General features: G+C 69.0%; 26 protein-coding genes (2 of these 26 only partly in view). 16 read left to right on the top strand and 10 right to left on the bottom strand.

What is annotated here, in order from left to right:
- Positions 1–2,246: the 5' portion of a response regulator gene (locus D3877_RS21085; RefSeq protein WP_158599961.1), read on the bottom strand. The gene continues 1,738 nt to the left of window position 1, outside the view; only the first 2,246 of its 3,984 coding nucleotides appear in the window; its start codon is at positions 2,244–2,246; its stop codon lies beyond the left edge, outside the window.
- Positions 2,247–2,446: 200 nt separating this feature from the next.
- Between D3877_RS21085 and D3877_RS21080 the strand changes: the two genes are divergently transcribed.
- A complete protein-coding gene (locus tag D3877_RS21080; protein ID WP_119832757.1) occupies positions 2,447–3,283 on the top strand; it encodes a DMT family transporter in 837 nt (278 codons plus the stop codon).
- Here D3877_RS21080 and D3877_RS21075 read toward each other — a convergent pair.
- Together D3877_RS21075 and D3877_RS21070 are read right to left on the bottom strand one after the other, a co-directional pair.
- A complete protein-coding gene (locus D3877_RS21075) occupies positions 3,280–4,206 on the bottom strand; it encodes a LysR family transcriptional regulator (protein WP_119832756.1) in 927 nt (308 codons plus the stop codon). The two genes, D3877_RS21080 and D3877_RS21075, sit on opposite strands and share 4 nt — an antisense overlap.
- A 61-nt stretch (positions 4,207–4,267) precedes the next feature.
- Positions 4,268–5,131, bottom strand: coding sequence for a LysR substrate-binding domain-containing protein (locus D3877_RS21070; protein WP_119832755.1), 864 nt, complete (start codon positions 5,129–5,131; stop codon positions 4,268–4,270).
- A gap of 104 nt (positions 5,132–5,235) precedes the next feature.
- On the opposite strand from D3877_RS21070, the gene D3877_RS21065 reads away from it, so the two are divergent.
- The 5 genes from D3877_RS21065 to D3877_RS21045 all read left to right on the top strand — a co-directional run bounded on the left by D3877_RS21065 (position 5,236) and on the right by D3877_RS21045 (position 13,313).
- Entirely contained in the window at positions 5,236–5,640 is a 405-nt protein-coding gene (locus tag D3877_RS21065) for a tautomerase family protein (protein WP_119833128.1), read from the top strand.
- A 102-nt stretch (positions 5,641–5,742) separates the two neighbouring features.
- Positions 5,743–8,037, top strand: a complete 2,295-nt coding sequence (locus D3877_RS21060) for an O-linked N-acetylglucosamine transferase family protein (protein WP_119832754.1) — start codon at positions 5,743–5,745, stop codon at positions 8,035–8,037.
- A 339-nt stretch (positions 8,038–8,376) separates the two neighbouring features.
- Complete coding sequence (gene dctP, locus D3877_RS21055) at positions 8,377–9,423, top strand: TRAP transporter substrate-binding protein DctP (RefSeq protein WP_119832753.1); 1,047 nt, start codon at positions 8,377–8,379, stop codon at positions 9,421–9,423.
- Positions 9,424–9,471: 48 nt separating this feature from the next.
- Entirely contained in the window at positions 9,472–11,643 is a 2,172-nt protein-coding gene (locus D3877_RS21050) for a methyl-accepting chemotaxis protein (protein WP_119832752.1), read from the top strand.
- 56 nt (positions 11,644–11,699) lie between these two features.
- Positions 11,700–13,313: an ATP-binding protein gene (locus tag D3877_RS21045; RefSeq protein WP_147395248.1), complete on the top strand. Its 1,614-nt coding sequence runs from the start codon at positions 11,700–11,702 to the stop codon at positions 13,311–13,313.
- Positions 13,314–13,325: 12 nt separating this feature from the next.
- Here D3877_RS21045 and D3877_RS21040 read toward each other — a convergent pair whose 3' ends face one another.
- Positions 13,326–15,569, bottom strand: coding sequence for a SulP family inorganic anion transporter (locus D3877_RS21040; RefSeq protein WP_158599960.1), 2,244 nt, complete (start codon positions 15,567–15,569; stop codon positions 13,326–13,328).
- Positions 15,570–16,037: 468 nt separating this feature from the next.
- On the opposite strand from D3877_RS21040, the gene D3877_RS21035 reads away from it, so the two are divergent.
- From D3877_RS21035 to D3877_RS20995, 9 genes are all read left to right on the top strand, one after another.
- On the top strand, positions 16,038–20,933 hold the full coding sequence (locus D3877_RS21035; protein WP_147395247.1) for a polyketide synthase: 4,896 nt from the start codon (positions 16,038–16,040) through the stop codon (positions 20,931–20,933).
- Positions 20,930–37,957 carry a non-ribosomal peptide synthetase gene (locus D3877_RS21030; RefSeq protein WP_119832748.1) on the top strand — a complete coding sequence of 5,676 codons (17,028 nt, stop codon included), beginning with the start codon at positions 20,930–20,932 and terminating at the stop codon, positions 37,955–37,957. The genes D3877_RS21035 and D3877_RS21030 overlap by 4 nt, the downstream gene beginning before the upstream one ends.
- Complete coding sequence (locus D3877_RS21025) at positions 37,954–41,457, top strand: AMP-binding protein (protein ID WP_119832747.1); 3,504 nt, start codon at positions 37,954–37,956, stop codon at positions 41,455–41,457. Before D3877_RS21030 ends, D3877_RS21025 begins: the two co-directional genes overlap by 4 nt.
- 42 nt (positions 41,458–41,499) lie before the next feature.
- Positions 41,500–43,149, top strand: coding sequence for a cyclic peptide export ABC transporter (locus D3877_RS21020; RefSeq protein ID WP_119832746.1), 1,650 nt, complete (start codon positions 41,500–41,502; stop codon positions 43,147–43,149).
- On the top strand, positions 43,146–44,801 hold the full coding sequence (locus D3877_RS21015) for a cyclic peptide export ABC transporter (protein ID WP_119832745.1): 1,656 nt from the start codon (positions 43,146–43,148) through the stop codon (positions 44,799–44,801). The genes D3877_RS21020 and D3877_RS21015 overlap by 4 nt, the downstream gene beginning before the upstream one ends.
- A complete protein-coding gene (locus D3877_RS21010; protein WP_119832744.1) occupies positions 44,798–45,532 on the top strand; it encodes a thioesterase II family protein in 735 nt (244 codons plus the stop codon). Before D3877_RS21015 ends, D3877_RS21010 begins: the two co-directional genes overlap by 4 nt.
- A 197-nt stretch (positions 45,533–45,729) precedes the next feature.
- The gene (locus D3877_RS21005; RefSeq protein ID WP_119832743.1) at positions 45,730–46,419 is read left to right on the top strand and encodes a YcjF family protein; all 690 of its coding nucleotides are present in this window, start codon (positions 45,730–45,732) and stop codon (positions 46,417–46,419) included.
- A gap of 115 nt (positions 46,420–46,534) precedes the next feature.
- Positions 46,535–46,732 (top strand): hypothetical protein, encoded by a 198-nt coding sequence (locus D3877_RS21000; protein ID WP_119832742.1) that lies wholly within the window; start codon positions 46,535–46,537, stop codon positions 46,730–46,732.
- The gene (locus tag D3877_RS20995; RefSeq protein ID WP_199720874.1) at positions 46,729–47,859 is read left to right on the top strand and encodes a prohibitin family protein; all 1,131 of its coding nucleotides are present in this window, start codon (positions 46,729–46,731) and stop codon (positions 47,857–47,859) included. The genes D3877_RS21000 and D3877_RS20995 overlap by 4 nt, the downstream gene beginning before the upstream one ends.
- 13 nt (positions 47,860–47,872) lie before the next feature.
- Here D3877_RS20995 and D3877_RS20990 read toward each other — a convergent pair whose 3' ends face one another.
- The 4 genes from D3877_RS20990 to D3877_RS20975 all read right to left on the bottom strand — a co-directional run bounded on the left by D3877_RS20990 (position 47,873) and on the right by D3877_RS20975 (position 54,982).
- Entirely contained in the window at positions 47,873–49,144 is a 1,272-nt protein-coding gene (locus D3877_RS20990; protein ID WP_238475040.1) for a hypothetical protein, read from the bottom strand.
- Between the two features lie 76 nt (positions 49,145–49,220).
- Positions 49,221–51,452: a carbamoyltransferase HypF gene (gene hypF / locus D3877_RS20985; protein ID WP_238475010.1), complete on the bottom strand. Its 2,232-nt coding sequence runs from the start codon at positions 51,450–51,452 to the stop codon at positions 49,221–49,223.
- On the bottom strand, positions 51,449–53,605 hold the full coding sequence (locus tag D3877_RS20980; RefSeq protein ID WP_158599959.1) for a hybrid sensor histidine kinase/response regulator: 2,157 nt from the start codon (positions 53,603–53,605) through the stop codon (positions 51,449–51,451). Before D3877_RS20980 ends, hypF begins: the two co-directional genes overlap by 4 nt.
- A gap of 204 nt (positions 53,606–53,809) precedes the next feature.
- Positions 53,810–54,982: a DNA polymerase IV gene (locus D3877_RS20975; protein ID WP_119832740.1), complete on the bottom strand. Its 1,173-nt coding sequence runs from the start codon at positions 54,980–54,982 to the stop codon at positions 53,810–53,812.
- 262 nt (positions 54,983–55,244) lie between these two features.
- On the opposite strand from D3877_RS20975, the gene D3877_RS30890 reads away from it, so the two are divergent.
- The gene (locus tag D3877_RS30890) at positions 55,245–56,045 is read left to right on the top strand and encodes an HNH endonuclease (protein ID WP_274379642.1); all 801 of its coding nucleotides are present in this window, start codon (positions 55,245–55,247) and stop codon (positions 56,043–56,045) included.
- 175 nt (positions 56,046–56,220) lie between these two features.
- On the opposite strand, the gene D3877_RS20965 is transcribed toward D3877_RS30890, so the two are convergent.
- Positions 56,221–56,901 carry a response regulator transcription factor gene (locus tag D3877_RS20965; RefSeq protein WP_119832739.1) on the bottom strand — a complete coding sequence of 227 codons (681 nt, stop codon included), beginning with the start codon at positions 56,899–56,901 and terminating at the stop codon, positions 56,221–56,223.
- Between the two features lie 54 nt (positions 56,902–56,955).
- Positions 56,956–57,671 carry the final stretch of a hybrid sensor histidine kinase/response regulator gene (locus D3877_RS20960; RefSeq protein ID WP_119832738.1) on the bottom strand. It continues 2,833 nt past the right edge of the window, so only the last 716 of its 3,549 coding nucleotides appear in the window; its start codon lies beyond the right edge, outside the window; the stop codon is at positions 56,956–56,958.

Below are 57,671 nucleotides of genomic sequence, written 5' to 3'. Positions count from 1 at the left end.
CGCCCGGCCTCAACCCGTGAAAAATCCAGGATGTCATTGATGATGGCCAGCAATCCGCGCCCGGATTGCATGAGTTTGTCAACAAAATCCCGCTGTTCGGGGGTCAAATCCGTCCGTCCCAACAAATGCGACAAGCCGAGGATCGCGTTCATCGGCGTGCGGATTTCATGACTCATGTTGGCCAGAAATTCGCTTTTGGCGCGGCTGGCCTTCTCCGCCGCTGTTTGAGCGGTTTGCAAGGCCTCTTCTTTTTCGCGGATGCTGGTGATGTCCCAATTGACGCCGATGACGCTCCGGGCCTTCCCTTCCGCATCATACTCCACAGTTCCAGAGGCCTTGACGTGGCGGACACCGCCGTCCGGTGTGATGACGCGGAACTCACTGTCGAAATCCGTCCCGTCACGCAGGGCCGCCGCCAACTCTCTTTCTATACGTTGGGCATCATCCGGGGCGCACCAGCGACGCCACGCCGCATAATCCAAGTCGGTCGAAGACGCGTCACGTCCATAAATCTGGAACATGCGCTCGTCCCACCGCAGCTTGCGGCTGTCGAGATCCAAATCCCACACGCCGATTCCACCGGCCTTGGTCGCCAGCGCCAGCCGGTTCGACGCCGCCCGCAGGGCGTTTTCCACGTTTTTCAACGGGGTGATGTCGCTCACCAGGACAAAGAAACCAATCACAGCGCCGTTGGAGTCAATGTCGGGAATATAGTGCGCCCAGGTGAAGCCTGTTTCACCATTGGCTTTGGTCAAGGTCCGCTCAAAATGCTGCTGCTCGCCCTGCAACACCCGGTCGATGTAGGGGGCGTTCATCGCGTACAGGCGGTCGCCCAGCAAATCCAGCATGGTCCGGCCAATGATCTGCTCAGGCGGCTTGCCGAACCAGTCAAGATAGGGCTTGTTGGCGAATCGGCAGCGCAGATCAAGGTCCCAATAACCGACCATACCCGGCAAATTGTCGGTGATCGCCTGAACAAAGCGTTGGCTGGCGATCACCCGCTCTTCCGCTTGCAAGCGTTCGGTGAGGTCGACGCCGAAGGACATCGACACGATGTTCTGTCCGATCACCCGGCTGTTTTGCCAGGAAATGACCCGCTTCGCTCCATTCTTGGCCCGGATTTCTCCATCGAACTGGCTGGGCAGCGCTCCGCCATCGGCAAAAATTTTGGCGATGTCCGCCATGCCGTCGCCGACCGCGACGGCGTCGAACCAATTGCGGCCAAGAATCTCACGCGGGGCAAAACCCGTGATCGCCTCCGCCGTTTCGTTGAACATCCGCACGACGCCGTCGCGGTCCAAACCGACCACCAGCACATTGGCCGTTTGGACCAGTTGCCGCGCAAAGTTGCGCTGGGCGACCAACTCATCCTCGTGCCGAGAAAAACGGCGCAGCATCATCACGGCGACCAACGCCAGCAGCCCCAGGACACCGACCTTGAGCAAAGCCTTGTCGCGCCACTCCGCGACAACCTCCTCCTGCGGCACCCCAAGCGTGACGAGCAGCTCTGGATAAGCCGTTCTCCGGGTCACAATCAAGCTCCGCCTGTCCTCCAACACCGCTGGAACCAGCGCGCGAATCACCCGCTGCCCTGATGCCTTGAAGGACGCGAACGCCGCTCCATTTGCGACCGATTGGCCCAACAGCTTGTCCTGATCGGGAGAGCGGGCGGCGATCGTTCCGTCGTTGTTCACCAGAGCGGCGAAACCACCGTGCAGGGGCGTGATCGTGTCCAGGATCGACGCGAAGAACGCCGGTGACAACGACGCCAGCATCACCCCATCCCATGCGCCGTCCATCGACAGTCTCGTTCGAGACGCAAAGAGAACAATCGATCCAGTCCTCGCCAGCGAAGGGCCATGGATGAACAGCCGGTTCTGGTCAGACGACTCCTTTGGCGCGGTGAAGAAGGGGCGTTGGCTGCCATCAAAGCCCTGAAACATGGGCAGAGTGGTCAGAACCGCCTTGCCGTCGGCGTTGAAGACGTTGATGCTTCGAACGCCTTCCAACGACGCCGCGCGCGCCTTCATATAGACCAAAAGATCCCCGTGTTCGGCGGAGGAACTGGCACCCTGCGCCACATGCGCGACGTCCTGCAACATCACGTCAATGGCCCGAATCCGGCCTGAAATGCTTTCGTCCGCGATGCGCGCAAGGTTTTCGAGCCGCTCGAAGGCGGCGTCCATCGTCTTCTGATAATCAAGAGCGATCTCAACGCCACCCAACGCCAGGAGCAAAGCGATCATCAGCGCGCCGGAGATCCCCAAGAGACGCCGTGATCGGGGACGGGTCGATGCTGTCGTTGACATTGGCGGCGACCGGACAGTTGATTCCCTAACGCTTATAGCACTATAGGCATTCCACTTCGAAGCGCGCCATCCCCAGACGCGCACATTCTTCTCGAAGTTCCCCTGCGCTGTGAGGGCGCAAAACGTGGCGCCTCATCATGCAAACCGAAGCCCTTCTGGCCGTTCTGGTCGGAGCCATCCTGCACGCCGGTTGGAACACAGCCGTCAAGTCCGGTTCCGACAAACGGCTCGACACCACGCTGGTCGCCGGTGGGGCCGCCGCCATCGCCGCGCTGTCGCTGCCCTGGCTGGACGCGCCGGCCACGGCCAGCCTGCCCTATCTGGCCAGTTCGGCTGGGCTTCAGCTTCTGTATTTCCGGCTGGTCGCGGCGGCCTATCAGGCTGGCGACATGAGCCACGCCTACCCGTTGATGCGAGGAGCGGCCCCCTTGCTGGTCGCCGCCGCCAGCGGCGCTTTGCTGGGTGAAACCTTGTCGCCGACCGCTTGGGCTGGAACGCTGCTGGTTTGCGGCGGCGTGTTGACTCTGGCGCTGGGGCGCGGGATGGCGGGAGCCAATCGGGCGGCGACCTTGTTTTCCTTGGGCAACGCCGCCGTGATCGCCGCCTACACGTTGATCGACGGGGTGGGCGTGCGGTTGTCGGGCAGCGCCCCGGCCTACACGCTGTGGGTGTTTTTGTTGTCCGGCCTGCCGCTTGTCGCCGGAACTCTGCTGCGCCAACCGCAAGCCTTCCGCCGCCACGCCGCCGCGCGTTGGCCCGTTGGGCTGGGCGGCGGGATTTGCATCCTGGCCTCTTATGGATTGGCCCTGTGGGCGATGACCCGCGCGCCGGTCGCCACCGTCGCCGCTCTGCGCGAAAGCTCCATCCTGTTCGGCATGCTGTTCGCCGCGCTGTTCTTGAAGGAGTCGATCCGGTGGACGCGCGCCCTGTCGGGCCTTGTCATCGCGCTGGGAGCGGCGGTGGTGAGGCTTTAAGCCGGTTTTGCCTCTTTCAAGGCTTTCACCGCCTCCATCTCCGCCGCCAGCAGATCCAGGAACAGGGCGACCATCGGTTCAGCCTTGGATTCCGACACCGTCGCCGCCTGGAACAGAGCCTTGGTGCCGAACAGGTCGGGACGGATCGGCCGCAGCCGTCCACTCGCCGCGTCCGGCGCGGCGTAATGGTCAGGCAAATAGCCCAGATAGGCCCCCGACAGGATCAAGCGCGCCGTCGATTCCATGTCGCTGACCACCGCGCGCGGGGCGGCGATGGCGAACAGCTTCATGTCGCGCATCCCCCAATAGCTGCGGGCGACGATGCGGTGTTGGCGGACCAGTTCGATGCTGATGGCCGGGTCGTCGATGACGAACAGCGGGTGATCGCGCCCGCAATAGAGATTCTGCTGTTCGGTGTAGAGATCGGTGTAGGTCAGCCCCAGCGCGACGCGGGGAAAACTGCCAATCGCCAGATGAAGTTGACGGGCCACGACGTCGCGCAACAACTCGCTCGGCGGGCGGGTGGTGATGGAGACGACGACGTCGGGGGCGGCGGCGGCGAAGCGGGCGAAAACCTTTTCCAACGGCAGATGCGGATCGCTGATCGTGTTGTCGACAATCCCCAGCGTCAGGGTTCCCGACATGCGGTTCTGCAAGGCGCGGGCGCGCTGCTCGAATCGGTCGAGCGCGAGGAACAGGTGACGGGCCTCCTCATAGATCGCGTTGCCCTCGGTGGTCAGAGCGAAGCCGCCGCGCCCGCGTCGGCACAGGGTCAGCCCCAACCGGCCTTCCAGCGCCGCCATATGGCTGGAGATCGTCGGCAGGGACAGATTCAGTTCGCCCTGCGCGGCGGCGAAACCGCCGGACTCGGCGATGGTCAGAAAAATGCGCAGCAGGCGCAGGTCGGTGGTGTCCACATGCATGGCGCCACTGTGCGCAACCCGACGGCGATCCGCAAGGACGCCGCCTTCAGACCAAGCCTCGTCAGACCAAGCGGCGGCAAAACACATGACGGCAGAGCGCCAGAAAATCCTCCCGCTCGGTCCATCCCTCGCCGGGATGGGCGTAGAGGCAAAACACCGCCGTCGGCAGCGGCGGCAACCCCAGCGCCGCGCCGACGTCGGCCAAAACCGGCCCGGTTAGGCTGTGCCGGGTCCGCGCCGTCACCCCCACCCCAGCCTCGACCGCCGCGCGCAGCCCAGCCAAGCTGGGGCTGGTCACGGCCATGCGCGTCGCCCGTCCGGCCTGCGTCAGCGCGTCGAGCGCCGCCGTGCGAAAGCTGCAAGGCGGTTCGAACAGCGCCAAGGGCAGCGGACGGTCCGGCGGACAATCCAGGCCGCGCGCGCCGATCCACAGCATCCGCTCCTCCGCCAGCACCCCGACCAAAGTCGGGTCGTCGCGGTGGAGCGCGATGGCGACGTCCAGCGCCCCGCTGCGCACCCCCTCGACCACCGTTTGCGAGCGGTCGATGCGCAACGTCAACTCCACCTCGGGATGAGCCAAAGCGAAGCGGCGCAGCAGGTCGGGCAACACCGCTTCGGCCATGTCCTGCGTCGCGCCAACCCGCAAAGGACGGCGGTCGGCGACGCGGAAGGCGGCGATGGTCTCGTCGTTCAGCGACAAGAGCCGCCGGGCGAAGCCCAACAGCCGCTCCCCCGCCGGGGTCAACTCCACCCCGCGCGCGTTGCGGCGCAGGACGGCGGCGCCCAACTCCTCCTCCAGCTTCTGGATGTGCAAACTGACCGCCGAGGGGGAGCGCCCGACCAGATCGGCGGTTTCAACAAAGCTGCGCCCCTGCGCTATCAGCAGGAAGGAGCGCAGCACAGCAAGATCGAGCGTTCGGAGCATGATTCAGTTTAACTGAATTATATATCAATATAAACGAGTTTTTCAGAACAACGGCGCGGCGCTACGGTGCGATGGACGTCAACCGAACCACCACGGAGCCTGTCATGCCCTACATCGCCGTCACGCTGTCCGCCGCCGCCTCGCCCGCCCTGTCGGCCACCGTCGCCCAGGGCGTCACCGCCATCACCGGGCGGGTTCTGCGCAAACAACCGGGCGTCACCGCCGTGACCGTCCATTACGCCCCGACCGACCATTGGTTCATCGGCGGCCAATCCCTGGCCGATCTGGGCAAGGCCAGCGCTTGGCTCGACATCACGATCACCGCCAGCACCAACAGCAAGGACGAAAAAGCGGCCTATCTTGAGGCGATCTTCGCCTTCCTCGCCTCGGTCCTTGGCCCGCTGCACGAAACCAGCTACGCCCTGATCCACGAGGTTCCGGCGGACGCCTACGGTTATGGCGGGCGGACGCAGGAACACCGCTACGTCGCGGCGAAGCTGGCGGGCTGATCCACCGACGTTGATCCACCAAGGTTGATCCGCCGACGTTGACAGCGGCGGACGGCGCTGGTCTGATCCGGCGCGTTGTGAAACTCAGGCGGTGGCGCGGTCATGGCGACGATTGTGGAGGCCCTGTCCGTCGCCTTCGACCACCATCGCGCCGGACGGCTGGTCGAGGCGGAAACGCTCTATGGCCGCATCCTCGACGCCGATCCGACCAACGCCGCCGCCCTGCAACTGCTGGGCGCCATCGCCGCCGACCGGGGGGAGGACGCGCGCGCCGCCGGTCTGTTGACCCGCTCGCTGGAGCAGGACGACGGCAACGCGGACGTCCACGTCAACCTCGCCATGACGCTGGCCCGGCTGGGACGACGGGAGGAGGCCGAAGCCCACTACCGCCGCGCCCTGGCGCTGGTCCCGTCCCACCCGTCGGCGCGCAACAATCTTGGCCTGCTGCTGCGCGACGCGGGCCGGTCTAACGAGGCGGCGGCGGAGTTTCGGCAAGCGGTGGCCGACCACCCGACCTTCGCGCAGGCGTGGTTCAACCTCGCCGCCACGCTGGACGGCGCCGCGCCGGTGGAGGAGGTCGGGGCCGTGCTCGACCAAGCGCTCGCCTGCTGCCCGGACTTCGTCCCCCTGCGCCACGCGCAAGAACGGCTGCGCCCCGTGCGCGACCAGCAACGCGCCGAACGGACCTTGGAGCAGGCCAACCGCCTGCATGAGGAGGGGCGGTTGGACGACGCCCTGATCCTCTGCCGCAACGCCTTGGCGGCGGATGGCGCGCCGCATCTGCTGGGCAACATTCTGGAGGATCTCGGGCGGCTGGACGCGGCGGCGGAGTGGCAGCGGCGCGCTGTGGCTCTGCGACCCGACGATGTGCGAGCATATTACGCGCTGGGTGGCCTGAACGCCCGCGCCCACCGTTACGGCGCCGCGCGCGCCGCCTATGACCGTGTGTTGACCGTCGCTCCGCACATCGCCAAGGCGCAGATGGCGCTGGGCGGCGCCTGTTTCGAGCAGGGCGATTTGCCCGCCGCCATCGCCGCGCTGCGCCGTGCCTTGGCGCTGCGGCCCGATTTGTGGCAGGCGCGTTCCGGCCTTCTCTTCGCCTTGGGCTTCGACGAGAGCGCCGACCCCGACGCGGTCTATCAGGAGCATCGGGAGTTCGAACGGCGCCACATCGCCCCGCTCGGTCTGACGCCCGCGCCGCACGGCAACGACCGCGACCCGGAACGGCGGCTGCGGATCGGCTATGTGTCGCCCAATTTCTACGGTCATCCCTGCGGCAATTTCGTGCTGCCGCTGGTGGAGAACGCCGACCGCGACCGTTTCAGCGTGACCTGCTACGCCACCAGCCCGGTGCGCGACGCGCTGACCGAGGCGTTCGAGCGGGCCGCCGACCGTTTCGTTCTGTGCCATGACCTGGACGACGACGCGCTGGCCCAGCGGATCCGCGCCGACGGGATCGACATTCTCGTCGATTGCTCCGGCCACCTCACCGGGCACCGGCTGTTCGCCTTCGCCCGCAAACCGGCGCCGATCCAGATCAGCTACCCGCTCTATCCCGATACCACCGGCCTGTCGGCGATGGATTACCGGATCATGGACCGTTATTTCGCCCCGCCCGGCTCCGATTCTTGGCATTCGGAAGCGTTGATCCGACTGCCCGAAACCTATGTGGTGTTCAAGCCGCGCCCCAGCGACGCCACGCCCGATCCGACGCCGCCCGCCCTGGCGCGCGGCCATGTCACCTTTGGCAGCTTCAACAATCTGTCCAAGCTGGGCGACCAGACCGTCGCCGCCTGGGCCGCCATCCTGCGCGGCGCGCCGACGGCGCGGTTGCTGTTGAAATGGCGCAGCCTGAACGATCCGGCTTTCGCCGCCGCCACCCGCGCCCGCTTCACCGCGTTGGGCGTCGAGGCCGAACGGGTCGAATTGGTCGGCTGGGTCGCCGATCCGCACGAGACTTACCGTTCCATCGACGTCGCCTTGGATCCGTTGATCGCCAACGGCGGCACCACCAGTTGCGAGGCGCTGTGGATGGGCGTTCCGGTGCTGACCTGCGCCGGACGGCGAATGTTCTCCTGCGTCGGTCAATGCTATCTGGAAAACATCGGCCTGCCCGAACTCATCACCCACACGGTCGATGAATATGTGGCGCTGGGCGTCGCGCTGGCCGGGGATCCGGCGCGGATCGCCCGTTTGCGCCAGGGCCTGCGCGAGCGGTTCGTCGCCTCGCCCCTGATGGACGCGCCGCGCTACGTCCGCCATCTGGAGCGCGCCTATCGGCTGGTCTGGCGGCGCTGGTGCGCCGGGCTGGCTCCCAGCCCAATCGGCCCGGAGGCCTTTCGCGACGATGCGCCGCTGTGTGGCGGTTCTGAAACCAACGCCGGATCGACGGGCTGAGCGAAAAAGGCCCGGCCTTCAACCAAAACGCGTTTTTCGTTTCGGGGCGGCGCGATGGCGAGACGCCCAAACTTTCCGGACAGCGCGGAAAATCAAAGAATCTTCCGCAAGAGTGATTGACGTTCCCCAAACGTCGCCCAACGCCGCATCACCAAACCACCGCATGGCGAAACATTCAAAACAACTTAAAAACCATCAATAATGTGTTCATTCACATGTAACGGCTGAGACGAGACGCCGCACCATATTGGTGAGTTGAAATTTTTCAGACGCTCTTCCTTGTGGCGTGCATCATCCCGCTGTGCGATAAGACAGCTAAGTATCGCAAGGGAGAGCGACATGCGTGCATACCGGCGTTTGGTGAATACTCTGGTATGTTGTTCTCTGCTTTTATTAATATGTCCTGAATTTGCCTTTGCCGAGATCACCCTGCGCTTCGGCACGGTGTTCACGCCAACGACGTCAACCTACCGAATGCTGGTCGACGCCTGCCGCCGGATCGAGGCGGAGACCAACGGCGCCGTGACCATCGACATCCGCCCGACCGGGGAATTCGGCAAACCCACCGAATTGATGAAGATGGTGGACAGCGGCGACCTAGAAATCGCTTACACCGTTCAGGGTTACAGCCCGACCCGCTTCGTCGCCAGTTCAGTGATCGAACTGCCGTTGATCCGCCGCACGGCCACGGGAGGCACCAAGGCCCTGTGGGATTTGTATGAATCCGGCGCGCTCGACCATGATTACGAAGGGCTGAAGGTGGTTGGGCTGTGGGCCTTGCCCACCTACGGCATCTTCACCGCGACCCGCCCGATGGACTCGCCGCGCGACCTGCGCGGCCTGCGCATCCGCAACCCCAGCAAAACGGTGGGCCGCGCCCTGGCCAAGCTGGGAATCGTCCCGGTCGCCCTGCCGTTGAACAGCATGGCGGCGGGCATGAAAAGCAACCTGATCGACGGCATTTCCTATGGCTGGTACTCCTCAACCACCACCGGCGGGGCCGACGGCCAACCCTTGATGAACCAGTTGACCCACCTGCTGGACATCAATTTTTCCGGCCCGGTGGTGATGCTGGCGATGAAGCGCACGACCTTCGACGCGCTGCCCGCCCCGGTCAAGACCGCCTTCGACGCGCATCTGGGCAAGGGGATCTCGATCGCCATCGCCGAAGAGCGCGACCAGATCGAAGAGGGCATGAAACGCAAGCTGGCCGAAGACGGCGTTCACAAGGTCAAGCGCTTCAGCCCGTCGCAAATGCGCGACATCCGTGACGAGTTGGAAGAGGTCTACGCCGATTGGGCGGCGGGAATGTCCGAACAGGGCATCGACGGGCGTCGTCTGCTCGACGCCGCCCGCAAGGCCATCGCCGCCAACGAGAAGCCGTAACCGCCCCCCCCTCTTGCTTACAGACTTTTTGCGCAAGGAAATCCCGCCATGGACAGCACGCGCCGTTCTCCGAAAGGGTTGAGCCTGAAGGCCAAGCTGTTCGGCGCCTTCACGGCGATGTTTGTCGCCGCCGCCGCCATCGGCGGCGGCGCCGGGCTGTTCCAACTGCGCATCGCCGGTCTGTTCGCTCAGGTTCACGAGCGGGACTTCCCGCTGGCCGTCGGCGCCTTGAAGGTGGCGGACGAAAGCGGCGGGTTGGAGGACGCGGCCCGATCCCTCGCCACGGCCGCCGATGACCGCGCCCGCGCTGCGGCGGTGGAGCAGTTCCAACGACGCAGCGCCGCCTTGCAGACCAAACTTGACGCTCTGGCGGCGCTGGAACGCGCGGAAGCGACCAGCGGAGCCAAGGCCAACGGAACCAAGGACGGAAAAGCGTTGGGCGGTCTGTTGGGCGACACCGCCAACGCCGTCGCCGCGTTGGAGGGGGAAGTGCGCCGCCGCCTGGACGCCGCCGCCCGCCGCGCCGCGCGGATGCAGGCCTTGGGGGCCGCGCACGCCGCCTTTCTCGACCGTTACCAACCGATGGTGCGCAATCTGAGCCTCAGCATCCAGGGCGTCACCATGGATCTGCCGACCGACGCCAACGGCCTGACCATGCTGGTCTTGACGCTGGTCTCCAAGGATCTGCCGGTGCGCCAAGCCCTGTCCGAAATCATCAGCGACATCAATCTGGCCGTGACCCTGCTGGGCAAGGCCGACGGCGCCGCCACCGCCGCCCAGGTCGCCGAGCAGGAAAAGCAATTTGCCGCCGCCGCCAAGCGGGTGGAGTTTTCCGCCGATTTTCTGGCGAACATCCTGTCGGACGAAACGCCGCGCAAACTCTCCCAAGCCATTCTGGCCTTCGGGCGCGACGGGGAGGGGCTGTTCGCCCTGCGCAAGGCCGAGATCGCCGCCCGCGAGGCCGGAACCAAGGCCGAGGAAAGCCTGTTCGCCCTGGTCGAGGCGCTGGGCAAACAGGCGGGCGCTCTGGCCAACGCGAACGAGCGCAGCGCCAACGAGGCCGCCGATCAAGTGAACGACGCGATTTCCAGCGGCCTGACCGTCACCGCCACGCTGGTGGGCTTGGCCATGCTGTTGGGGGTGGTGTCCGGCCTGCTGCTGGTCAACCGCAACATCCGCCTGCTCGACAAGCTGCGGGAAGCGATGGAATCGCTGGCGGCGGGCAAGATCGACATGGACGTTCCCGGCCAACGGCGCGGCGACGAAATCGGCGCCATGGCCCGCTCGCTGGAGGTGTTCCGCGCCAACGCGCATGAGGTCCGCCGTCTGACCGCCGAGCAGGAAGCCGCCCAGCGCCGGGCCGAGGCGGCCAAGCGCGCCGCCCAGCAGGATCTGGCCAATCAGTTGGAGAGCAGCGTCAATTCGGTGATCGGCTCGCTTTTGAACGCGTCGGCCCGCATGCGCGACGACGCGCAAACCCTGTCCGCCAACGCCGAACAGACCAAACGGCAGACGGTCAGCGTCGCCGGGGCGTCGGCCACAGCGTCGGAGCGGGTCTCCTCGGTCGCCTCGTCGGCGGAGGAAATGTCCGCGTCCATCGAAGAGATCGGTCGCCACATCAACGAATCCTCGCAGATCGCCGGAACGGCGGTGCGCGAGGCCGACGCCACCAACGACGCGATTTCCGGCCTGTCGGACGCCGCCAGCCGCATCGATCAGGTGGTTGAACTCATCAACTCCATCGCCGGGCAGACCAACCTGTTGGCCCTGAACGCCACCATCGAGGCGGCGCGGGCGGGGGAGGCGGGCAAGGGCTTCGCCGTGGTGGCGTCTGAGGTCAAGGCGCTGGCCAACCAAACGGCCAAGGCGACGGAGGACATTCAAGCCCAGGTCAGCCAGATGCAGGCGGTGACGGGCCGCGCCGTCGGATCAATCCGCAGCATCGTCGGAACAATCGACCGCATGAGCCAGATCACCGCCACCATCGCCAGCGCGGTCAATCAGCAGCACGCCGCCACCCAGGACATCGCCCGCCACGCCCAGGACGCCGCCGACGGCACCCATTCGGTGTCGCAGACCATCGGCGACGTGTCGCAGGCGGCGACCGAAACCGGCTCCATCGCCCACACCGCGCTCGACACCGCCACCAGCCTGCACGCCCAAGCCGACCAATTGCAGACCGAAGTGGCGACCTTCATCCGCAACATTCGGGCGGCCTGACGCGCCCACCGCCGACGCACAGGCTGCCCATCCGCCTCCTTATAAGGTCGAACGCCGTGAGCACTGATCGCCTTCTCGCCCGCGTGACCCTGCCCGCCGATCCGGCGGCGGTTCCGGCCTTGCAGCGCTTCATGATGCAGGCGGCCAGCGGCTGCGTCGATTGCCCCGAAGATCTGCCGCCGCTCGGCCAACTGGTGGAGGAGGTGGCGCTTCACGTCATCCGCACCGCCTTCGATCCCGGCGAAACCGGCGAATACACCGCCGAATTGACCAAACGTCCCGATCAGGTGGTCTTCGCCATTGAGGACAAGGGCCTGCCCGCCGCCTTCAACACCCCATCCAGGGGCGTCCAGGATGGGGTGCTTGGTGGTGACAATGGCGAACGCGCTGGTTTTCAACCCTTTCTGCCCGCCAATCTGGCCCACCGCGTCGCCTTCCGCAATCTGGGGCGGGGCGGCAAGCGGTTGGAGGTGGCGCGCACTCTCAGCACCCCACCCGGTCGGAGGCCGCTCGACGACGCCAACCCGGAAGCGGATGAGCCGCCGCGCGCCCTGGATTCCGTGACCTTGCGCCCGCTGGACGCGGCGGACGCCCCGTCGCTGTCGCGGCTGATGTACCGCTCCTACGGCTACACTTATGGGTCGGAGTTCGTCTATTACCCCGAACGGATCGTCGCCATGCTGGCCAGCGGCACGCTGGTCTCGCTGATCGCGGTGAACGAGGCTGACGAGGTGGTCGGGCATCTCGCCATGCTGCTGCATGGACCGGCCTCGACCACCGGGGAAACCGCGATGGCGGCGGTCGATCCCCGTTATCGCGGGCGTCGGCTGTTCGAGCGGATGAAGGACGCGATGCGCGATCTGGCCCAGAGCCGTCGCTATTTCGGCCTCTACAGCGAGGCGGTCGCCGTCCACACCTTCACGCAAAAGGGCAATCTGGCGTTGGGCGGTTTCGAGACCGGCTTTTTGCTCGCCTTCACCCCGGCCACCCAGATTTTCCGCAAAATCAGCGATGGTCCGGTCGCTGACCGGCGGTCGGCGGTCCTTTTCTATCTGCGGACCAACGATGAACCCCATCGCAGCATCCACGCGCCGCCGCACCACCGCGCGATCATGGACGCCATCGTCCAGCGCGGCGGCATGAACCGACGGATCGACGCGCCGCCGCCGCATCTGTCCCTGCATGGTTTGCGGGGGCGTTCCACCGCGCTGGATGTCGCGGCCCGACAGGATGTCGGGCGCGCCTTTCTGACCGTGCGCACCTATGGATCGGACGTGCTGAAGCGGGTGCAGGAGGAGTTGCGGACTCTGTGCCGCCACGGTTACGCCTGCGTCTATCTGGAATTGCCGCTGTCCGATCCGATGACGGCGGTGCTGTGCAAGGGGTTCGAGGCGTTCGGCTTTTTCTTCGCGGGTCTGTTGTTCGAGGTGGATGGCTGCGACGCGCTGCGGCTGCAATATCTCAACGGCGCGGCGGTCAACCAGGACGACATCAAGGTCGCCTCGGAGTTTGGCCGTGATCTGCTGGCCTATGTGCTGACCGCGAAGAATGAGGTCGATTGGGCGCGCCAGGAACGGCGCCGCCTGCCGACCGCCACAAGCGCCGCGCAAGCCCGCCGCCAAAGCGACCACCCGCAAGTGGAACAGGCCGCAGCGGCGGAACTGGTGTGACGAAGCCGCTGGTCAGGCGTCGCTGAGCGAGGCCGTGCGCGACATGCGGCGGACCTTCAGCGTCACCTCGATGGCGACGTTGCGCAGCAGGATGAAGGAAATCGCCGGATCCAGATTGTCCAGCATGGCGATGTCCTCGGCGGTCAGTTCGTGGCACACCACCTCGCTGTCGGCCACCACATCGGCGGAGCGCGGCTCGCCGGTCAACAGAGCCATTTCACCGAAGATGGCGCCGGACCGGATGCTGCCGATGCGCACGCTGTGCTCCTCCCCCGGCTGGCGCCGTTCAACCCGCACCCGTCCCTTGACCAGAAAGAACTGACTGTCGTCGGTCGATCCTTCGGTCAGAATGCGGTCGCCGGGCGCGAAGGTCAGGCGGCGGGTGGTCAAGGACAGCAAATCGAACTGCGCCCGCGTCAGCCCCAACAGGCTGGGATGTTCGGAGAGCGGCAACTCGCATTCCTCCTCATTGCCGCCCGCCAACCGTTTGAGAAGCTGGTCTTCCGCCGCCGCCAGCGCTGTTTCCAAATCACCGTGAACCCGCCCCTCCTCCTCCGGCATGGAATAGCCCATGTCGCGCAGCAGGACGCGCAGGCCCCGCCCCTTCCACATGCCCGCCAGCAACAGCGTGATCCCGGCCCGCGTCAACCGCTCGTCCAGGCGGCGCAACACCAGAACGCCGGTGCTCTCCACATCATTGACCCGCGACAAATCGAGAATCAGCGTTTCGCTGCCTTCTGCCAGCTCTTCGGCCTGACTCGCCAGATTTTCCGCCGACCCGAAAAACACCGGGCCGTGCAACTCCATCACGGCGATGACGCCGCCATGCCGCTCCAACCGCTCCATGTCGGCGTCCGACCGTCCGGTTTGCGAATGAACCCGGTCGCCCCGGTAAGCGCGCCGCACCACCGACACCGCCGCCCGGCGCAGATAGACGATGACGCTCGCCCCCATGCCGACGGTCAGCGCGACCAACACGTCGGTGGTCGCCACCAGCGCGGCGACAATCACCACGATGGCGAGATTCTGGACCAGCTCGGCCCGCGCCTGCGGAACCTGCCGCCGCCGCAACAGGGTGACAAGCTGCATGGTCCAATCGTCGGGCCGCAGCACGGTGACGATCACCATGCCCGCCATCACCGACACGGGAACCAGTTCCAGCAGGGGCGCCAGCCCCAGCGCCGCCGCCAGCAACGCCAATCCAACAAACAGGTTGGCGCGCTCCGTCCGCGCGCCGTTGTGGATGGCCACGCGGGTGTAAAGCGGCGAGCCGCCCGTGACCGTCCCGCCGACGAGCGCCGACAACAGATTGGCCCCGCCTTGGGTCAGCAACTCGCGGCTGCTGTCGTGGCGCGACCGCAGCAGGGCGTCCGCCGCCGCCGCGCTCAACAACGACTGAATGGACGACACCATGCCAAGGGTGAGGCCGGTGATGAGAATGGACGGCGCCATGGCCGCGAACACCGGATGGCCGACCAGTTCGCCGACGCTGGGAAGCGCCCAGGACAGCGGCAGGCCGGGCGGCGGCGCCTTCACCGTCGCCCCCAGCGGCAGCGCGCCGTCCGACAGATGGGTCAACAGTTGGTAGACCAGCGTTCCACCCACCAGCCCAATCAACGGCCCCGGCACGACCGAACGCCGTTCCCCCAACCGCCAGACGCCAACCGCCGCCAGCGCGCCCAGCGCCAAAGCGCCCGGCGTGATCGCCGCGTTCCCCTTCAGGAACGCCAGCAGCCCGGCGCCGTCCGGCAGTCCCAGAAGATAAGGCAGTTGCTGAAACAGGATGACCAGGGCGAAGCCGTTGACGAACCCGGCGATCACCGGCTGGGGAATGAATTTCAGGACGTCGCCCAACCGCAACAGCCCCAGCGCCATCTGCGACAGCCCGGCCACCGCCAGGGCCAAAAAAATGATGGCGATCATCGGGGCTGGCGGAACGCTGTAGCCCCCCGCCGTCGCCGCCTGACCGGCCTGAACCAGCAACCCGCCCAGCAAGGCCGCCTGGGTGGCGCGCGGCGCGTTGATCTGCAAGCCGCGCCCGCCGATCAGGCCGCGCAGCAGGGCCGCGACAATGGTCGCGCCGAAGGCCGCTTGGATGCCCAGTGATTGAAAGCCCGCCCCCAGCGGCTGAAACACGACGATGCCGCAGCCCAGCACCGCCGGCATGACGAACAAAGCGCCGACCAACCCGCCAAACAGCTCGTCCCGCCAGCGATCCCGCCCGGTGGACAACGCCTCATCCCTGGGTTTGCTCATGCTTCGCTTCCGTTTCCGAAGGTCCTGCCAGCGTCCCCGTTGGATTCGGGCGCCGGATTGGGGGCGTCCGATCATACAGCAGCGCCGACAAAGGCACACTTAAAACGAATTTCTTGAATGACTTTTGCTCGATATAATATTTATCGAATAAAATTTACCTCGCATGGTTGCCGCGCCGTTTTGGGCGTTTGCGCGTGAGCGCAACAGTCAGCCATCCAATCATTTCGGCATTCACTCGTAGGTTACTGGCGCAAGAGGCTTAGGCGGCAAACAGCAATCTATGATTTCTGGCTGTATCCATAGCGAGATGCGGCTCTATTTTACGCAAGAAACATGAATTTCATTTTTATTTTCTAGCAAGATAACATCCACGCTGTATGGATTTTGTCACTATTTCTCGCTTTATGTTTCCACAAAATTCCCTTATGCCGTGCATCGGAACAGGCAAATCGCCCAGAGAGTGGCTCCGTGCACGACGCGACATCGCCCGAACAGTCACCCGCCGCCGCCCTTCCCCCCACGTCGTGGGAAGACGGGGCGAGCCTGCCGCCGGGAATTGGCGAACGCCCGCTGAGCGCCGTCTGCATCAACGCCGCCGCCGCGCGTGGCGACGCCCTCGCCGTGCTGGAGCGGGACGGAACCCGGCGCCTGAGCCACCGCGCGCTTGACGAGCGGGTCGGACGCTGGGCCGCCCGTCTGGCGGCGGCGGGGCTTCCCCCCGGCGCGCCCATCGGCCTGTGCGCGGTGGCCGATCTGGCGATTCCCGTAGGGTTTCTGGCGATTCTCGAATGGGGCGGGGTGGTCGTGCCGCTGGACCCGGCCCTGCCCGCCGAACGGCTGCGCGCGATGGCGCAGGGGGTGGGCTGCCGTCTGATCCTCGCCACCAACGACACCCGCGCGCTGTTCGGCGACGAAGTTCCAGTTCTGAATCTGGATGATGATCCAGGCGATCACCCGCCGCTCACCGCTGACGGGGTCGCCGACCCGGATCGGGTCGCCGCGCTCTACCACACCTCCGGCTCGACCGGGCGGCCCAAGCCGGTGGCGCTGCCGCACCGCGCCTTGTCCGCCCGCATCCTGTCGATGATGGCGTGGTTCGGCGTCAGCGGCGACGAGGTCCTGTGCGCGGGATCGACTCTAGCCTTCGACCCCTTCCTGCAACAGATGTTCTTCCCGCTCTGCGCCGGTGGAACCCTGTGGCTGCCCGACCGCCACACCCTGCTTGATCCGACCGCCTTTTGGGAACAGGCGGCGCGCTTCGGCGTCACCCATCTGAATTTTGTGCCCTCGCAGATGGAGGCGCTGTTGCGCCGCCCGCCGCCGGGCGGTTTGCCCAGCCTGCGCCGCGTCGTGTTAGGCGGCGAACGGATGCCGCCCGATCTGCCCGCCCGCATCAACGCGGCGCTGGGGCCGGTCGCCGTCTTCAACATGTATGGCCCGACGGAGGCGACGGTGGACGCGACCGGCTGGCGCGCCGATCCGACCGCGACCGACCGCGACATTCCCATCGGCGCGCCGCTGCCCGGTTGCCGCGTCCGCATTTTGGACGATCAATTGCGCCGCGTCCCGGTTGGCGAGGCGGGCGAGCTGTGCATCGGCGGCGCCGGATTGGCGCTCGGCTATCTTGGGATGGAGGAGGCGACGGTCCAGGCCTTCATCGCCGATCCCTTCGGCGCGCCCGGCGAGCGGCTTTACCGCACCGGCGATCAGGCCCGCTGGCTGCCCGATGGCCAGATCGCTTTCCTGGGCCGACAAGACGATCAAGTGAAGATTCGCGGCCAGCGGATCGAGTTGGGCGAGGTCGAAACCGCCCTGCGCGCCTTCCCCGGCGTCACCGCCGCCAGCGTCGGCAAGTGGGAGGACGCGCCGGGCGGCGCGGCGCTGGTCGCCCATATCACCGGCGATGTCACAGGCGCGCCGGATCTGGATGCTTTGCGCCGTTGGCTGGGCGAACGGCTCCCCGCCGCCGCCGTTCCCGCCCATATTCTGACGCTGGACAGCCTGCCGACCCTGCCCTCGGGCAAGATCGACCGCAAGGCGCTGCCGATGCCCGCCGTTTCGGCAACCGCTCCGGCAACGGCTCCCCAACCGACCGCGACTCTGGACGCCGCATCGCTGGAGCGCCGCATCGCCGCCGTCTGGGCCGATTTGCTGGGCCGTCCGACGGTGGATGTCGGGGCCAATCTGTTCGAGATGGGCGCGCATTCCCTGCATGTCCCCCGCGCCCTGATCGCGATTGAGGACGCCACCGGCCAACGGCTGAGCGCCGTCGATCTCTTCCGCTTTCCCAGCGTCGCCGCGCTGGCCCGCCATCTGTCGGGCGGCGCCGCCACGACGACCGCGCCGCGCCGCAAGGCCCGCCGCCGGGCGGCTGCCGACGATGGCGCCATCGCCATCGTCGGCATGGCCTTCCGCTTCCCCGGCGCGTCCGACCGCGCCGCCTTTTGGGATGTACTGATGGCGGGAGCCGACTGCGTCCGCCGCTTCGATCCCGCGACCTTGCGCCAAAACGGCGCGCCCGCCGCCCTGGTCGATCACCCGGATTTCGTTCCGGCCCACGCCGCCATCGACGGAACCGACCGCTTCGACCCGCAGCCCTTCGGCTACAGCCACGGCGAGGCGGCGGAGATTGACCCGCAGCAACGCATCCTGTTGGAACTGGCGTGGCACGCGCTGGAAGACGCCGCCTGCGAGCCGGACAGCGACGGGCCGGTCGGGGTCTTCGCCGGGGTCGGCTTCAACAGCTATCTGGTGGACAATCTGCGCGACCGCATCGGCTTCGCCGGTGGAACCGACCGCTTTTCCACCGTCGTCGGGGCCGACAAGGATTTCGCGGCGACCCGCATCGCCTACAAGCTGGGGCTGACCGGCCCGGCGATGACGGTGAACAGCGCCTGCTCCACCGCCTTGTCGGCGACGGTGACGGCGGTGGATTCCCTGCGGGCCGGGCGCTGCCGGGTGGCGCTGGCCGGCGCCGCGTCGCTGGGCATGTTCTCCCCCCTTGGCCACATCCACGCCGACGGCGGCATCGCCTCGCGCGTTGGGGAGTGCCGTCCCTTCGACGCCGGGGCCGACGGCGTGGTGGCCGGGGCCGGGGCCGCCGTTCTGGTCCTGAAGCGGCTGGACGACGCGCTGGAGGATGGCGACCGCGTCCACGCCGTCATCAAGGGCGTCGGCATCGCCAACGACGGGGCGGGCAAGGCCGCCTTTTCCGCCCCCTCCGTCGATGGGCAGGCGAGCGCCATCGCGGCGGCGCTGGAGGATGCGGGCGTCACGCCCGACCAGATCGGCTTTGTCGAGGGGCATGGCACCGCCACCCTGCTGGGCGATCCCATCGAGGTCACGGCCCTCAACCTCGTCTATCGCGGCGGCGCGCCGGGCAGTGCGCTGCTGGGGTCGGTCAAGGGCAACATCGGCCATCTCGACGCGGCATCCGGCATGGCCGGGCTTGTCAAGGCGGCTCTGGCGCTGGAGCATGGCGTGGTCCCGCCCACCGCGCGCTTCACCGACGCCAACCCGCGCATTCCCTTCGCCGAGGGGCCGTTCCGCGTCAACGCGCACGCCGAACCCTTCCCCGGCCCGGCAAATCGCCCGCGTCTGGCGGGGGTCAGCGGCTTTGGCATGGGCGGCACCAACATTCACGCCATCCTCGCCGCCGCGCCGCCGGTCCAACCACCAGCGGAGGCCCCCGCCCCCGGCCCCGTGCTGCTGACCCTGTCCGCCGCCACGCCCGAGGCCCGCGACCAACTGGCCGACCGTCTGGCCGATCACCTGACCGCGCACGACGTCCCGCTGGCCGACGCCGCCGCAACGCTGGCCCGCCGCCGCCCCCTGCGCTGTCGCCGCGCCGTCGTCGCCGCCACCCCCGCCACCCCCGCCGAAGCCGCCGAGGCGTTGCGCGCGGGCGGCAAAGCGGGCGGGCTGTTGAACGGCGAAGCCCCGGGCGGCGTCGCCGCCGCCTTTCTCTTCCCCGGCCAAGGGGCGCAACAGGCGGGGATGGCCCGTGACCTTCACCGCGCCCTTCCCGCCTTCCGCGCCGTGATCGACGAGGCCGACCGGATTTTGCGCGGCGGCCCGGCGGAGGGCTTGCGCGCCCTGCTGCTGGCCGATCCCGCCGACGCGCGGGCCACGGCGGCGCTGTCGGAAACGCTGCTGACCCAACCGGCCCTGTTCGTCACCGAATACGCGACCGCCAAGGCGCTGGAATCCCTCGGCATCCGGCCAAACGCCCTGATCGGCCACAGCGTGGGCGAGTATGTCGCCGCGTCCTTGAGCGGGGTGATGGGGTTCGAGGACGCGCTGCGGCTGGTGGCGGCGCGCGGGCGGCTGATGGCGTCGGCCCCGCGCGGGGCGATGCTGGCGATTTCGCTGCCGGAGGCCGAGGTTCTGCCGCTGCTCGCCCAATGCGGCGCCGATCTGGCGGCGGTCAACGCCCCCCGGCAATGCGTCGCGGCGGGCGACGAGGCGCAGATCGCCGCGCTGGCCCAGATGGTCGCGGCGCTGGGCAAACCGGCGCGGCGGCTGGCGGTGTCGCACGCCTTCCATTCGGCGCTGATGGAGCCGATCCTCGACGCCTTCGCCGAGGAGCTGGCGCGCGCCCCGCTGGCGGCCCCGACCATTCCAATCCTGTCGAACGTCAGCGGCGATTGGCTGCGGGCGGACGAAGCGACCGACCCCGCCTATTGGGCGCGCCATCTGCGCGGAACCGTGCGTTTCGCCGACGGGCTGCGCCGCCTGATCGACGCCGACCCGTCCCGTCTGCTGATCGAAGCCGGTCCCGGCGTGACGCTGAGCCGCTTGGCGCGCGGCGCGGGCGCGCCGGAAAACCAGGCCATCCCCGCCCAACCGTTGGACGGCGGCGACGGCCACGCCGCCTTGCTGACCGCTGTGGGGCGCGTCTGGGTGGCGGGCGGAAGCATCGACCGGCGGGCGGCGGCGGGCGGCTCGCAACGGCGGGCGACTCTGCCGGGCTATCCCTTCGCGCCGGTGCGGCTGTGGATCGAGCCGGGGACCGTGACGTCCGTCGCGACGGACAGCGCCATTTCGACCGCACCAGACGCGCCCGTGATCGGGGTCAGCGCGACGGAGGCGGTGATCGCCGCCGTGTGGCGCGATGTTTTGGGCGTGCCGCAGGTTGTCCCGGACGATGATTTTCTGGCCTTGGGCGGCGATTCCCTGATCGCCGTTCGCATCGCCACCCGGCTGCGGACGCGGCTGGGCTGCGAGGTGGCGGCCAGCGCGCTGTTCCGGGCTGGCACCGTGGCCGGGCTGGCCCGACTGCTAGCGGTGGAAACGCCGCCAGAACCGGATTTTAAGAAACAGAGCGCCGAAGAAGACGCTGGTCGTGAGGAGGGTTGGTTGTGACGGGCGACATCAAGACGAACGGCGGCGTGACCATGGACAGCGTTGACGCCTTGCTGGCCGATCTGGCGGCGCGCGACATCCGCTTGAAAACCCAGGACGGCAAGCTGGGCTACGACGCCCCGCCCGGCGCTTTCGACGACGCGCTGAAGGACCGCGTGCGGGCGCTGCGCCCGGCCCTGCTCGCCCGCCTCGCCCAACCATCCAGCGTCGCGGCTCCCGTCACCGCGCCTTTGTCCTCCGGGCAAGAGCGCATGTGGTTCCTCAACCGGCTGGAGGTCGGGCAGCCCGGCGGGCCGAACGGCGGCTACACCGAACATCTGGCCTTCGCGCTGACCGGCCCGCTGGACCGCGCCGCGTTGGACCGCGCGTTGTCGGCGGTCGCCGCCCGCCATGGCGCCTTGCGCGCCCGCTTTCACGACGGCCCCAACGGCCCGGCGCAAAGCATCGCCCCGCCGACGGACGATTCGCTGTCCGCGCGCGTCGTCGATTTGCGCGCCGCGCCCGAACGGCTGGACCCTGAGCTTGAGAAGGCCGCCCATCGGCCCGTCGATCTGGCGACCGATCCGCACGTCCTCGTCACCCTGTTCGTCCTGGCCGACGACCGCCATGTTCTGTCGGTGTCGGCCCACCACGCGGCGTGGGACGGCTGGTCCAACGGCCTGTTCAGCGCCGACCTCGCCGCCGCCTACAACAACGCCCGCGCCGGACGCCCCGCCGCCCTGCCGCCGCTGGCCCGCGACATGGCCGATCTGGCCCGCGCCCAACGCGCGGCGCTGGCGACGGGCGGCTTCGACGCCGCGCTGGAACGGCTGCGCCGTCTGCTCGACGGCTATCCGACCCAACTGGATCTGCCGACCGACCGACCGCGTCCGGCAGTCGCCGACGGGCGCGGCGCCGCCCTCTCCCTGCGGGTGGAGCCGGAAGCCGCAGCCGCGCTGGCCGCCGCCGCACGGCGGGCGGGCGCGACGCCCTACATGGCGGCGCTCGCCGCCTGGGCGCTGCTGCTGGCCCGGTTGAGCGGGGCGTCGCGCCTGCTGATCGGCGCGCCGGTCGCCGCCCGCGAGGACGCGGATGAAGAGGCGGTGATCGGCTATCTGTCCAACACCGTGGCGATTCCGGTGGACGTCGGGGCGGCGGACAGCTTTGGCGCGCTGGTCGCCCAACTGCGCGACCGCACGCTCGACGTCATGAGCGCCCAGCGCGTGCCGTTTGAAAAGCTGGTGGAGGCGCTGGCCCCGCCGCGTTCGCGCGCCACCACGCCGCTGGTTCAGGCGGTGTTCGCCATGCAGCCGCGCGCGGTTCCCGCCCCGGCGCTGGACGGCTTGAGCGTCGCCGTGCTGCCCAGCCACAACGCGGCGGCGCGCTATGAGCTGACGCTCAATCTGGAAACCGCGCCCGACGGCGCGCTGGAAGGGCCGTTGACCTACGCGGCGACCCTGTTCGACGCCGCCACCGTCGCCGGGTGGGCCGACCATTTGCGCGCCTTTTTGCGTGACGCCCCGCGCCTCTGGGACGCCCCGCTCGACCGCTCTCCGCTGGCCCCGCTGGCCCCGGCGCCGCAAGCGGACGGCTTCGCCACCCCGACCGAACGGGCGTTGGCGGCGGTTTGGGCAAAATTTCTCGCCACCCCGCCGACCGCGCGGGAGGATGATTTCTTCGTTCTGGGCGGCCACAGCCTGCTGTTGATGCGGGTCATCAACATGGTGAACAGCGGCCCACTGGGGCGGATCGAATTGGCCCAGGCGCTGGGCGCCACCCGTCTGATGGAGATGGCCGCCCTGATCGACGGCGTCGCCCTGCCCGCCGCGCCGACGCCCGCCGTTTCCGTCAGCGCCGCGACCGCCGAGGAGCACCCCGCCAACCCCGGCCAAGAGGGCATGTGGCTGACCCGGCGGGACGATCCGTCCTCCACCGCCTGGTCGGTGCCGCTGCTGATTCCACTGGCGCGCTTCGCCGACCCGGCGACGGTGCGCGCGGGTCTGGAGCGGCTGGCCGCCCGTCACCCCGCCCTGCGCACGACCCTGTGCGAGCGCGACGGCGCGATCATCCAGCGCGTCGCCCCGCCGGGGCCGGTCGATCTGACCATTCATGACGGGCTGGACGCCGCCGCCCGCGTCGCGGTGATGCGGGCGGAGTTGGCCCGTCCGATGGACATGGAGCGCGGGCCGCTCTACCGCTTTCACCTGTTCGTCAATGGCGACGGAGCGGGGAGTCTGTTCCTGACCGCCGACCACACGCTGATCGACGGCTGGTCGCTCGACGTCCTGCGCCGCGACGTGGTGGCCTTGATTGATGAGGCGGGCGGCGGACAACCGCATGACCTGCCGGATTTGACCTGCACCCCGATGGCGCTGACCGCCCGGCGGCTGGCCGACGCCGCGACCATGGCGGCCAACCGCGCCTATTGGCTGGACGCCCTGCGCGGGATGGAGCTTGGCGACCCCGCCGCCCCCCGTTCCCGTCCGCCCGGCGCGGCCCCGCGCGGTCGCCGCACCCAATTGGATGTGCCCGCCGCGACGATGGCCGCGCTGGACCGAATCGCCAAGACCGGCGGCACGACCCCGACCGTGGCCTTGATGGCCGCCGTCAGCGCCCTGATGATCCGGCTGAAGAGCGACGGGCGCGACGTGTCGGTCGCCACCCCCTTCGTCGGGCGCACGGAGACGGAGCACGCCGATCTGGTCGGCTGCTTTGTCGAGGTGCTGCCGCTGCGTTTCTCCGGCGCGCTCGACCAGCCCTTCGCCGCCCATCTGGCGGCGACCCGCCGGACGTTGACCGGCGCGCTGGCCCACCAGACCTACCCGCTGCGTCACATCATGAAGGACATGCTGGACGCGCGCGGCGGCGAGCCGACGACCCTTTACGACGTCGTCGCCGTTCTGGAAAACGCCGAGCCATCGGCGCGCGACTGGTTCGACCCGCTGTTGGGCGCGGGGAAATATGATCTGGCCTTCATCGTCGGTCGGCAGCCCGACGGCGGCGCGCTGCTGACGGTGGAGCATGACGAATGGCTCTATGATTCGGAGGACGCCCGCGCGCTGGCCGCGCGGTTGAACGCCCTGCTGCTCGACGCCGCCGCCCGCCCGGATTCCGCCCTTGGCGACCTTGCCGTCTTGCCCGACGCCGAACGCCGCCTGCTGGCCGACCGCTTCAACCCCGCGCCCAGCCCTTACCCGCGCGACGCCTCCCTCGCCGATCTGTGGCGGTTGGCGGCGGCGGCGCACGCCGACCGCGTGGCCTTGCGCCGGTCGAACGGCGACACCATCACCTACGCCGACCTCGACCGCCGGGCCGAGAGCGTCGCGGCGGCGCTGCTCGCCGCCGGGCCGGTCGGGCCGACCGTCGCCCTGGCGGTTGAGCGCGGCTTTGACGCCGTCGCCGCCATTCTCGCCATTTGGAAAGCCGGAGCGGCCTATCTGCCGCTCGACGCCAAGCTGCCGCCCGCCGTCACCGCCCAACTGATGCGGGACGCCGAGGCCCGCCTGATCCTGACCGACGCCGCCAAGGCCCCCCGGCTGGCGGACATCCCCGGAAGCACAATCCTGCGGCTGGACGCCCTGCCCGCCAGCCCGGCGACGGCAAGCCCGGCGCGGCAAGACGGCGGATCGCCCGCCTATGTGATGTTCACCTCCGGCACCACCGGCGCGCCGAAGGGGGTGGTGGTTCCGCACCGGGGAGTCGCCCGGTTGGCCTTGAACCGCGAGGTTCTGGATCTGCGCCCCGACGACGTGATGGGGCAATTGGCCCCGCTGGCCTTCGACGCCACCACGTTGGAGCTGTGGAGCGCCCTGCTGAACGGAGCCAGTCTGCGGATTTTTGACGACGAGGAGTTGCTGGACCCGCAGGCGCTGGGCGCCGCGCTGGCGACCAGCGGGATCACCACCTTGTGGTTGACCGCCGGTCTGTTCAACCGCGCCGCCGACGAATCGCCGGGGATTTTCAAGACTCTGCGCCTGCTGATGACCGGCGGCGAAGCGCTCAGCCCGCCGCATGTCCGCAAGGTGATGGCCGCTTGTCCGGGCTTGCCCCTGCTCAACGGCTATGGCCCGACGGAAAATTCCTGCCTGACCACCCTGCACGCGATCACCGCCGCCGATCTGGAAGGGGCGATTCCGATTGGCCGACCGATCAGCGACACCCGCGTCCACATCGTCGACGAACGGCTCAACCCCGTGCCGGTCGGCGTCTGGGGCGAGCTGCTGTGCGGCGGCGACGGGGTGGCGCTGGGCTACGCCGGGCGGCCCGATCTGACGGCGCACTCCTTCGTCACCCTGCCCTGGAGCGGCGGCGAGCGGGTTTACCGCAGCGGCGACATCGCCCGCTGGCGGCGCGACGGCGTGATCGAATTCGCCGGACGGCGCGACGGTCAGGTGAAAATTCGCGGCCACCGCATCGAAACCGGGGCCATCGAAACCGTGCTGGCCGGGTGCGCGGGCGTGCGCGACGCCGTCGTTCTCGTCACCGGCGGCGGGGCCGACAAGGCGCTGGTCGCCTGCGTCGCCGCCGACAGCCCGACGGGCGAGGGCGCGTGGCGGCGGCGCTTGGCCGAACAACTGCCGATCTACATGATGCCCGCGCGCTTCATCGTCGTGCCGAATCTGCCGGTCAACGCCAACGGCAAGCGCGACCGCCGCGCCCTGCTGCCGCTGGTCGCCGCCGTGATGAACGCCACCGCCCCCAGCCTCGCCGCCGCCCCGACGCCCCCGGCCAACCACGCCGAGGCGCTGGTCCTGCGCCTGTTCGCCGAGCAATTTCCCGGCGTCGCGCTAGACTCCGCGTCGGACTTCTTCCACCTTGGCGGCCATTCGATGACGGCGATGCGGCTGTCGGCTCGGCTGAGCGAGGAGAGCGGCGCGCGGGTGTCGATGCGCGCCCTGTTCGCCGCCCGCACCGTCGCGGCCATCGCCGCGCTGCTGCCGACCTCCGCCACCCCCGCCGCCGATTCCACCAAATCCACCGGAAAAACTGACGCCAACATGCCGCTTCCGCCCGTCGCGCGCCTCGTCTCAGAACCCGCCGAGGGGTTTCCCCTGTCCACCGGGCAGGAACGGCTGTGGGTGATGCAGCGGCTGTTCCCCGACAGCGGCGTCTACAACGTGCCGCTGGCGTTCGAGGCCGAGGGCGCGTTGGATCAAACCGCGCTCGCCCGCGCCCTGACGGCGCTGGAGGAGCGCCACCACGCCTTGCGGCTGCGCGTCGTGACCGGGGCGGACGGGCGTCCGCGCCAACGGCTGTTCCCGGCGGGCGCGCTGGTCGCCACAACCGTCGATCTCAGCGCGGAGCCGGACCCCGATCAGGCCGCCGCCGCCCGCCAGATCGCCGAACTGTCCCGCCCCTTCGCGCTGGAGCGGGAGGCCGGGGCGCGCGCCGCGCTGATGCGGCTGGCGCCGAACCGCTGGCGCGTTCTGCTGGTGCTGCACCACGCCATCATGGACGGCTGGTCCGCCGGGATCCTGCTGCGCGACCTCGCCGCCTTCTACGCCACAGCCCTGGGCGCGCCTGCCGCGCCGACGCCCGCGCCTGCGGTCCAGTTCCAGGACGTCGCCGCCTGGCAGCGCGACCACGCCGACAGCGCCGAGGGCAAGGCCCTGCTCGCCCGCTGGGTGGAGCGGCTGACCCCGCGCCCGGCGCCGCTCGACCTGCCGACCGACCACCGCCGCCCGCCGGTCAAAAGCTTCCGGGGCGACACCGTCGAATTCACCTTCGACGCCGAACGCAGCGCCGCGCTCGACCGGCTGGCGCGGGCGGAATCGGCGACGCCCTTCGCCGTCGTCACCGCGCTGGTCCAGGCCCTGCTGAACCGGATGACCGGGCAAAGCGATCTGGCGCTGGGCACCCTGGTCGCCGGGCGCGACCGGACGGAGGTGCAGGACACCGTCGGTTTCTTCGTCAACACCCTGGTGCTGCGCCAAACCATCGACCCGGCGGTCGGCTTCCGCCGTCTGCTGATCGACACCCGCGCCACCTGCCTGCACGCCGTCGCCGAGCAGCATTGCCCGTTCGAGGCGCTGGTGGAGGCCGTGGGCGCGCCGCGCGATCTGGGCCGAAATCCGCTGTTCGACGTGCTGGTCGTCTGGCAATCGGAAGACGGCGCGCCGCCCGCCCTGCCCGGCCTGACCACCCGCCCGGTTCCGATCTCCTTCCCCTTCGCCAAATTCGATCTGGGATTCCATTTCGGGCGGCGTGGCGACCGCATCCTCTGCCAGATCGAACACAGCGCCGATCTGTTCGAGCCGGAGACCATCGCCGCCCTGTTCGAGCGGCTGGACACGCTGACCGCCGCCGTGCTGGCCGATCCCGACCGCAGCGTCGGCGGCCTGCCGATCCTGCCCGCGTCCGAACGCGCCCTGTTGGCCCGTTTCAACGACACGCGCGCGCCGCTCGACACCCGGCGCAGCTTGATCCGCCCCCTGCTGGACCGCGTCGCCCAAACGCCCGACGCGCCCGCCCTGCTGTGGAACGGCCAGCCGCCGCTGTCCTACCGGACCTTCGCCGCGCGGGCCGGGGCGGTCGCCCGCCGTCTGGTCGCCGCCGGGGTCAAGCCCGGCGATTGCGTGGCCGTCTGCGCGCCGCGTTCGCCCGAACTGCTGATCGCCATTCACGCAATCCTGATGGCCGGCGCCGGTTACGCCCCGCTTGGGACCGATCAACCGGCGGCGCGGATCGCCGGAATGCTGGAGGATTTGGGCCGCCCGTTGGTGCTGGCGACCGCCGATTCCCGCGCGCCGCTCGACGGGCTGTCCGCCCGCGTCCTGGAGCTGGGCGGGGTTGAGGAGGCGGAACCGCTTGATCTGGGCGGGCCGGACGGGTTGGCCTACACGCTCTTCACCTCCGGCTCGACCGGGCGGCCCAAGGGGGTGGCGGTGGAGCAGCATTCGGTGCTGAACCGCGTCTTGTGGATGCAAAGCGCCTTCCCCATCGGCCCCGGCGACGTAATCCTGCAAAAAACCCCGGCGACGTTCGACGTGTCGGTGTGGGAGCTGTTCTGGTGGGGTTGGACCGGGGCCACCGTCGCCCTGCCGCCGCCGGGCGCGGAGCGCGACCCGCAGGCGCTGGTCGAACAGATCGCCCGCGACGGCGTGACCGTGCTGCATTTCGTGCCGTCGATGCTCGCCGCCTTCCTGACCTGTCTGGAGGATGGCCGGGCCGACGCCGCCAAGCTGGCGCGCCTGCGTTACGTCTTCGCCAGCGGCGAGGCGCTGGACCCGGCGCTGGTCGAACGGTTCGACCGGCTGCTGCACCGCCCCTTTGGCGCGCAGCTCCACAACCTCTACGGCCCGACCGAGGCGACGGTGGACGTGACGTGGCAACCCTGCTCGCCCTGGACCGGCGGCGCGGTGGTTCCCATCGGGCGTCCCATCGCCAACACCACGGTGCATGTGCTTGACCCCAGCGGCGCGCCGACCCCCATCGGGGTCGCCGGGGAAATCCATCTGGGCGGGCCGCAGGTGGCGCGCGGCTACGTCAACCGGCCCGAACTGACGGCGGCGGCCTTCATCGCCGATCCGTCCGCACCGGGCGAACGACTCTACCGCACCGGCGATCTGGGGCGCTGGCGGCGCGACGGGACCGTCGAGTATCTGGGCCGCATCGACCATCAGGTGAAGGTGCGCGGCCAGCGCATCGAACCCGGCGAGATCGAACACGCGCTGGAAAGCCACCCGGACGTTGAACGCGCCGTCGTCGTCCCCGTCACGGTGGACGGCCTGACCGAACTGCATGGCTATGCGCTGACGCGCGGCGGCGCCGTAACCTCGGCGGCGCTGCGCGCCCTGCTGCGCGACCGGGTGACGGAGGCGATGATCCCCGCCCGCTTCTTCCGGCTGGACCGGCTGCCTTTGACCAGCAGCGGCAAGCTGGACCGCAAAAACCTGACCGGCGCGCCGCTGGACCGTCCCGCCGCCGCTGCGCCGGTGGAACGGCTGTCGGAGGTGGAGGCCGAGATCCGCGCCATCTGGCGGACCATCTTGCCCGACGCGGAACCCGGACCGCGCGACGGCTTTTTCGAGGCGGGCGGCAACAGCCTGCTGGTGATCCGCCTGCACGAGCGGCTGAACGCCCGCTGGCCCGGCGTGTTCGGCGTCGCCGACCTGTTCGCCTGCGCCACCATCGCCGAACAGGCCAAACGGGTGGTTCCATCCGCCGCCGCGCCTGTCCCTGTGCAGACCACCCCCTTGCCGAACACGGACCGCCCCGCCGCCGCCATGCCACAGACCAACGCCCCCGCCGCCGAAGCCCCGCACGCCATCGCGATTGTCGGCATGGCCGTCCGCCTGCCGGGCAGCGAGGATCTCGCCGGATTCTGGCGCGACGTCTCGACCGGCGTGGACCGGGTGCGCCCGCTGCCCGCCGGGCGCGAGGCGGAAACCCGCGCCCTGCTCGCCGCGCTGGGGCTGCCGCAGCCCGACCGTTTCCGCGAGGCCGCCTATCTCGACGACGTGATGGGCTTTGAGCCGAAGCGGCTGCGGCTGTCGCCCGCCGACGCCGCCTTGCTCGATCCCGAACAGCGGCTGTTCCTGGACACCGCGCTGCGCGCCCTGGAGGACGCCGGGCGCGGCGGCGCGGCGTTGGACGACGCCCACGTCGGCGTCTTCGTCGGCGGCGTGCCGGGAACGGCGTGGCGCGACGCGCTGATGCGCGGGGCGGCGGCCAACCGGGTGGAGCAGATCTTCGCGCTGAACGTCGCGTCGAACATCGCCACCCGCCTGTCCTTCCTGCACAATTGGCGGGGACCGGCGGCGCTGATCGACACCGCCTGTTCCGCCTCGCTCGCCGCCGTTCACGCCGCCTGCCGGGCCTTGCGCGACGGCGATTGCGAGTGGGCCTTGGTCGGCGGGGCGAAAACCCTGCTGACGCCGCCCGCCGACGGCCAACGCCTGACCATCGACAGCTCCACCGGGCGGACCCGCGCCTTCGCCGAGGGGGCCGACGGAACCGGCATGGGCGAGGGGGCCGTCGCCTTCCTGCTGCGCCCGCTGGCCGCCGCGCTGGCCGATGGCGACGCCATCCACGGCGTGATTTTGGGCAGCGCCGTCAACCAGGACGGGGCGAGCAGCGGCATGGCCGCCCCCAACCCGGCGGCCCAGGCCGAGGTGATCGCCGCCGCCGCCCGCGACGCCCGGATTCCGGTCTCCAGCCTGTCCTACGTCGAGGCGCACGGCACCGGAACCGCGCTGGGCGATCCCATCGAGATTGACGGGTTGACCCGCGCCGCGTCGGCGGAAACCACCGAGGTCGGCTTCGCCGCCATCGGCTCGGCCAAGGGCAATTACGGCCATCTCGACGGCGCCGCCGGGGCGCTGGGGCTGGCCCGCGCCCTGCTGTGCCTGATCCACGACCACGCCCCGCCGCAGCCCTTCTTCGACGCGCCGAACCCGCGCATCGACTTCGCCAAGGCCCCCGTCGCGGTGGCCCGCGCGCTGACGCCGCTGGCCGACCGGGGCGGCCCGCGCCGCGCCGGGGTCAGCGCCTTTGGCCTGAGCGGCATCAACGCCCATGTGGTGGTGGAGGCCGCGCCGCTCGTCGTCCGCCGCGCCCAATCGGCGGAGGGCTGGTTCGCCGTTGGCCTCTCGGCCCCCGACGCCGACAGCCTGCGCGGCTACGCGGGCGCGCTGGTCACGGCGCTGCGCCGCCATCCCGATTGGCCGCTGGCCGACGTCGCCCGCACCCTGACCGACGGGCGCGACGCGTTGGACGCCCGGCTGGCGGTGTGGGTGCGCGACCGGGGCGATCTGATGGCCCGTCTGGCCGTCTTCGCCGCCGCGCCCGACGCGGTGGAGGGGCTGGCGCTGACCGGAACCGCCGCCCGCGCCAACGGCGCGGAGGCTCATCCCGTCCTGCATCGCGACGAAAACGCGGCGCTGGCCGCCGCGACCGCCTTCGTCGGCGGCGCGCGCCTGCTGTGGCCGCAGGACATTCCGACCGGGCGGGTTCATCTGCCCGCCGCCCCGCTGGCCCGCCGCCGCTGCCTGCCAGACCTGTCCCCCGCCCAGGCCATGGTCGCCGCTCCGGTTGGCCTGCTGGGTCCGGCGGTGGTGACTCAGCACGGGCGTTTCCACCCGGTGGACGCGCACGCCGAGCGGTTTTGGCCGGTCGCCGACCATCGGTTGGAGGGCGCGCCGACTTTGGTCGGCATGGGCTTCCCGACGCTGGTGGCCGAGGCGCTGGCCGACAGCCCCGTCCGCATCGACGATCTGCGATGGATCCGCCCGCTGCGCCCGGCGGAGCTTGCCCCCGGCACGGTGACGCTCAGCCTCGCCGACGACGGCGCGGCGACCCTGACCGGGCGGACGCTGGACGGGCGTTGGCAGACCTTCGCCAAGGCGACCGTCACGGCGCAACCGGCGCTGGTCGCCGACACGCTCGACCTTGCCGCCCTGGCGGCGCGCTGCGCCCCGCCCGGCGACGTCCCGCCCTTCCAAAGCCGAAACGGCGTGGTCGAGGTCAGCCCGCGCTGGAACTGTCTGGAGCGTGTCGCCCCCGGCTCGGGGGAATCGCTGGCCTGGCTGCGCGCGCCGTCGGGCGACGAGGGCGTGCGCCTGCACCCCGGCCTGCTCGACGTCGCCACCGGCCAAGCCCTGGAAGAGGGCGGCATGGTGCCGACCGGCTGCGGAACCATCCTGATCCACGGCCCGCTTCCCGCCGATCCCGTCGCCCACGTCACCCGCCGCGCCACCGCCGACGGGGCGGAGGCCGACATTCATTTGGCCGACCGCGACAACGGACGGATCGCCGTCAGCCTGCTGGCCCTGCGCTGGACCCGGCTGACCGGCGCGCGGACGACGGGCGACCTCACCCCGGCCCTGCCGGTGTGGGAGGCCGCGCCCCTGACCACCGCCGGTGTGTCCGCCGCCGATCCCGGCGGGCCGGTGGTTCTGATCGGCGAAGGCCCGCTGGCCGACCGTCTGGCCGCTCATCTCAGCGCCGCCGGGCGTCTGGCCGCGCGCGGCGGCAGCGCCGCCCCGGACGCAGAAACCCTGGCCCGCATTGGCGGCGCCGATCACCCCGCCATCCTCTTCGTTCCCGCCAGCGGTCCCGACGCCGGGATTCGGGCGGCGGCGGCGATGCGGTCCGTGTTGGCCGCCCTGCGCCACCCCACCCGCCTGTTGGCGCTGGGCGAGGGGGCCTTCGCGGCGGAGGGCGCCGACACGCTCGATCCCTTCCAGGCGCTGATTTACGGCGTGGTCGTCTGCGCCGCCCAAGAAGAACCGATGCTGACCGCCCGTTACATCGATTGCGACGACGCCATCGGCCCGGCGGCCCTGCTGGCCGAACTGGCGGTTCTCGAACGCAACCCGCGCGCTGTGGCGTGGCGGCGGGGCCGTCGCCTGATCCGCCGCTTCCACCCCACCGAGGCCAAGGCCGAGGACGCCGCATGGCCGACCTCCGGCTGCTGCGTCGTTTCGGGCGGCACGGGCGGGTTGGCGTTGATGCTGGCCGACACGCTGGCCGCCGGGGGCAAAATCGCCTTGGCCCTGCTGTCGCGCGGCGGCGAGCCGACCGGCGACGACGTCGATTCCGTCCGGCGGCGGGAGCTGCTGGCGGCGTTGCGCGCCGCCGGGCTGCGGGTCGCCGTCCACGCCTGCGACGTCGCCGACCGGGCGGCGCTGGCGGCGACGCTCGCCCGCGTCCGTGAGGAGATGGGGCCGATCACCGCCGTCGTCCACAACGCCGGGGTCGCCGACGGGGCCTTTCTGGGCAGCGGCGAGCGCGCCGTCGCCGCGTATGTCAACGCGCTGACCGCCAAGGTTGAGGGCGCCCGCCTGCTCGACGAGTTGACCGCCGCCGACCCGGTGGAGGCCTTCGTCCTGGCCGGTTCGCTGACCGGGCTGACCGGCGGGGCCGGACACGCCGCCTACACCGGGGCCAACGCCTTCCTCGACGCCTTCGCCGCGCAACGCCGCCGCCGGGGCAAACCGGCGCTGTCCATCGACTGGTGCGGCATCCGCGAGGTCGGCATGGCCGCCCGCCTGCTGAAGGGCCGCAGCATTGGCGTGGACGCCGGTCCCGCCGACGTCGGCCCGCTGCTGCGCCGCGCTCTGGCCACGCAATCCCCGCAGGTCGCCATCCTCGACCCGACGATCAAGGCGGCGCTGGCTCCGCAAAGCGCGCCCGCCCAAGCCACACCGACAGCCCCGGCCCAAAGCGCCCCCGCTCCGATCACGTCGGCGCGGAGCGGCGCCAAACGCTCCGGCGGCGCGCGGGCGCTGGAGGCGGCGCTCGCCGCCGTCTGGGCCGACGTGCTTGGCTATGACACGGTGGCGCCGGACGATGATTTCTACGCGCTGGGCGGCGATTCCATCGGCGGGATGCAGATCGTCGAACAGGTGGTCCGCGACCTTGGCCAGATGATGACCCTGGTCGATCTGTTCGAGACGGGGACCGTCGCCAAGCTGGCCGAGCGGCTGCGCAGCCGCGCCGCCGAACAGCGCCCGCAAGGCAACGGCCTGCGGCCCGCCCCGCAACGCGACCGCTACCCGGTGGCGTGGGAGCAGTTGGCCGTGCTGCGCGCCGAAGCGGCGGCGGACATGGGAACCGCCTACAATCTGCCCAATGGGCTGCATCTGCCGCCGGACGTGGACATGGACCGGCTGCGCGCCGCGCTCGATGCGCTGGTCGCCCGGCACGAGATCCTGCGCACCCGCCTGATCCCCGCCGCCAGCGAGGCCGACGAGCCGACCATGGCGATCCTGCCCCCCCGCCCGGCGCGGATCGAGGAGGTCGATTGCCCGACGGACGAGGGGCTGTTGCAGACGCTCAACGCCGCCGTGCGCCCGTTCGCGCTGTGGACGGACGAGCCGCCGGTGCGGATCCTGCTGGGCCGCGTCGCCGGAAGGCCGCGCGCGGTGCTGCTCGACGTTCACCACTCCCTCGCCGACGCCTTCAGCATGGAGGTTCTGCAAGCCGACCTGATCGCGCTGTATGACGGCGCCGCCGACCCGGCCCCGACCATCCAGTTGAAGGATTACGCGTGGTGGAGCCGTTCGGGCGAAGGGGCCGCCGCGCCTGAAGAGGCGCGCGGCTATTGGCTGGACCGTTTCAAGGGCGCGTTGCCGGTGCTGGACCTGCCCGCCGACCATCCCCGCCCGGCGCGCCACACCTGGCGGGCGGAAACCACCGAATTTCCCATCGCCTGGGATACGGTCAGCCGCCTGCGCGCGTTCGCGGCGGAACGGCGGACGACGCCCTTCGCCGTGGTCACGGCGGCCTGGGCCTTGCTGCTCGCCCGCTACGCCCGCGTTGAGGATCTGGTCTTCGCCGTGCCGGTGAACTCGCGCGAAGGCGCGGCGATGGCAGCGATGACCGGCATGCTGGTTTCGCTGCTGCCGCTGCGGCTGGGGGTTCGCGCCGAGGACACGGTGGCCGACCTGATCCAACGCACCCACGCCGCTCATTCCGAGGCGATGCGCCACCGCGCCTATGGTTTGGGGCGGCTGCTGGCCGATCTGGCCCCGCCCGCCTCGCCCGACCGGGCGTTGTTGTCGGAGGTCACGCTCTCTTACATGAACTTCGCCGAGGGGGCCGGGCAAACGCGGGTCAAGGACGGGCTGACGCCCTTCGGGCTGGCCCGCCACGATGGCAAGAGCGACCTTGGCCTCTATGTCCGCGACCTGCCCGACCATATGGTGATGGCGGTCGAGTATTACGCCGATCTGTTCGACCGCGACCGCATGGAGCGGATGGGCCGTCATTTCCGCGCCCTGTTGACCGCCCTGGTCACGGCGCCGCCCGACGCCCTGACCGCGAGCCTGCCGCTGACCGACGCGGAGGAGCGCGGCTGGCTCGCCGCCGTCGGCGCCGGTGCCACGCCGCCGCTGCCGCTGGAGCGCGGGTTGTTCGGCGCGCTGGCCGACCGCGCGGCGGCCAACCCGGACGCCGTCGCCCTGGTTGGAAGCGACCAAGCCTTGAGTTACGCCGACCTTCTGCGCCGCGTCGCCGGGGTGTCCCGCGCGCTGCGGGAGGCCGGGATCCTGTCCGGCGACCGCGTCGCCCTGCATGTCGAACGCGACGCCAACGCCATCCTTCTGCTGCTGGGCTGCGTGGCGGCGGGGGCGGTCTATGTCCCACTCGACCCCGCTTACCCCGCCGAGCGGATCGGCTGGATCCTGGAGGATTCGGCCTGCCGCGCGGTGATCGCCGACGCCGCCGGACGGGCGGTTCTGGCCCAGCTTCCCCCCAACCCCGAGCGCCGAATCCTGTCGGCGGAAACGCTGGCCGGGCTGGTCGCCGACAGCCTGACCCGCCCGCCCGCCAGCGGCCCGGCCTATGTGATGTACACCTCCGGCTCCACCGGAACGCCCAAGGGGGTTGTGGTGGCGCAGGCGGCGATTTTGCGGCTGGCGCTGGGCGGCGGCGATCTGACGATCACGGCGGAAGACCGGGTGATGCAGACCGGCCCGCTGGCCTTCGACGCCTCGACCTACGAGATCTGGGCGACCTTGTTGAACGGCGGCCGCCTGTGCGTGGCCAACCGCGAGGAGGTTCTGGATCCTGCGGCGCTGTCCGCCGCCATCGCCCGCCATCAGGCGAGCGCGCTGTGGCTGACGACCGGGCTGTTCAACCGGCAGGTGGACGCAAACCCGCACAGCTTCGCCAACCTGCGCCTTGTGGTGACGGGCGGCGAAGCGATGAGCGCCCCGCACGCCGCGCGCGCGCTCCGCGCCTGCCCCGGCGTGACCTTCCTCAACGCCTATGGGCCGACGGAAAACACCACCTTCACCACGTTGCGCCACATCAGCGCCGCCGATGCGACGCCGGGGCCGGTTCCGCTGGGCCGTCCCATCGCCCACACCACCGTCCGCGTCGTCGAACCGGGCGGCGCGCCGACCCCGACCGGGGTGTGGGGCGAAATTCTGCTGGGCGGGCTGGGGCTGGCCGAGGGCTACCTCAACCGCGCTGACCTGACGGCGGATCGCTTCGTCACCGACCCGGTCAGCGGCGAACGCCTCTACCGCACCGGCGATCTGGGGCGCTGGCGCGCCGACGGCGCGCTGGAGTTCGGCGGACGGCGCGACGGGCAAATCAAGCTGCGCGGCTACCGCATCGAGCTGGAGGAGATTGAAAAGGCGCTGAACAGCCATCCGGCCATCGCCGACAGCGCCGTTCTGTTCCTGCCCGACCCGACGGGCGACAGCGAGGCCGACGGCGTGCTGGTCGCCTGCGTCCAACCGCAGGGCGAGGCCCCCAGCGCGGCGGCGCTGCGCGATTGGCTGGGGCGGCGTCTGCCCGCCTACATGACGCCGCGCCGCTTCGTCACCGTGTCGGCGCTGCCGGTCACGGAGAATGGCAAGATCGATCGCCGCCAGCTTGCCGCCACGCTGCCGCCGCTGGAGGCCAACGACGACGACGCGGCGGGCGATCCGCCGCGCAACGAGGCGGAAACCCTGGTCGCCGAGGTGTTCAGCGAGGTGTTTGGGCGCAAAATCGCCGACCGCGACGCCAATTTCCTCGATCTTGGCGGTCATTCGCTGCTGGCGATCAAGGTGGTGAACCGCATCGCCCAGGCGACCGGGGTGCGGCTGTCGATGCGCGGCTTCTTCGCCGCCCCGACCGTCGCCGGTCTGGCCGCCCTGATCGACGACGACGCCGAGGCCAGCGACGACATCGTTCCGGTTCCCGACGCCCCCAGCCACCCGGCCAGCCACGCCCAGGCGCGGCTCTATCTGGCCAGCCGGATGGAGGGGGAATCCGCCGGGGGCGGGGCCGCCTACAACATCACCTTCGCCCTGCCCTTCGGTGGGCCGCTCGATCTCGACGCGCTGCGGACGGCGCTGACCCGCCTGACGGAGCGTCACGAGACTCTGCGCACCGGCTTCATCGAAGAGGACGGGGCGATCCGCCAGCGCGTCGCCGCCAGCGCCGTGCCGCCCCTGGCGGTGGACGACCTGTCGGCCAGCCCCGACCCGCGCGGCGAAAGCCTGCGTCTGGCCCGGCGCGAAGCGGCCACCCCCTTCGACCTCGCCGCGCCGCCGCTGCTGCGCGCCCGCGCCATCCGCATGGGGGCCAGCCTTCTCGACCCGAACAACGATCTTCCGGGTGACGGCGAAGGCTGGTTGGTCCTGCTGGTGCTGCACCACATCGTCGGCGACGGCTGGTCGTCGCGCATCCTGCTGCGCGAGTTGAGCAGGCTGTACCGCGCCGCCCGTCCCGGCGGCGACGCGCTGGCCCCGCTGCCCGCCCTGCCGGTGGCCTACCGCGATTTCGCGGTGTGGCAGAACCGCCGCGACTGGACCGACGCCGCCCGCCATTGGCGCTCGATCCTGTCGGACGCGCCGGACAGCGTCGCGCTGCCCGCCGACCGTCCGGCCCCGGCGGTGCAATCGCACCGGGGCGACACCATCAGCCGCAGCCTGCCCGCCGCGCTGACCCAGGGCTTGGCCGCCTACGCCCGCCAGCGCGGGGCGTCCAGCGCGTCAACCGCCTTGGCGATGTTCGCCGGGCTGCTCTACCGCCTGACCCGCCAGGGCGATCTGGTGATCGGCTTCGGCGTCGCCGGGCGCGACCGGGCCGAGGTGGAGGGGTTGATCGGCTTCTTCGTCAACGTCCTGCCGCTGCGCGTGCGCATCGGCGACGAGACGGAGTTCGGGGCGCTGGTCGATCAGGTCCACGCCGCGATGATGGCGGCGATGGACCATCGCGACTTCCCGTTCGATCTGCTGGTCCGCAGCGTCGCCCCCCGCCGCGTCGCCAACCGCCAGCCGCTCATCAACGTGGTGTTCGAGTATCAGCGCTTTGAGGATCTGGACGCCGACGCGGCCTGCGCCGACGCGCTGGGCGACCGCCTGTTCGGCGGCGGGCGCCCGGTCGATCCGGCCTTTGGCGGGGCCTTGGAAGAGGCGATCCGCACGCCGACCGCCAAGCATGATCTGCTGCTGTTCCTGACCGAACGGCGCGACGGCGGCACGCTGACCCTGGAATACGACACCGACCTGTTCGACCGGGCCACGGCGGAACGCTGGCTGGCCTATCTGGAGCAATTCGCCTCGATGGTTGTGAACCACGCAAACAAGGATGCCGCCGAATGAGGATCGCCGATTTCGTCTTTGACGCCAGCGCCAAGCCGACGGCGGCCCCCGTTCCGTTGACCGCCGCCGCCAGCGCCCCATCGACCGACACCATCGTCTCGCGCGTCGCCGCCTGGGCCGCCCGGCGTCCCGACGCCCCGGCCCTGGTGGATGAGGTTGGATCGACCAGCTACCGCGCGCTCGACCTGTGGTCCAACCGCATCGCCCAATGGCTGACCCGCGAGGGGCTGGCGCGCGAAACCCGCGTCGGCGTGATGATGGGCCGCCAGCGCGGCGCGCTCGCCGCCATGGTCGGGGTCATGAAGGCGGGCTGCGTCTATGTCCCGCTCGACCCCACCCAACCGCTCAGCCGCCGTCGCGCCCTGATCGACGCCGCCGGGGTCGAGGCCGTCGTCACCGAGGCCGCCGCGCTGGGCGACCTGCGCAGCCTGCAATGGCGCTGCCCGACCCTGCGCCACGGCCTGTGCCTGGACGCTGACGACGCCGAGCGGGTGATCGAAGCGCCGGGCGTGATGATGTCCACCGAGCTGTGGGACCATCTGGCCGGGGAGCAAGCCGACGACGCCGGGGCGGGCGGCTGGAAAAGCGCCTTCACCGGGCTGCCGATTCCGGGCGAGGCGCTGGCCGCCTTCGGCGCCAACGCGCGGGCCAAGACCGCGCCGCTTCTCACCCCGTCGTCGCGGGTGCTGGAGGTCGGTTGCGCGTCAGGCTTCACCATGCGGCACGTCGCGCCGCTGTGCGGATCCTACATCGCGTCCGACATCAGCCGCCTGAACGCCGAGCGGGTGGAGGCCAACGCCCGCAAGCTGGGGCTGACCCACGTCGCCGGGCGTCATCTGACCTCGCACGACATCGACCTGTTGGAGCCGGGCAGCCTGGATCTGATCGTCTTCAACAGCGTGATCGAAAGCTTCCCCGGCTTCGGCTATCTCGCCGACATTCTCGACAAGGCGGTGACGCTGCTGGCGCCGGGCGGGTCGCTGTTCCTCGGCAGCCTGTGGAATCTGGAGCGCAAGGACGATTATCTCGCCGATCTGGCCGCCTTCGCCCGCGACCACGCCGGGCAGGGCTACGCGACGCGCCTGGATTTCAGCGACGATTTCTTCGTTCCCCCCGCCTTCTTCCGCGATTGGGCGGCCAAGCGGGCGGAAAAGCCCTCGCTGGAATTCTCCGCCATCGACGCGCCGGGCTTCGACCCGGCCCCCTACGGCTTCGATCTGGTCATCCGCCTGGATGGCCGGGGCGAGGGCGCGCAGCCATGCCGCCATCTCGACGGGCGCCGCGCGCTCGACAGCCTGTCGGACAGCCCGCCCGCCGTCACGATCACGCCCGACCAGGGCGCATACGTCATCTTCACCAGCGGCACCACGGGAACGCCCAAGGGCGTCCTGGTCGAACACGCCCCGCTGGTCAATCTGGCCGACGCCATCGAACGGACTCTGTATGAGCCGCTGGGACAGGGCGATCAACTGGCGCTGAACTGCATTTTCGCCTTCGCCTTCGACGGGTCGATGCACTCCATCGGCACGGCGCTGCTGAATGGCCACGCCCTGCACATCCCCGGCGAAGAGACGCGCCGCGACCCCGCCCGCCTGCACGCCTTCATCGAGGCGCACGGGCTGGACGTCTGCGACGGCACCCCCAGCCTGTTCGCCATGCTGGTCGATCACTGGCACGACAGCGGAACGGCGACGTCGGTCCGGCTGGCCATTTTGGGCGGCGAGCCGGTAAAGGCGGAGATGCTGCGTCGCCTCTACAGCCTGCCCGCCCACGGCGATCTGAAAATCGTCAACCAATATGGCCCGACCGAAAGCTGCGTCTGCGCCACCCAGCACATCATGACCGCCGTCAATTGGGCCGAGCATCTGCCCCCGCCCATCGGCCTGCCGCTCGACAACATCCTGGTCAACCTGACCGATGGCGCCGGGCGGCCGGTGCCGGACGGCATGCCGGGCGAAATCCGCATCGGCGGGCGCGGGCTGGCGCGCGGTTATCTGAACGACGCGGCGCAAACCGCCAGCCGCTTCGTCACCGACGAGGCCGGGGGACGCTGGTATCGCACCGGCGACATGGCCCGCCGTCTGTCGAACGGGCTGCTGCAATTCCTGGGGCGCGAGGACCGGCAGGTCAAGATTCGCGGCTACCGCGTCGAGTTGGGCGAGGTGGAGGCCAAGCTCGCCGCCCATCCGCTGGTTGGGCGCGTCGCCGTGGTCGCCGCCGACCCGCGCGGCGACGGCGACAAACTGCTTGTCGCCTATGTCGTGCCGCGTCCGGGTTTTGACCCGACGCAGGCGCGCGCCGATCTGGACGCCGCCATGCCCGCCTGGATGATCCCGTCCTGGCTGGTCGCCATCGACGATTTGCCGATGACGGCGAACGGCAAGCTCGACGAGCGCCGCCTGCCGCCGCCCGCCGAACTCAACGCCCGCCCCAACCGGACCCGCCGCCCGCTCGCCACCGACGCCGAAAAGCGGCTGGCGGCGCTGTGGACCCGCATCCTTGAGATCCCGGTGGAGGATGGCGAGGATGATTTCTTCGCCATGGGCGGTCACAGCGTGCTGGCGGTGCGGCTGCTGGCGGCGGCGGAACAGGAGTTCGGCGTCCGCCTGCCGCTGGCCGAGCTGTTCACCAGCCCGACAATCGCCAGCATGGCGGCGTTGATCGAACGGCGCGGCGACGCGTCGGACTGGCATCCGGTCGTCGCCGTCAACGCGGGCGGCGCCCGCGTGCCGCTGCTGTGCTTCCACCCGGTCGGCGGCAACGTGCTGTGTTACCGCGAGTTGGCCGAGGCGCTTGGCCCCGACCAGCCGGTCTACATGGTGCAAAGCTATGGCCTGGAGGAAGGCCAGCCGCTCCACGCCTCGGTCGAGGCGATGGTCGCCGCCTATCTGGCCGCCACCAAGAGCGTCGTTCCCGACGGGCCGGTGGCGGTGGCGGGCTGGAGCTTCGGCGGCTTGCTGGCGTGGGAGGCGGCTTGCCAGTTGCAGCGCGCGGGCGTGGACGTCCGCGCCGTGGCCGTGCTGGACGGCGTGGCGATTCCCGACGTGGTGCGCGACCTGCTGCGCAAGGACGAGTCGGACTATCTGGCCGCCCTGTTCGACGAAATGGGCCTGTTCGACGCCGAAACCCTGCGCCCGCTGACGCCCGAACAGCGGCTCGACTTGATCCTGGAACGCGGCAAAGGCGGCCATTTCCTGCCCGACGGCATGGACCGCGCCGGGATGCGCCGCCTGATGGCGCTGTTCCAAAACAACGGCTTGGCCGCCGTGCGCTATCGCCCGCGCGGCTTCGATGGCAAGCTGCTGCTCGTTCGTCCGAAGGTCGAGACCAAGCAGGCGCCCGGCGTGTCCGGCGACCCGCTGAACGGCTGGGGGCCGTTGCCGTCGGGCGGGGTGACTCTCCGCTGGATGGAAGGCACCCACGGTCAAATGCTGGTCAAGCCCTGGCTGGACGAATTGGCGGAGTGTCTGCGGAGCTGGTTGGATGCGGTCAATGGGTGATAGGGCGCGCAAACGGGGCCACGCCGCCTCGGAGGCCGCGCGATGAACGTCGCGCTGTTGCTGGCCCGGTTGGGGCCGCTGCCGTTGCGGCGTCTGGTGGTCGGCGCGGCGGCCTCGGCGCTCAGCAGCGCCGTGGTGCTGGCCGTCGTCAACAAGGCGGCGCAGCAGATCGCCGACAACAAGAACGACGTCGTCAATCTGTGGATGGCGGCGCTGTTCGTCGTCTGCGTGCTGCTCTACACCGCGTCGGAAAGCTGGATGGTCGCCCGCATGGGGGCCGACATCGAGGAGGCCATCGACGGCCTGCGCATGCGGCTGCTCGACCGGCTGCGCCACGCCGATCTGTGGAAGCTGGAGCGCTTTGGCGAAACCCCGCTGTTCGAGAGCATCACCCAGAGCTGCCAAGTCATTTCGATGAATTCGCAGTTTCTGGCGTTGTCGCTGCGCTCGGCCCTGATGATCGTCGCGGTGCTGGTTTACATCGCCATCCTGTCGCCCTTGGCCTTCCTGCTGATCGGCGCGCTGATGGCCGTCGGCGCGGTCAGCTACACCCGGCTGGGCCAGGCGCTGAACGAACGGCAGGAGGCGTTGAACGCCCAGGAGGCCGGTCTGTTTGAAAGCGTGTCGGACCTGTTCGACGGCTTCAAGGAACAACGGCTGAACAGCGCCCGCAGCCGCGACCTCAACGCCACCTTCGACCGTGTGTCGGCGACCACCACCACCGCCCGCAACGAGGTGCATCTCCACGGCTGGCAACAGTTCGTCTTTGGCGAAACCGCCTTCAACATGATGCTGGGCATGGTGGTCTTCGTCGTGCCCAACTACTCGTCCGCCTTCGGGCAGGAGGTGGTGAAGGTGACGGCGGCGATCCTGTTCATGGCCTCGCCGGTGTTCGGCCTGATGCAGTCGATGGCGGTGATGGGCGCGGCGGATTCTGCCGCCGGGCGCATGATCGAGCTGGAAAGCCAGTTGGACGGGCTGGCCGAACCCGGGGCCAGCGCCCCGCCCTTGCCGGTGCCCGAGGATTTCCAGGAGATCCGCCTGGAAGGGATCGAATTCGCCTTTCCCGCCCCGGCGGGGGAGCAAAGCTTCGCCGTCGGCCCCTTCGACCTGACCATCCGGCGCGGCGAGACGATTTTCGTCACCGGCGGCAATGGGTCGGGCAAATCAACCTTCATCAAGCTGCTGACCGGCCTCTATCACCCCTTGCGCGGGCGGTTGACGGTGGATGGCGTGGACATCGGGCCGGGCCGTCAGACGGCCTACCGCGCCCTGATGGCCACCGTCTTCGCCGATTTCCACCTGTTCGCCCGCCTCTACGGCATGGATCGCCCCGACCGGGCCGAGGCCGACGCCCTGATGCGCTGGATGGAGATGGAGCGCGTCACCGCTGTGGAAGGCGACCGTTTTGGGCGGCGCGACCTGTCCGCCGGACAGCGCAAGCGGCTGGGGCTGGTCGCCGCCATTCTGGAGAAAAAGCCGATCCTGATCCTCGACGAATGGGCCGCCGATCAAGATCCGCATTTCCGCCTGAAATTCTACCGCGAGATCGTGCCTGAGCTGAAACGGCGCGGCCTGACCATCATCGCCGTCACCCATGACGATCATTATTTCGACGTCGCCGACCGCCGCCTGCACATGGAGGAAGGCCGTTTGAGCGAACTTGTTGTCCCGCAAGGGGGTGCGGCGTGAGGCTGATCCGTCTGATCCGGCAGGAAATTCCGCAAAATCTGCGGTCGCTGGCGATCATGACCGCGCTGTCGGCGCTGTCCACCTCGGTCCTTCTCTGGGTCGTCGATCTCGCCGCCAAGGACGCCGCCAAGGGAACCCTCAGCGTCCGCCTGCTGCTGCTGTTCGCCGTCACCATCACCCTGTTCGGCGTGACCCACAATTACGTGCTCGTCACCGCCTCGCAGGACGTCGAGGGGCTGATCCACCGGCTGCGCGTGCGCCTGTTCGACGCGGTGCGCCGGGCCGATCTGGTGACGGTCGAACGGGTGGGCCGCGCCGCCCTGCACGGCGCCCTGACGCAGGATACCCAAACGCTGGCCCGCACCCTGCCGATGCTGGTGATCGGCGGGCAGCAGGCGACGATGCTGGTCTTCCTCGCCCTTTATCTGGCGTGGCTGTCGCCCATCGCCTGCGTGATGGCCTTCAGCTTCGCCGGATTCGCCGTGGCCCTGCGCTTTTCGCGGATGGCGGCGCTTGGCCAGTCGATGCGGGCGGCGATGGGGGCGGAGATGTCCGTGTTCGACGGGCTGACCGACCTTTTGCGCGGCTTCAAAGAGGTGCGGATGAGCGTGCGGCGGGCCGACGGGGTGATCGACGATCTCGCCCACGCCTCGGACACCGCGCGGCGGGTCAACACCGGCATGAAGGCGCAGTGGGGCCGCGAATTCGCCCTGCTCCAGGCCCTGTTTTACGTGCTGGTCGGCTTGATGGTCTTCGTCGTGCCGCTGTTCACCACCAGCTATCACGAGGTGGTGGTCCCGGCCACCATGGCGGCGCTGTTCATCGTCGGGCCGGTCGGCACGCTGGCCCACGTCACCCCGCTGGTGACGCAGACCGAATTCGCCCTGGCCAACATCGAAAGCATGGCGACGCTGCTGAGCACGGCGGCGGGCGATTCCCCCGACGAAACTGCCCGCGCGCTCGACCAACCGCCGCAGCGGATCGCCTTGCGCAACGCCAGCTTTTCCTACACCGACGCGGCGGGGAACCCGATCTTTTCGGTCGGACCGCTGTCGGCGGAGTTCCACGCCGGGGAGATCACCTTCGTCACCGGCGGCAACGGGTCCGGCAAATCGACCATGCTGCGGCTGCTGACCGGACTGATGCCGCTCAGCGGCGGCAGCCTGCTGGCCGATGGCGAGCCGGTGGAGCCGGAGCGGATGCAAAGCTACCGCGACCAGATTTCGGCGATTTTCTCGGACTATCACCTGTCGCGGCGGCTCTACGGCGTCGCCGATCCCGACCCGGCCCGCGCGCGCGCCCTGCTGGAGCGGTTGGAGATGCAGGACAAGGCCAACGTTCAGGATGGGGCCTTCACCACCGTCGATCTGTCCACCGGCCAGCGCAAGCGGTTGGCCCTGGTCGTCGCCCAGATGGAGGACAAGCCGGTCATCGTCCTCGACGAATGGGCCGCCGACCAGGATCCCCATTTCCGCCGTGTCTTTTATGAAGAGTTGCTGCCCGAGATGAAGGCCAAGGGAAAAATCGTCATCTGCGTCACCCACGACGACCGTTGGTTCGGTCTGGCCGACCGCGTGTACCACATGAACGAGGGCCGGATCGAAGCCGGGCGCGTCGGCCCCGCCTCGACGCAAGACGGAGGCGCGGCATGACCCGCAATCCCTGGCTGCAAGGCTTCCGCCCGGTTTCCCAGCCGCGCCGCACGCTGGTCTGTTTCCCCTACGCCGGGGCCGGGGCGGCGCTGTACCGCGATTGGCATCTCCACGCCGCGCCGGACGACGAGATCATCGCCGTCCGCCTGCCGGGCCGTGAAAGCCGCATCGGCGAACCCTGCCTGACCGAGGTGGCGGCGGCGGTTCCGGCGATCCTCGACGCGCTGGCCAGCCGGTTGGACCGTCCGTTGATCCTGTTCGGCCATTCGCTGGGGGCGGCCTTGGCCTACGCCACCGCGCGCGCCCTGATCGCGGACGGGCGCCCGCCCCGGCTGCTGGCCGTCTCGGGCCGACGGGCGCCCGACCAGCCGCTTCGCCGCGCGCCGACCGCCAGCCTGAGCGAGGCGGAGTTCCGCGACCGTCTGCACGCGCTGGGCGGCACCCCGCCGGAGGTTCTGGCCTGCGCCGAGTTGATGGATCTGATGCTGCCGCTGCTGCGCGCCGATTTCGCCATGTCCGACGGGTTTTCCGATCCGTCCCCCGCTCCCCTGCCGATTCCCCTGTTCGCCTTCGCCGGAACCGAGGATCCCGAGGTCAGCGTGGCCGACGTGGCGGGTTGGGAGCGAGCGGCGGGGGCCGGATTCACCCTGCGCGCTCTGCCGGGCGACCATTTTTTCCTGACTCAGCACCGCCGTGAAATTGTAAAAACCATTCTTCCGCTCGACTTATAAAATCATGATTGTCCTCACCCCCTCCGATTGCGCTGTTGCCGATTTGACGATGACGCGTTCATTCGTTAGCCCATATCAGGACTCCGTCGGTTCCACCCGTCGGCGGTTCAACGCGGGCCGTCCCCTTGGGGCCGTCACACGCCGCGCGCCGGTTTGGCGCGCGGTCTTCACCGATGCTTTTTTGGGAGCACCAACCGATGGTCATTAAGAAAGACCCGCCGACCGGCGACGGCGCCCCGCCGTTCACGCCGGATCCGGTGGTCGAAGCGGCCGCCGCCCCGACCACCCCGTTCGTGACGGACAGCGCCGCCGAAACCGCGTCGGAAGCCGCGCCCGAGGCTGCGGCCCTGGACGCGGCCCCGGAAGCGGTCGCCTCCGAAGCGACCGTTGAGAGCGAGCGCGAGCGTCACGCCCACACCATCATCCGCAACCATGTGCTGCTGTCGGCCGCCGCCGGGGTCATCCCGGTGGCCTTCGTGGACACCGCCGCCGTGGCCGTCGTTCAGCTCCGTCTGTTGAAAGAGCTGTCGGACGTCTATGGCGTCAGCTTCCGCGCCGACATCGGCCGTTCGGCGGTGGGAACCCTGCTGGCCAGCGTCACTCCGGCTCTGCTGGGCGGCGGCATCCTGGGTTCGGCGGCGGTCAACGCGGCGCTGCGCAGCGTTCCGGTGGTCGGCACGGTCACGCGCTTCGCCACGCAGCCGCTGTTCAACGCCGCCTTCACCTACGCGCTTGGCAAGGTGTTCCAGCAGCATTTCGCCTCGGGCGGCACCTTCCTGACCTTCGACCCGGAGAAGGTGAAAACCTATTTCCGCGAGAAGTATGACGAGCTGCGCCGCCGCAAGGGCGTGGTTCCTGACGCGGTTCCCGACGCCGTCGCGGCCTGATCCGTGCTAGGAGGACAGGGGCGGAGGGGCCGTTTCGGCGTCTCCGCCCCAGCCCCCGGCTGCGTCATCCCGCGCGCCGCCCGAGCGACGCCTGTTTTTTCTTGAGGCCCGGACCATGCCGATCATCTTTTCTGGCCTGTACATCGCCGCCTGCGTGGTTTGCGGCGTCATGGGGCGCAACACCGTGTTCGGGTTCATGGGGCATTTCCTGCTGGCTCTGTTCCTGACGCCAATGGTTGATTTCATCATCCAGGCGGTTGGACGGCCCAGCGCCCGGCTGCGCGACAAGATCCTGTCGCTGAGATCCCGATGACCACCATCGATTTGGCCCCCCACCACCCATCCGCCCCACAGCGCGCCCGGCTGTGGATGAAGCGGCACGCCATTTCCTTTTACGCGCTGATTCTGACCACGCTGATGGCGCTGTTCGCGCTTGGCCCGTCGATCTTCATCGAGGTGCCCGCCGGTCACGTCGGCGTGTTGTGGCTGCGTTTTCTCGGCGGAACCGTGACCGAACATGTCTTCAAGGAAGGCATGCACGTCATTTTCCCGTGGGACGTCGTGACCCTGTATGACGTGCGTCTGCGCAACGACAACCGCAAATACGAAGCGGTGTCGGCCAACGGCATGGCGCTGACGGTGGAGGTGGCGATCCGCTACCGCGTCAACCCGCCCGCCGCCGGTCTGCTGCACAAGCTGACCGGGCCGGCCTACGCCGAAACCCTGGTTCATCCCAAAATGGCCAGCCTGGTGTATGAGTTCATTTCGGAACGCAACCCGGAGACCTTCTATTCCTTTGACCGCGCCGACATTCAGAATTTCCTGCTGACCCACGCGCGCAAGGATTTCCCGGTCCCCCCCGACGAATTCGACATCGCGCCCGAACATGCGGGCGAGGCGATGATACGGGTGGAGGATGTGCTGGTCAGCGGCATCGCCCTGCCGCCGCTGGTCCGTCAGGCCATCGACCGCAAGATGGAACAGCAGCAGATCATGCAGGAATACGACTTCCGCGTCGCCCGCGAGGCCAAGGAGCGGGACCGGAAGCGGATCGAGGCCGAGGGTATTCGCGACTTCCAGGAAACCGTCGCCCACACCATCACGCCGGAATATCTGCGCCTGCGCGGCATCGAAGCGACGCGGGCCTTCGCCGATTCCCCCAACGCCAAGACGATCATCATCGGCGGGCGCGACGGTCTGCCGGTCATCCTGAACACCGCCGACGACGCCAAGCCGACGGCGGCCCCAGCGCGCGAGGCCGCGCCGCAACAACCAGCCGCGCCGTTGCCGACCTCGCTGCCGACCGCCGCATTGCCGACCGCCCCCCTGCCCACCGCCGCATTGCCCACCACGACCATGCCAACCACACCGGCGAACGACCCGCCGTCCAACACCCCGCCCCTGCCGCCCGCTGCGGCGCTGCCCTCGGCGACGCCGTAACGGGTGGGCTTGGTCAGGGAAGCCGCGCGCCGGTGAAGGGATTCCAGCCTTGGGCGGCCAGCGCCGCCCAGGCGGTGGCCCCCAGATGCGGGCGGCGGTAATAGAGGAAATCGGCGGTCTTGCTCTCCGGCCCGATGGCCAAGCCAGTGGTCAGGATCGCCGAGCGGGTCGCCCACAGGAAGCCGCCGGGGCTGACGTCTTGCAACAGATCGGCGAACAGCCGGTCGGCGTCGGCCTTGCGCCCCACCGCGCGATAGGCCAGCGCCGCTTGCGCCGTGCCTTCCACCCACACGCCGTCACGGTCGTCGTTGAAGTCGAAACCGCCCTCCACCCCATGGGCGCGCTCGGCGTAGGTCAGCGCCGCCCGCCAGCCCGTCGGCGCGTCGCGCAGCAGCAGCGGCCAGAGCTGGGCGTCCAAGCCGGAGGTGGCGCGGCTCACCGTCACCCCGTCCGGCGTGGTGCCGACGGGGAAGTGATCGCCGCCCGCCGCCCACAGCGCGTCCAGAAAGCCGCGCGCCGCCTTGGCCGGGGCCGCCCATTCGCCGCCGCCGCCCAGCCGGTCAAACAGGGCGACCAGATCGGTGTTGTGCTCCGTCGCCTTCCAGGTCAGCGCTTGCGACGCGTTGTCAAAGCCCTGCACTCCGCCGTTGAAGCCGCCCGGTCCGCGCGGGTCGGCGGCGTGCTCCACCACCCAGCGGGCCAACCCCGCCGCCCCCTCGCGGAAGCGTTTTTCGCCGGTCGCCTCGGCCAGGGTCAGCAGGGCCAGCCCGGCCCAGGCGACGTTGCCGGTGGCGGTGCCGACCTGATAGGGATCCTCCAGCCAGCGGTTTTCCACCACATCCCACCAGCCCATCGGCGGGATTGGCCGCTGCTTCTGCGCGCCCGCCCGGTAGGTGTTGCGCAGCCGCCCCTTGCGCCCGGCGCGGTCGAGGTTGGCCGCGTCCAACAGCGCCTCGCCGATCCGCAACGCCTGCGCGCGCTGGCCGCAGGCGTGCAGCGCGATGACGGCCAGCGCGTTGTCGTAGGTGAAGGCGGCGACGGACAGCGCCGGTTCCGAAGTCGGCCCGGCGGCGAAAGCGTTGTCGTAGCTGCGCAGAAACACCGATCCCGAACCGGGGATCTCATCGACCCGTGCCGTCAGCGTGGCGCAGGTCTTCGCCGCCAGCTCCGTCCCGGCGGTTGACGCGGTTGCGGCGCGGGCCGGGATGTTGGCCGTCCACAGCAGCGCCGCCACGGCGACCATCGTTCCCAACGCCGCCCGGCGTCCCTCGCTGACCACACGCATGACGGACACCGTCGCTTTCCAGATTCATAGGAACGCAACATATGGGCTGTTCGCCCCGTCGCCGCAACCGCAGCCCTCACAGAGTCCGCGCCGCGACCCAGGCCTGCCCCAGCGCCAGACCGCCGTCGTTCGCCGGGGCCTGACGCGGCAGCAGCGCCGCCACCCCGGCGGCGGCGAAGCCGTCCACCAATCCCGCCGCCAGAACGGCGTTCATCAGGCAACCGCCCGACAGCGCGATCCGCCGCTCCCCGCGCGTTCGCAACTCCGGCAGCGCCCAGGCGATCAACGCGGCGATCAAGGTTCCGTGGAACAGCTCGGCCCCCTCCGTCGCGTCGGTCGCCGTCAACAGACGCTCCAGCAGGGGGGTGAGGTCGAGCACGCCGTCGCGGACGCTCCACGTCCCCTCGGCGACGCGCGGACGGTGGACCAGCGATTCCAGCACCATCGGCGCCTCGCCCTCAAACCCGGCCAGCGGGCGCACGCCGAGGATCCCGCAAGCCGCGTCGAACCAGCGCCCGCAAGAGCTGGTCAGCGGCGCGTTGATCCCCCGCTCGATCATCCGCCGAACCCCCTCCGCCGGGCCATGGGCGGCGAAGCGGGCGGGAATCTCCTCCGCCCGGCCCATCCGCGCCAGGGCCGCCGCCGCCATCCGCCACGGCTGCCGGGCGGCGACGTCGCCGCCGGGTTGGGCCAGCCGGGCCAAGCGCCCAAGCCGGGTGAAGCCCGCGCCCTCGACCCGCAACAGCTCCCCGCCCCAGGATTCGCCCCCCGGCCCCAGCCCGAAGCCGTCGAGCGCCAGACCAAGCGTCGGTTCCGTCACCCGATGTTCGGCCAAAACGGCGGCGAGATGGGCGTGATGATGCTGCACCGCCACAATGGGCAGGCCCAAGCGTTCGGCAAAGCGGGTGCTGGGAAAATCAGGGTGGGCGTCGTGGGCGACCGCCACCGGCGCCACCCCCAGCAGATGCAGCAGATGGCCGACCGTCTCCTCGAAAAAGCCGATGGTCGCGGCGTTGTCGAGGTCGCCGATGTGCTGCGACAGGAACGCCTCGTCCCCCCGCGTCACGCAAATCGCGGTCTTCAAATGGCCGCCGACCGCCAGAATCGGCGGAACCGGATGGGCCAGCCGGATCGGTTCGGGAACCCGCCCACGCCCCCGGCGCAGCACGGCGGGGGCGCCAGCCAGCCAGCGCGTCACCGAATCGTCGGCGCGGACGATGATGGGCCGGTCATGATCGACGATGACGTCGGCGATGCCGCCCAGCCGCGCCCGCGCCTCGTCATTGTCGATGACCAGCGGTTCGCCGCCGGGGTTGGCCGAGGTCATCACCAGGGCCAGATCCTGCGGTTCCTCCATCCAGCCCGTACCAGCCGGTCGCCCCGCCGCCTCGTGAAACAGCAGGTGATGCAGCGGCGTGTAGGGCAGCATGACGCCCAACCACGCCAGATCGGGGGCGACGCCGGGGGCCAGCACCGGGCCGTCCGCGCGCCGCCGGGCCAGCAGGATCGGGCGGGCGTGGCCGGTCAACAGGGCGCGCTCCTCCGCCGACAAAGCGACGAAGCGGGCGGCGGAGGCGGCGTTGGCGACCATCAGGGCGAAGGGCTTGCCGTTGCGCTGCTTGACCCGGCGCAAGCGTTCCACCGTGTCGGCCCGCGTCGCGTCGCAGACCAGATGAAAGCCGCCCAACCCTTTCAGCGCGACGATCCGCCCGGCGCGCAGATGGTCGAGGATGACCTCCGGCGGGCAGGACAGTCGGGGGCCGCAATCCGGGCAGGCGGTGGGCTGGGCGTGAAAGCGCCGGTCGGTCGGATCGTCATACTCCGCCGCGCAAGCCGGGCAGAGCGGAAAGCCCGCCATCGCCGTTTGCGGTCGGTCGTAGGGCAAGCGGCGGGTGATGGTGAAGCGCGGGCCGCAATGGGCGCAGTTCAAAAAGGCGTAGCGATGCCGCCGGTCGCTGGGATCGAACAGCTCGGCCAGACAGGCCGGGCAGACGGCGGCGTCGGCGGCCACGCCGGTGGCGACCACCCCGCTGGCGTCGCTGGCGTGGATTGCGAAGCTGGTTTCTCCCGCCAGCGCCGGACATTCGACGCTCTCCACCGCGTCGATGCGGGCCAGCGGCGGGGCCTGCGCGGTCAGCGCCTCGACAAAGGCGGCGACGCCGTCCCCCTGTCCCTCGATCAGCACGCCCTGGGAATCGTTGCGCACCCAGCCAGTGACGCCAAAGCGCAGGGCCTGCGCGTGGACATGGGGGCGGAACCCCACGCCTTGGACCAGCCCGCGCACCCGGATTTGCAAACGCCGCATCATGCCGCTGAATTCATCGCCGCCATAGAGCGGATGGAGCGGACGAGGCTCTGCGGCATCACCGGCTTGGCCAGCAGCGACAAGCCATCGGCCACATCCACCACCTCCGCCATCAACTCCTCGGCGTAACCCGTGACCATCAGAATGGGAATGGGGTTGTTGCGCGCCCGGATGGCGCGGACCATGTCCAACCCGTTCATCCCCGGCATCATGTGGTCGGTGACGATCACGTCAACCGGCGGCCCTTGATCGAGCAAACCAAGCGCGGTTTCCGCGTCCGCCGCCTCTTGCACGGCGAAACCGGCCTGAGTCAGAAAATCGGCGGTGGCGCCGCGCACCAGATCCTCATCATCCACCAAAAGGATCGAGCAGAGGCTCGCCGCCTCGCCCACCGGCGCCCGCGCCGAAGCCGACGACGACGCCGGGGCAATCGCCACCAGTTTCGCCGTTGCGCGGGGCAGGAACAGCGTCACCGTGGTTCCGCCGCCGGGTTGGCTGTCAATCGCCACGCCCCCGCCCGATTGGGTCGCCAACCCATGCACCATGCTGAGGCCCAGGCCGGTGCCGCGCCCAACCTCTTTGGTGGTGAAAAAGGGTTCAAAGGCGCGCGCCGCCACCTCCGGCGTCATGCCGGTCCCGGTGTCGCGCATGGCGATGGCGACATACTCGCCGGACGACAGGCCCGCGATGGACGACTCGCCGACCGCCCGGTTGGTCGCGGCGATGGTCAGAGTGCCGCCGCCCGGCATGGCGTCGCGCCCGTTGATCGCCAGATTCATCAGCGCCATTTCCAACTGGTTGGCGTCGATCATCGCCGACCACAGGCCGGGGGCCGACCAGCGCTCCACCCGCACCGCACCGCCAAGCGTCCGCTCCAACAGCGCCGCCACCCGCGCGGTCAGCACGTCCACATCGACGATCTCCGGGCGAAGCTGCTGACGCCGCGAAAAAGCCAGAAGATGCTGGGTCAGCGTCGCCCCGCGCTCCACCGCTTGAAGCGCCATGCGGGCGGGGCCGACCACGCGGTCGTCCTGGCTGCGGCTTTCGATGACGTGCAAATTGATGCCAATGGCTTGGAGCAGATTGTTGAAATCATGGGCGACGCCGCCGGTCAACTGGCCGATGGCCTCCATCTTCTGGGCCTGCCGCAACGCTTGTTCGGCCTGCTCACGCCCCTCCACCGCCTGCCGCGCCTCGGCCATCGCCTGGGCCGTCGCCTCATAGGCCCAGAACTGGCGGGCCAGCGCCCACAGCGCCAACAGCACCGCCAACGAACCGACCAGCCCGGCCACGACGATGGTGGCGACCTGCGCGCGCCAGCCCGCCAACACATCCACCAGCGTCCGCGTGACGTTGACCACCACCGGATAGGCCTGCACCGCCCGCGTCGCCACCACCCGCGTCCCGGCGTCCAACCCGTCCGGGGCCAGAAACACCCCGGAGTCGGCCTTTGACAGCACGTCCAGGAACAGACGTTGGCCAACCGGCTTGCCGACGCCGGGCAGCGCCGGATGACGGGTCAGCAAAATGCCGTCGCGCCGCCACAGGCTGATGCTGCTGGTCGCGTCGCCAACCCGCAAACCGCGATAGAGCCGCTGGAAATAATCAAGGTCGATGGCCCCCAGCGCCAGCCCAAGAAAGCGGCCATCGGGCGCGCTGACCCGGCGGGTCAGATAGACGGTCCAAGCGCCGCTGCCGCGATTTTCCACCGGCTGGCTGAGAAACGGCTCGTCGGTGTTGCGGTCCTTCAGGGCGAGAAAGAAATCGCGCTCGGCCACGTTGATGGCCGGCGGCGGGTAAAAGCGCGAGAAATTCACCAATTGCCCATCCGCCCCGATCAGCGTCACCGCGTCGAGCTGCGGCACCACCGACGCTTTGGCTTTCAGCAGCTCATGGGTGTCCTGGTCGGAGCGCAGACGGACGACATCCTCGGGCGTCGCCACCCCTTCGGCCTTCATCTGGTCGATGACGCTGGTCAGCACGAGATCGACGCTCTGAAGCGCGCGCGCGGTTTGTTCGGCCAGCGACAGGTTGAGCGTCGCCAACTCGCGCTTGGCCCCGTCGATCTCCTTGTCGCGCAAAATTTGGGTGTACTGAGCCGTTCCCGCCACAATGGCGGCCAGCGCCAAGACGCCAATCAAAAAAAGAAGTCTCAAGGGGCGACTCGCGCGCAGGTGAGAGAGCCATCGGTCAGGCCAGGACGGCAAAACGGATCGTGCAACCATGGCGTTAAGGCTCACCCCCCACCGCCAAGATTGCAACCAGCGCGGTTTGTGGATCATCGGCGGCGCCGTGGCAAGCGTCAAGGTGGCGTTCCGCGCGACCCTGCCTAGCCAAGCCGCATAGGCCATAGGGACAAATCAGTGACCAAACAGATCCAATTCCGGATCCGGATCGGTCGCCGGATGGACCAGATCGGTGCAGCCGACGCCGATCAGGCGGAAGGCGCGCCCGTCCACCTCGCGCTCCAGCAGGGCAAGACCGGCGGCAAAAATGGCGTCGGCGGAACTGGTCGGCTCAACCCGGCGGGAGCGGGTGAGCTGTTGGAAATCCTTGGTCTTCAGCTTCAGCACCACGCTGCGGCCCAGCAACCCTTCGCGCTCCAACCGGCGCGCCACCTTGGCGGCCAGCGGGCGAAGCTCCTGCGTCAGGGCGGGCAAGGCGGTGACGTCCCAGTCAAAGGTTTCCTCCGACGAAACGCTTTTGCTGACCGATTCCGGCTGGACCCGCCGGGTATCCTCGCCGCGCGCGAAGTTGTGCAGGACCCGCCCCATCGCACCATAGCGCTTGACCAGCCAATGCTCGTCCTTGTCCTGAAGATCGCCGACGCGGGTGACGCCATCGGTGAACAGCTTGCGTTCCAAGGCCGGGCCAACGCCCCACAGGATCGTGACGCGCTTGGGCGCCAGAAAGGCCGCCGCGTCGGCCCGGCCCAGCACGGAAAAGCCGCGCGGCTTGTCGAGGTCGGAGGCGATTTTCGCCAACAGCTTGTTGTAACTGAGGCCAATCGACGCGGTGATGCGCAGCTCGCTTTCAAAGCGGCGAACGATCTCGACCAGCGCCTGGGCCGGGCTGACGCTCAGGCGCTCTTCCACGCCGCTCAGGTCGAGATAGGCCTCGTCGATGCTGATCGGTTCGACCAGCGGGGTGAAGGCCTCCATGATCGCGCGGGCGCGGTGGCCGACCTCTTTGTATTTGGCGATGTCGGGCCGGATGATGGTGGCGTCGGGACAGCGGTCCAGCGCCTCGCGGATCGTCATGGCCGAGCGCACCCCCGACATGCGGGCGACGTAGCAGCAGGCGGCGACCACCCCGCGATGGTCGTCGCCGCCGACGATCACCGGACGGCTGGCCAATTCGGGCCGATCCCGCTTTTCCACCGTGGCGTAAAAGCTGTCGCAATCAATGTGGCCGATGGTCAGATCATGCAGTTCCGGGTGACGGAACAGGCGGCGGCTGTCGCATTTCGGGCAACGCGCGGCCTGCCCGTCAAACGCGGCGGCGCAATCACGGCAGACACAGGGCGCGCTCATCCCAGCCAAAACCTCCGGCCCGGCTCGCCCGCCCAACCCAACGGCGGCGACCCGGCCCGCTCACTCTAGCAAAACCGCGCGCGCCGGGCCAGTCTGTTGGGTACAAAAAAGGAACAAACACAGCCAAGCCACTGCCTCAATACCGAACAGAACGCAGTGTGAAGCTGATTCCGCCTGCATCAGAGGCTGGATTGTAGGGCAAATCATTGGCTTGACGACACACTGGAGGAGCCTGGTCCCCACCACCAAACAACGAATCAATATGTTCGGCGGCATGGTTCTGGTCACTATGAGCGCACCACAACTCCCAGGCATCTCTCACTGGAAAAGTCTAGAACAAGGGCATCAGGAATGTGCTATAATGAGCCTATGTTCATCGAACGCGATAAGGAAAAAAATGATTGAAAATTTAGAGAGAAGCATCGAAAGCATATTTCAATTATACGATGAGATATTGACGGGAGATAAAAGGAAAAAATTCTTCATTGTCGGCATAAACGATAGTCACATTATAACATCGAGCCATCACGAAGGGGGAAAAGAAACAAAAATTTTGATTGATTCAATAAAATACCTCGCAAACATTATTGATGATAATAAGCATTACACCATGCAAGATATTATCGATATAATGTTAAATGCAGGATTACCACATCATTCAATGCCTCCTAGACTATCAGGTCTAGCAAAAGAATTCAGACGCAGAGTCGGAGGCTTTCAAAGCATTAGTCATTATAAAAATAGTTTTTACGAAGAGGTTGAAAATGCCCTAAAGGGGGAAAAATGGATGAAAAATATTGATAATTATCCTAAAAAACCGGGGAAACGGCCAATTTTAGTATGGTATTATCAAAGAAATCCTAACGTGGTCGCGACCGCCCTTTCACGGGCAAAAGGAACATGCGAACAGTGTGGGGAAAATGCTCCATTTAAACGGAAAGCAGACGAATCTCCCTATCTTGAGGTTCATCACATCGTCCCGCTTTCGGAGAATGGAGACGACACAGTTGATAACACCGTGGCGCTCTGTCCAAATTGCCATAGATTTTCTCACTATGGGTAACTGGCGCGCCTCCTGTGATGCCAAGAACTGCTCAACCCTTCTCATAGGAGGCAGCCGCCCATCACATGGAGCAAGGTTGGCAGATTATGGTAAGTTCCTTACTTCATATATGCTCTAAACACATCATGAGGATCAGACACATTTTCTGATTATTTCTCATTTCCCTGCGCCGCGCCTACGGCCTCAACCCGTCGCCGTCCACCGCCAGCCGTCCGGCCACCACCGCCGCCTGGGTGCGGCTGACCACGTTCAGCTTGCGCAGGATGCTGGAGACATGGACCTTGACCGTCTGTTCCGACACGTTCAGATCCCCGGCGATCTGCTTGTTCAGCTTGCCGTCGACGATCATCGTCAAGATGCGCAGTTGCTGGGGCGAGAGGGAGGCGAAGCGGCGGGCGGCTTCGGCCTCGTCGGCTTCGGGGGTGTCGAGCGCGCTGAGCGGCGGCGCCCACACGTCGCCCGCCAGAATGGCGCGGATGGCGTCGGCCATCGCCGCCATCGACAGGGATTTCGGGATGTAGCCCGACGCGCCATAGGCCAACGCCCGGCGGATGGTGTCGGCGTCCTGCAAGGCCGACAGGATGGCGACCGGCACCGTCGGGTGATGGGCCAGCATCAGGAACAGCCCGGCGAATCCATGGGTTCCCGGCATGTTGAGGTCAAGCAGCACCAAATCGACCCCGTCGGGCCGGGCCGCCACCGCCGCCATCACGGCGTCCAGATCCAGGCATTCGATCACGGCGGCCTCCGGCATCGCCTTGCCCAGCGCGTCGCGCAGGGCCGCCTGCACCAGCGGGTGATCGTCGCCGATGACGATGGTTGTTGTTGTGGTCGTGGTGTCCGCGTCGCTGCTCATGCCGTCGTTTCCCCCTGGCGCTGCGCCGTCCGGCTTTTGTCCGGTTCCGGCTTGTCATTCGGCGACCGCCGCCGTTTGCAGCGCCGCCCCGTTGAGGAAGCGGCGCAGCGAGGCCGGTTTCACCGGCTTGTAGATCACCCCGCAGCCGCAGCGTTCCGCCTCCAGCCGCACGGTTTCGGAACGGTCGGCGGTCAGCAGCAGCCCTTTCACCGGACGGTCCCACAGTTCGCGCAACCGTTCCAGCACGGCAAGGCCGGTCAGCCCCTCGGCGACGTGATAATCGACGCAGACCACGTCGGGAAGCGTCTCGCCCATCGCCGCCAACGCCGCCAAAGCCCCCTCGACGTCCGACGCCGTCGCCACCCGGCAGCCCCATTGCCCCAGCAACGCCCGCAGCCCCGCCAGAATCGCCTCTTCATTGTCGATGCACAGCACCAGCAGCCCACCGGCCAGCACCCCGGCGGGCGGGGCCGAGGGACGGTTGAGCGGCATCGGGCGATGCTCCGTCACCGGCACATCCACGGAAAAGCCGGTGCCGCGCCCCAGAGTCGAGCGCACCGTCACCATATGGCCCAACAGGGAGGCGATGCGGTCGACGATGGCCAGCCCCAACCCCAGCCCCTTGTCGGCGGCGGTCCCGCCGCTGGCGGCGGCGCCCAGACGGCGGAACTCCTCGAACACCTCCCGTTGCTTGTTTTCGGGAATGCCGGGGCCACTGTCCCACACCTCGATCCGCAGATGGTCGCCGCGCCGTCGGCAGCCCAGCAGAA

The sequence above is a fragment of the Azospirillum cavernae genome (assembly GCF_003590795.1).
Lineage (GTDB): Bacteria > Pseudomonadota > Alphaproteobacteria > Azospirillales > Azospirillaceae > Azospirillum > Azospirillum cavernae.
The sequence above is the reverse complement of the archived record's forward strand: the minus strand, read 5'-3'. Positions and strand labels throughout refer to the sequence as shown.

What these genes read in the sequence shown, in the direction of transcription:
- D3877_RS21020 (WP_119832746.1), top strand. Translation starts at nt 41,500, where the DNA reads ATGAACGTCGCGCTGTTGCTGGCCCGGTTGGGGCCGCTGCCGTTGCGG.
- D3877_RS21040 (WP_158599960.1), bottom strand. Translation starts at nt 15,569, where the DNA reads ATGAGCAAACCCAGGGATGAGGCGTTGTCCACCGGGCGGGATCGCTGG.
- D3877_RS20975 (WP_119832740.1), bottom strand. Translation starts at nt 54,982, where the DNA reads ATGAGCGCGCCCTGTGTCTGCCGTGATTGCGCCGCCGCGTTTGACGGG.
- D3877_RS20965 (WP_119832739.1), bottom strand. Translation starts at nt 56,901, where the DNA reads ATGAGCAGCGACGCGGACACCACGACCACAACAACAACCATCGTCATC.
- D3877_RS21010 (WP_119832744.1), top strand. Translation starts at nt 44,798, where the DNA reads ATGACCCGCAATCCCTGGCTGCAAGGCTTCCGCCCGGTTTCCCAGCCG.
- D3877_RS21070 (WP_119832755.1), bottom strand. Translation starts at nt 5,131, where the DNA reads ATGCTCCGAACGCTCGATCTTGCTGTGCTGCGCTCCTTCCTGCTGATA.
- D3877_RS20990 (WP_238475040.1), bottom strand. Translation starts at nt 49,144, where the DNA reads ATGCGTGTGGTCAGCGAGGGACGCCGGGCGGCGTTGGGAACGATGGTC.
- D3877_RS21050 (WP_119832752.1), top strand. Translation starts at nt 9,472, where the DNA reads ATGGACAGCACGCGCCGTTCTCCGAAAGGGTTGAGCCTGAAGGCCAAG.
- D3877_RS21080 (WP_119832757.1), top strand. Translation starts at nt 2,447, where the DNA reads ATGCAAACCGAAGCCCTTCTGGCCGTTCTGGTCGGAGCCATCCTGCAC.
- hypF (WP_238475010.1), bottom strand. Translation starts at nt 51,452, where the DNA reads ATGATGCGGCGTTTGCAAATCCGGGTGCGCGGGCTGGTCCAAGGCGTG.
- D3877_RS21065 (WP_119833128.1), top strand. Translation starts at nt 5,236, where the DNA reads ATGCCCTACATCGCCGTCACGCTGTCCGCCGCCGCCTCGCCCGCCCTG.
- dctP (WP_119832753.1), top strand. Translation starts at nt 8,377, where the DNA reads ATGCGTGCATACCGGCGTTTGGTGAATACTCTGGTATGTTGTTCTCTG.
- D3877_RS21025 (WP_119832747.1), top strand. Translation starts at nt 37,954, where the DNA reads ATGAGGATCGCCGATTTCGTCTTTGACGCCAGCGCCAAGCCGACGGCG.
- D3877_RS30890 (WP_274379642.1), top strand. Translation starts at nt 55,245, where the DNA reads ATGTTCGGCGGCATGGTTCTGGTCACTATGAGCGCACCACAACTCCCA.
- D3877_RS21075 (WP_119832756.1), bottom strand. Translation starts at nt 4,206, where the DNA reads ATGCATGTGGACACCACCGACCTGCGCCTGCTGCGCATTTTTCTGACC.
- D3877_RS21060 (WP_119832754.1), top strand. Translation starts at nt 5,743, where the DNA reads ATGGCGACGATTGTGGAGGCCCTGTCCGTCGCCTTCGACCACCATCGC.
- D3877_RS20995 (WP_199720874.1), top strand. Translation starts at nt 46,729, where the DNA reads ATGACCACCATCGATTTGGCCCCCCACCACCCATCCGCCCCACAGCGC.
- D3877_RS21005 (WP_119832743.1), top strand. Translation starts at nt 45,730, where the DNA reads ATGGTCATTAAGAAAGACCCGCCGACCGGCGACGGCGCCCCGCCGTTC.
- D3877_RS21000 (WP_119832742.1), top strand. Translation starts at nt 46,535, where the DNA reads ATGCCGATCATCTTTTCTGGCCTGTACATCGCCGCCTGCGTGGTTTGC.